Raw genomic sequence first — 57671 nt, 5'->3', positions numbered from 1 at the left:
TAAACTTTCCGGCGGGCGTATCGTGAAGCATACGGCCAACGCCGACAGGGTATACCTTTACAGTAGACCCATTTTTTAGAAGCGTAAGTGTACGGTTAGTTAACGATACATAAATCGTAAAGGGTAGTGTGTTTGGATCTGGGTATCCTGGAATTTCAATTAGCTGGCCAGGATATATGAGGTTTGGGTTAGCTAGTGAATTTGCCATAATGATTTGCGAAACTGGAATACGGTAATCACCACTTATTGAAGACAACGTTTCACCTGATTTTACAACATGCCGCAAAATGAAACCTCCTTAAACAATGTTATAGCGAAGGGAATGAGAACAATGAATGTCATTATCGTATCAGATACGCATATGCCGCGGATGGCAAAGCAACTTCCAGAAATTTTACGAAAGGAACTTCTTGGAGCAGATCTCATCATCCATCTAGGGGACTGGAAAACAAAACAAGTGTATGAAGAATTAAAGTCGTTTGCACCTGTAACAGGAGTTTATGGTAATGTTGACGAAGCTTTTTTTATTGAACAATTTAACGATAAACTTGTCCTAGACCTGGAGTCTCATCGCATAGGCATCACGCATGGGCATGGTAAAGGAAAAACAACAGAGCAAAGAGTGATAGCTCAATTCGAAAATGAAGATGTAGAAATAATTCTCTTTGGGCATTCACACATCCCTCTTCATAAAGAGTATGAAGGGAGAATCCTCTTTAATCCTGGATCCCCAACTGATAAGCGAAAACAGTCCCATTACTCCTTTGGTAAATTGAGCGTAGTACGAAATCAGCCTCTTTACATCGAACATGTTTTCTTTCTGAAAAAATAGGGCATTACGTTAAAAACAAGCTTTTGTGCATAAAATGTTGAACTATTTCCGGCTAATATGTATAATGTTTGTATAACATATGTGCGAAGTTTCATATGCGGATGGAAGGGGAACTAATCATGTCAATAAAAAAACGAGTTATTGTAATCGGGGCTGGACCAGGGGGGCTTACAGCCGCCATGCTTCTAGCAAGTAAGGGACACTCGGTTACAGTCTATGAGAAACAGTCCTATGTCGGTGGTCGAACCTCGGGATTTGAGCGAGGCGGCTATCGTTTTGATAGAGGGCCAACCTTCCTTAACATGCCGCATATTCTTGAAGAAATGTTTGAAGAATCTGGACGGAATGTACACGACTATCTTGATTTAATCGAGATTGATCCAATGTACGAATTGAAGTTCGATGACGTGTCTTTTTATCCTACTCGAGATCAGGATGAGATGGTACGTAGAATTGAACAAACTTTTCCTGGCGATGGAGAAGGATATAGACGTTTTATGAAAGAAGAGAAAGAGAAATTTGAAGCACTTATGCCTATACTCCAAAATAAACATGATTCCCTCCTTGACTATGGGAGATGGCGATTTGTAAAAGCATTACCAAAGTTAACAGTTACGGATAGTGTTTATAAACGCTTGTCTCATTATTTTCAGGATGAACGGCTGCGGTTATCTTTTACATTTCAGGCGAAATACCTTGGGATGTCCCCATGGGAGTGTCCCGGTGCGTTTACGATTCTATCTTATATGGAGCATGCTTACGGAATCTTTCATCCAATCGGAGGGCTAAATCAAATTCCAGAAGCCATGGCTAAAGTAATCAAAGAAGAAGGCGGAGACGTATATACGAATAAAGGTGTTAAACAACTTCTGCTGGATGGAAAAACAGTGAAAGGTGTCGAACTCGAAGATGGGTCTTTGGAGTATGCAGATGAAGTTGTCATTAATGCAGACTTTGCCCATGCTGTAAATCACCTCATTCCTTCAGGATCTGTGAAAAAGTATACACCTGAAAAAATGGAGCAGAAAAAGTACTCCTGTTCTGCATTTATGCTTTATCTAGGTGTTGATAAGAAATATGAATTACCTCATCATTCAATCATTTTCTCTTCTGACTATAAAAAGAACGTAGAAGAGCTTACAAAGCAAAAGATCCTTTCAGAAGACCCGTCTATTTATGTACAGAATGCTTCTGTCACAGATGACACGCTAGCACCAGAAGGGAAATCTTCTATTTATATACTCGCTCCAGTTCCAAATAACTTTAGTTTAGTAGATTGGGAAGAGCGAAAAGGTGATTTTAGAAGGTTAGTTCTTGATCAACTTGAACAAAGAACAGGATTCAAAGATATTGAGCAACACATTGAAGTAGAAGAAATGTACACACCTACGGATTGGGAAATGGATTTAAACGTTTATAAAGGCGCAACGTTTAACCTTGCTCATAATCTTCCACAAATGATGTATTTCAGGCCACCCAATCAATTTAAAGAGCTAAATAACTGCTGGTTGGTTGGCGGAGGAACTCATCCTGGAAGTGGGCTTCCTACTATAATGGAGTCAGCACGGATTACGAGCAAAATGCTTCATGAGCAGGCATCATTGGAGAGTGTGAAATGACGATCGGTATTGTAGGTGGAGGGATTGGCGGGATGCTTTCTGCGCTCCTTCTTTCACAAAAGGGATACAAAGTTGACATACATGAAAAAACATCATCATTAGGTGGAAGACTTGCATTTATTGAAAAAGATGGATTCAAGATTGATAAAGGACCGACAATTGTGCTTCTTCCAGAAATGATATATGAGTTTTTGGATAAAGCAGGTATTCCGAGGGAAGAAGTCGAGATGGTAAGGTGTGACCCCCTGTATCGTATGATTTACCCTAATGGAGAAACCTTTACAAAAACGAGCGATATTGACAAGCAGTTAAAAGAAATTAATCGCATGTTCCCTGGTGAGGAACAGAACTTTCTCTCATACATCGAGGATATGCGTGAACGATTTATTAAAGGGAAAGCCGCATTTCTTGAACGGTCCTTTGTTAATCGGAAAGATTTCTTTACACCTAGTAATATTAAGCTTCTTCTCGAATTAAAAGCTTATCAATCTGTTCAATCACAAGTTTCAGATTATTTCACAGATGAGCGATTGCAGGATGCCTTTTCCTTACAAACTCTTTATATTGGTGGTAATCCATCTGCTTCACCTGCTCTCTATTCACTTGTTCCATTTAGCGAGTATGAACATGGAATTTGGTATATCAAAGGAGGGTATGCGAGTCTTATTACTGTATTAGAAAAACATCTTCATCTACAAAATATTTCAGTTCACCTGGAATCCAATGTAGAGGAACTTCTTATCGATGGTAATGTATGTAAAGGGATTCGTACTTCGAGTGGCGAACATTATTATGATAAAGTAGTTTACAATGGAGATTTCCCTATGATTAAGCATCTTATAAAGGATGTGAAAGCACCTAGAAAGAAATACAAAGCCTCTTCTGGTTGTCTGCTTCTTTACATGGGGCTAGACCGAGTTTATGAGAATGCAGATGTTCATCAATTTTTCATGACGGATAACTTTTCTTCTCATATGAAAGACGTCTTTCAAAGCGGAAAACTGACTGACCAGCCAGCTATTTATACTTTCCATCCTTCTCGAATTGATGAGACGTTAGCCCCTCCTGGTAAAGGTGTATTGTATGTTCTCATTCCCGTCCCTTCAGGGGAATCGATTCAATGGGATGAAAAGGAGCATGTAGCCTCCAGAATGATTGAACTTCTTGAGTCACGAGGGTTTCCCGGTTTACGTGAAGCAATCGAATGGATGGAGATTCGAACACCTGCTGATGCAGAGTTAGAAGGGTTGTATAAAGGTGGAAGTTTTGGAATCGCACCGACGCTCACACAATCCGGTGCTTTTAGACCACAGGTAAAACCATTTAAATATGATAATCTTTATGCAGTTGGCGCGTCAATCCATCCTGGAGGTGGAATTCCGATTGTGATGCAGGGAGCGGATCTTCTTGTAAAAGAAATTGAAAGGGTGTGAACGAAAGATGCTTGAACAAGCCTATGCACACTGTGAAGCCATTATTAAACATCACTCCAAAACCTTTTATAAAGCTTTCTCTTTACTGCCACGTGCTAAGAGGAACGCTGTTTGGGCTGTATATGGCTTTTGCAGACAGGTTGATGACATCATTGATGAAGGCACAGATCCTGAAGCAGAACTAACCGTCTTTCGTTCTGAATTTGCCTCTTTTTTGAATGGACAAATCCCGCAAACCGACCCGATGTGGCTTGCACTCGAAGATGTATTCCGTCATTATCCAATGGAAGCAAAGGCCTTCCATGATATGATTGCTGGCCAGGAAATGGACTTATACAAAACTAGGTATTATACGCTTGATGAACTTGAACATTATTCTTATCATGTAGCTAGCACGGTAGGTCTCATGCTTCTTCCTATACTAGCGCCACAGAGAGTAGATCAACTACGAGAGAGTGCTATTTCACTTGGTCTTGGCATGCAAATTACGAATATTCTAAGAGATATTTCAGAAGATCTTGATCGCGATCGTATTTATTTGCCTATCGATGAGATGACAAAAGCGGGGTATCATGTTGACGATTTAATGAGTAGAACAAAAAATGACGCTTTCGTAAGCGTTTGGGAAAAGTTAGCTTCTCGCGCCGAAATGCATTACGACCATGCTTTTTCAGCAATGCATCACTATCCACTAGATTCACGTCTTCCAGTAAAAAGCTCTGCTGTCTTTTATAAAGCAATCTTACAATCAATTCGAAAGAAAGACCATAACGTCTTTCAACAGCGTGCTTTTGTGTCTGATCAGGAAAAAGAAGCGCTTCTATCAGGAATTGCAGGAAACTAGCAGAACGCTCACCTTCAAGAAGGTGAGCGTTTTTATATATAAAGCTTATCACGAAAAAAGAGTTGTAAAATTTGTGAAGATTTGAAATGATTAGGTGAGTATTGCTCACTATTTTCACTAGATCGAGAGACCGTCAATTTATATTAAACTAGGTGAACAAGATGATAAAAAAGGTCGATCATGGTTTTTCCTACTATTTATTGAAACCGTTACACACCTCTTCCGTTTTAAATATTATTCTCTACCATGGTTGGGGAAGCAATGCATCAAAATACTTGGAATATGCCTCATCTTTAACTGATTGCGGTTACTCAGTTATTATTCCGGAATTGATTTATCATGACTCCCGAAATCCTCTCCTAAATCCTTTCTCTCAACAAAATATGGAATCCTATTTTTGGAAAGTGATTTTTCAAAGTATCGATGAGTGTCACCAGTGGTTAAACCGTTCAAACATAGTAAAGAAAAACACGGTGGTTGCTGGGGTTTCAATGGGAGGATTTATTGCAAGCGGGGTTTATGCGACTGCTGAATTAAAGGGATTAGCAAATATTAATGGTTCAGGATCGTTCATTTGTTCAGAACGATTTTTTCGTCAAGCGTCCAAACGGGACCCTCTAACGAATAGTGAAGAAGCTAGGTTTAGAATGTATGATCCTATCAATTACGTTCACGGAGATGGATCAATTCTTTTGATACATGGTGAACAGGATCAAATAATCTCCATTAAATGTCAAGAAGATTACTATAGTTATTTAACAAATAAAGAAAAAAAGGTTCATATGAAACGATATAAGCATGTTGGACATGAATTTACAACATCTATGCAAACCGACTTTTTAAACTGGTTAGAATTTCAAGCTGCCAGGTGAGCATCTGATAAGAAGAAAATATGACAACGAAACTAGCAGGAAAGGAAGAATGTTTTTGATTCATATTGAAAAAAAGAAGATTATTTTAAGAGAAGCCACATGGGAAGATATCAATACTTTATACTATTGGAAGTATGAAGAGAAAAATCAGGAAGCAAAAAAATGGAATGGACCCTATATTTTAGAAAAAAAGCTGTCGAGAATAGAGTATCGACATGAATGGCAAAAGCAATCGGATATTTATCCGGGAGTTCCTGATACTCTTGTTATTGAAGCTGATCAAGAAGTAATCGGAACAGTTGGCTCCTATTGGGTTGATAAGTACACGAACTGGCTTGAAACAGGGATTGTAATCTACAACCCTCTCTTTTGGAATGGAGGATACGGTTATGAAGCGTATAAAGAATGGATAAACTTTCTTTTTCGCTCTACTGATCTTCACCGAATTGGGATGTCTACATGGTCTGGAAATATACGAATGATGAAAGTAGCAAGTAAAGTTGGTATGAAAGAAGAAGCCCGAATAAGAGAGGCTAGAATGGTAGAAGGCATCTACTATGATGCGATTAAGATGGGCATTTTACGTAAGGAATGGGAAATGACGCACGATTAAAAAGCTTGAATTGAAAATATGGAGGACATGATGAAGAAATTAACTTATACACGTTTACTAAATGAAACGATTTCTATATATGAAAAGAAAGGTAGTTTGGAAGCTTATCAATTTATGAAAGAAAATGCAGAGAAGGTTGATGGGAACGAGGCACAGCTCTACAACTTTCAATATGCGCTTGCCGCTGCATCAGACCTTAAAGAAGAGGCACTAGGAATCATGAAAGAAGCAATCCTCGATCATGGGTACTGGTATGAATATTACTATTTACAAGAAGACGAAGATTTGAATTCTATCCGTTCATTTAAAGAGTTTCAGGAACTGGTTGAACTTTGTAAAAGAAGAGAAGAAGATGCAAAGAAGCAAGCAGTGCCGAAGTTAACAATTCTCAGTGAAGGTCAAAATCAACCTATTCTGATGGTGTTACATGGCGATCAAGAAAATGCCAAGATGACTTCATCCGTATGGAACCGTCCCGCGACACAAGGTTATACGCTTGCTTTTCCACAATCCTCTCAAATTCAGTTCTCAGATGCTTATGAATGGGAAGATTTACAAAAAGGTGTGCAGGAAATACAAGAACATGTTAAAGAACTTTCTTCTCACAACTCATTAATAATTGGAGGATTTTCCGCTGGATGTCGCGTTGCACTTAAAGCGATGATGGAAGGACGCATATCAGTAGATGGATTTGTTTTTGTCGCTCCATGGCTTCCTGAAATTGATGAGTGGAAAGAAGCGATGACTTCATTACAAAATACGAATATAAGCGGTTATATCATTTGTGGCGATCAAGACGATGATTGTTTGGAAGGCTCAAAAGCTTTATCAGCCATATTAGAGGAAAAAGACATTGCACATGAATTGAAAATCGTAAAGGGTCTGGATCATGAATACCCAGAAGCGTTTAATGAATCGCTACAGCGCGCTTTGCACTTTCTTCACAAACGAAAGTAAGGATTTTTTTACTTCACTCATAAATGAGATTGATCTTAGTGGTGTACTCACTTTATTGCTTGATGAAAATAGGGAGCGATTGAGAGGGGAGTCTATAGTGAGAGAACGGGTTGGATCATGTACACAATGTAAAAAATCAATTTATTGTTTGGATGGTTTTTTGGATGGTGTTATAGCTGAGAATCAAAAGCTATACTGCTTTCCATGTTATGAGAGATCAGAATTCGAAGCATCTAAAACCTAGATGGGGAGCGGGTTTGATTGTACCGGTACTTAGTTAAAAACTGGCCACCATTTATCGTAGGTGCGTCTATTGGTATTATCTCATTAGATCTATGGAGACAGAATCCAATCAGCTGGAGAATGATCGTTACTTTCTGTATTGGGAGCTTGTTAGGGTTAGTAGTGAGGTGGTATTACATAAGGGGGAAAGAAAAGTGAGATTGTCGGAGGAAACGCAATATGTTAGAAGTATCTGTTTAGAAAAAAGAGAATCGAATGAATTCCCCTTTTCTTTACCAGCTGTTCAATCGCTTCAAGAAAGGCTTGCTTTTCATCCGAATGTGACATACATTGTTGGTGAAAATGGCATGGGGAAATCGACGTTACTTGAAGGGATTGCCGGGGCGTTAGGCATAAACCCAGAAGGCGGAACAAAGAATTTTAATTTTTCAAGTTATGATTCACATTCCAATTTACATAATTTCCTAAAGGTAACGAGAGGCGTACATAAACCAAATGATTTATTTTTTTTTCGTGCAGAGACTTATTACAACCTTGCAACAAATATTGAAGAGCTAGATCGGGAAGGATTTGGTCCAAAAATTATTGATTCGTACGGTGGTCAGTCGCTTCACGAACAATCTCATGGGGAATCATTCTTTGCCACATTTATGTATCGGTTTAAAGGTGAAGGATTGTATATTTTAGATGAGCCTGAAGCTGCACTTTCACCAATCAGGCAGCTTTCAATGTTAACGAGAATACATGAGCTCGTTCAAGAAGGTTCACAACTCATTATTTCAACCCATTCACCGATATTAATGAGCTATCCTTATGCCAAAATTCTTCAGTTAACTGCTAAAGGTATGGGAGATGTTACTTTGGAAGAAACCGATCATTACGTAACAATGAAGCAGTTTTTTGACGACAAGGATCGTCTTTTGCATCATTTGCTTAACGGGTAAAGAAGTAGAACCAACAAGCTAAAACGGATCGAAAACAACGAAATGAGAAGCTCAATTGAAGTCTTGTAAATGATGAAAAGGAGCGAGATGGAATGTTTAGTTTACAAGTTAATGATGAAATAGCGTTAAAGTTACTTGAAATTAACGATGCGAAAGAACTCTTTGCGTTAGTAGATGAGTCCAGAGAATATTTACGAAAATGGCTTCCGTGGGTAGACCACATGAAGAACGAGAAGGACTATGAACCTGTTATCGAAATGTGGTTAAAACAATTTTCTTCGCATGATGGTTATCAAGCGGGAATTTTGTACAATGAAAAACTAGCAGGCATGGTCGGTTTTCATGGCATCGACTGGTCAAATAAAAAAGCAAGCATCGGCTATTGGTTAGCAGAAAACTTTCAAGGAAACGGTATAATGACAACTGCTGTTAAGGGAATCATTGATCAGGCATTTCACGAGTATGACTTGAACCGCGTTGAAATCCAATGTGGGATTGAAAATAAGAAAAGTAGAGCAATTCCTGAACGAATTGGTTTTAAACAAGAAGGAGTTATTCGAGATGCCGAATATTTGTACGACCATTTCCATGACACCATCCTATATAGTCTCTTATCGAGAGAATGGAAGTAACTTAACTGTTGGTGCGGTACTTTAATAAATAAAAACCTAAATCGTGATAAAGGGAACGCCATTCTTAATGGGTTCCTTTTTTAGTATTCAAATCTAATAACAATAATAAAATTGTTATAAAGAATAAAAAGTTATTGTTTTACGATAAAAATTGTTTTACAATAAAACAATAACGAAGCGAGGTGCTAACGATGAATCGAGGATCTACCTATTTTTTAAGATCAGTTGTTCTTCTGCTTGGAACTTCAGTTCTATTATTATGTATATTTGGCTTACCGTGGATCGCTAAAGAAGCATCAGGAAATGCAGAGTTTGCTTCTCTAATATATCCTGTCTTAATAGGAATGTACGTAGCAGCTATCCCGTTTTTTATAGCGTTATTTCAGGCATTGAGACTTTTACGCTTAATTGATAATGACAATGCGTTCTCGGTATTTTCTGTCAATGCTTTAAGGGTGATCAAATTCTGTGCGGTGGCGATAAGTGTTGTCTATATCATGGTTATGCCGTTTTTCTATTTCATCGGAGAGAAAGACGATGCGCCAGGAGTGATCTTAATTGGGCTCGTATTTATTTTTGCTTCACTTGTGATTGCTGTATTTACGGCAGTTCTTCAAAAATTATTAAAGAGTGCCATTGAGATTAAATCTGAAAATGATTTAACGGTTTGAGGTGAATAACATGGCAATTATTATTAATATTGATGTAATGCTGGCTAAAAGAAAAATGAGCGTAACCGAACTTTCAGGAAAAGTGGGAATTACAATGGCGAACCTATCTATATTGAAAAATGGGAAAGCTAAGGCGGTTCGTTTTTCTACATTAGAGGCGATTTGTAAAGCCTTAGACTGCCAGCCAGGAGACATTTTGGAATATAAGAATGAAGAAGATGCCGATGGTTCATAAACATAAATTGGATTTTAGACGATGAGAGCAATGAAACAACTCGGTCGTTTTGGTGTGGAACAAGCGCTATCCTGCTTGTTTCCTGTTGTGATCTTCGCTTCTTTAGCCGTCACACAAATTATTTCATTACCTTTCCTACCACGTTATGATTGGCTGCTTATTATTTGCTTTCTTATGCAGTGGGGGATGGTACGTTCAGGTCTTGAAACGCTCGATGAACTAAAGGTGATTACATTGTTCCATATCATCGGGCTAGCGCTTGAGCTCTTTAAAGTGCATATGGGTTCCTGGTCATACCCTGACGAGGGCTATACAAAAATATTTGGAGTCCCTTTGTATAGCGGCTTTATGTACGCAAGTGTCGCAAGTTATCTTTGTCAGGCGTGGAGGAGGTTGCATGTTCAGCTCATCAACTGGCCGTCAAATTGGATTGTTGTCCCTTTATCAGCTAGCATTTATTTAAATTTTTTTACTCATCACTATTGGATTGATGTCCGCTGGTGGTTATCTGGTCTCGTGATCATCGTTTTCTGGAAATCATGGGTTACATACGAGGTTAACCGGAGTCAGTACCGTATGCCAATTGCTCTTTCTTTTGTTCTGATCGGTTTTTTTATATGGATTGCAGAAAATATTGCTACCTTCTTTGGCGCCTGGGAGTATCCGAATCAAACAGAAGCTTGGAGTCTCGTTCATTTAGGTAAAGTAAGCTCTTGGCTTTTGCTTGTCATCGTGAGTTTTCTTATCGTAGCCACGTTAAAACGTGTCAAAGGAGAAAGTAGATCAAGCTGGCAAGAAAATTTATTTGTTCATAAGGATAGCGAGAAATTGCATGAGTGATTGCAGAAAGGATAGTAAATCTTATGTCACCAAATGTCGAGTGCTTAGGTTGTAAATTAGCCAATAAAATGGATCCTGTTCATGTGATTTATGAAGATGCTCAGGTTTGTTGCTTTTTAGATATCGAACCTTTTAATGAAGGTCACACGTTAATCTTACCGAAGAGGCATTTCCAAGATGTCGAGGAGTTAGACCCATTAACAGCAAATGCCATTATGAAAGCCTCAATAAAAATTTCAAAAGCACTCAAGCACCTATTCGCTCCAGATGGCATTAGTATTTGCCAAAATGGTGGTCAATTTAACGATTTAGGTCATTATCATATCCATTTGATTCCAAGGTTTCATGGTCAACCATTTTATAACGAAGCTGAAATTGACAATACCAAGGAGAAGCAGAACCTTAACGAAACAAAGACTAATTTAATGAAGCAATTACATGTTGATCGATAAGACTGATAGAGATGTAGGATTGTATAAGAGGAAAAAGCTATCATATGACTCTGTCATGGATGGCTTTTTTCATCAAGTGGGATACATGCTGGAATAGGGAGGGGATTATGATGAAAGTGAAAGCAGGTTTAAGTGTAAAGCTAGCATTGATTTGGCAGATCATATGGTATGTCATGTTTTTTACTAATTTTATTGGAGTTATGGGTTCTCGGAGTTCGTTACTACAAAATATGATATGGCTGGGCATACCGTTGGTTGGAATCATTACTTCTTTCATTTATTTATTGAAATTTAATTTTACTAGGGTTGCGCTTACTACTCTTACCTTATCACTACCGATTTGTCTATTATGGATATTAATTTCTGTTATAAGTAAAATGTAATTCTTTATAAATTTTGAGGAGCCGAGAGAAATGAAAATATCTGCCTGGATTTTATTGGTGTCACATACAATTATCCTATTTCTTTGGGTAATGAACTCTGAATATTTATTCTCATTTTTTGGGGTTGTGTTTTGGACTATTTTAGTAGCCATAGGTTTTACTGTACAAAAACAGTTAAATGAAAAGTTGTTAATAAAAGTATCATTGTTGGCTACAAGTTACCTTTTGGTAGTACTGATTGGAGTTACAGTTGGGATCTACTATGTTACAAGTTCGATGCCTTGATTTTTTTATAATTAAAGGGATTCTCTCTAGAATATGGAAGATATAATAAACATCAGATAGGAGGTAGGTAAATGGTTTTTGAAATGACTACTCAAGTTCGTGTTTCCAACATGGCAGAGGGGCGTAAGTGGTATGAGACTTTTTTAAATAAGAAGCCCGACTTTATTCCTCATGAGGGATTTGCGGAATGGGAGCTCATTCCCGGATGCTGGTTACAAGTAGCAGAGGGGAAAGTAACAGAAGGAAATGGCCCGTTGCGGTTAGGAGTCACAGATATTTCAGCGGAAAGAGAGCGATTAATGCAACACTTAAAATTAGCTAAGTTTGAAATACATGTAAGGTCAGAAGTTCCAGTTAAATGGGGTACGTTCACAGATCCCTGGGGAAACCTTCTGGGTTTTTTTGAATATCTGGATAAGAATGAAGAAGAAAAACAAAGGAAATCGATTATAGGCTGATAAAAAAGATGATGTTCAAAACTAGATGACGCTTAAATAAAATCAAATTGAATTTGTGTAGGAGGTCTATTCATGATTGAGAGAATTGATACTTTGTGCATGAAAGTAAAAAGCGTTGAGAAATCAAGTGATTGGTACGAAGAATTATTAGGTTTCTCGGTTGTTTTTAAGGGTGAAGGGTATCGTGTTTTAAGGGTTGGGGATGGAAGCAATGTACCGTTAACCATCGAAGAGGGAAACATAACCAATAACGTGGATCAAAGTTATCCCATCTTTTACTCAAAAGACATTCAAGGGTTGTATGCAAAACTGAATGCGCATAATGTCAGAGTTAGTGAACTAAATGATGATGGTGTCAATCATTTCTTCGATTTTTTTGATCTGGATGATAATAAACTTCAAGTTTGTTATTTTAAAGAGTAAGAATAAGAGACAGAATAGTCTATGAATAGCTAGTAGTAATCGATAGGGAGAGTTGAGAATGACTCCAAATTACCGCTTCATGAAAAAGCACAACTAAGAAAAAACAAAGTGAAAATGAGTGAAATACATACGCGAGAAATATTGGGTTTTCCAAGTGATAGACCAAGAATAGCATGGTATGACAATAAAGAGTAGAAGAGAAAAACGAGGGATTCGAATGGGGAAGCTGTTTTTGTATAGTGATCAAATTATGGAATCACCTGAAAATCAACGATTAGACTCATTACTTTTTAAAGGAATGGAAACGGAAAAAATTAAGGTTGGTTATATTCCATCAACGCAAGATAAAGATAAAAAGTATTTTTACACAAAAGTGGACTATTACAAGAATTACGGTATTTCGGATATCATGCTTTTTGATTTATACGCTGAATTTACTTCAAATAACATTAACAAGCTCATGGAATGTGACATTATCCATCTTTCTGCAGGAAACCCGATTGAATTTAGAAAAGCGATTAAACATCGCAAAATGGAACAGGTTTTATGGGATTATTATCGTAGTGGAGGAATCATTGTTGGCGTAAGTGGCGGTGCCGTTCAACTTGGTCAGTCTACTGCATTATTTCATCTTTTTAAAGGTTCAGTCTGTGTGGAGTCTTCTGATGCACTAAAGATGGTGAATTTTGAATTTCTCCCCCATTACAATCGTTGGAATAATGACTTTAAACAAGAGGTTCTAGTATATTCCAAAAGAACGGGAACAAGAATTTTATGCGTGAATGACGGAGATGGCGTTATAGTCGATGAGGAGAACATCCAAATGATCGGTGATATTAAAGTGATTGGCGAAAGTGAAAAGCTGAGTTAGCGTAAAACGGTCTAAAACGAAGGGAAAGCCATAAACGGCTTTCTCTTCGTTTTTTCATCTTTATTAAACCGTAGAACGATCTGTTTTTATAATCTTTTCTGCGACATTTCTCCCACTAATCACGACCATCGGTGATCCGCCTCCTGGATGCGTACTCCCTCCTGCAAAGTAGAGATTCGGTATGTCCTTTGATTGATTCGAAGGACGTAGGAAGCTGTTTTTTAAGGAGTTAGAGGAAATGCCGTACAAGGCTCCTCTGAAAGCGTGAAACCTCTCCTGGATCTCTTCAGGACCGACCAATTTCTCAACGACAAGATGTTCTCGAATTGACAGTCCGTGTTTTTCCAATTTATCGTACACCTTTTCTTTATAGTCTTCTAAAGAAATACGATTTTCGTCTGTTAAAGGTGGTGCGTTAACTAAAATAAAAAGATTATCACCGTCTGGAGAGACGGAAGGATCCGTGACAGAAGAATTTGAGATGTAAATTGTCGGATCGTCTGGCCACTGCCCGTTAAATAGCGTTTCAAACTCTTGAGAGTAATTTTTTGAAAAGTAAACTTGATGGTGCTCGAGGTTCTTTAACTTTGTTGATAGCCCGGCCATAATCACAAAAGCTGAGATCGATGGAGAAGACCGCTCGATTTTCTTGTTAGGCATTGATGGTCGGTTTTTCTCATCTACTAAGTTCGGATAGGCGTGAAGCAAGTCTCCATTAATAATGACATGATCTATTTGAAGCGAGGCGGCCGCTGTATCAATTCGGCGCGCTTTTTTGTTCTCAATGTGTATGTTCGTTACCTGTGAATTGAGGTGAAAAGTAACGCCAAGATCCTTCGCTGCCATTTCAAGACTTTTTGCAAGCTTAGTGTTTCCTCCCTTTACATAATAGACCCCTTGTACCATTTCAAGATAGCCAATCATCGCAAATGTTGCAGGTGCTTGATAGGGGGATGAACCTATATACGTCGAATAACGATTAAAGGCTTTTAATAAGAGAGGGTGCTTAAAATAGCGTTCGTGAAAATGGTTCATTTTTTCTAGTGGCCGCACCTGAACGACAGCGTTAAAGAGACCGGGAGACAAGTAATCCTGCCATTTCGTAAACATCCTCGGAAAGAACGAGTTCTTAGATAAATTATAGAGCCGCTCGATTTCCTTTAAATAGGCGTGATAGTTCTCAGCAGCAAACGGATCAAGCTTATGTAGTTGGGTTTTCATATATGTATCATCGGTACTCATCATAAAAGATTGTCCATCATGATCCACGTTTTTTGTATGATTATCGAGTTTTATCCAGCTGTAATAATTTCTAGGGTTAAGGTCTGCTTCTTCAAAAATAGAATCAAATACTTCAGGCATGGTCATCGTGTTTGGACCAAAATCAAAATGATGTGTCCCTATTTTAACGGGCATCATTTTTCCGCCTGTATAAGTATTTTTTTCAAAAACGTGTACATCGTATCCTTTGCTTGCTAGTTTAATCGAGGCAGACAGTCCACCGAGTCCAGCCCCGATAATCGCGATGGTTTTCATGAGTAAGTTCTTCCTTTCCAAACATACCCCTTCTGTTTTAAGCCTGTTCGCATTGAATGGATCAAAAGCGTCATAAATGCAATAGCGCTAAGTGGCATGAGAAATGCTAGCGTTATTTTCTGATTTGTTCTCCCATCAATCCATCCTTTTTGTAAAACGATAAGCAGGTAGGGGATAACTAAAGTGAGTTGAAGTGAGCCTGTCATAAAGTTATAAAGTCCAATCGGTAGTAGAACAAGCGGTCCGACATAAAAGAGACCGTAAAAAATAAATAGCATGATTATTAGAAACCGAGAGCGTCCAAGACCTGGGAATAAATTTTTCGTGAAACCTTCCCATACTTCTCGATTTGTTTGATACATGTAGCACGTGACCATATTAGTAATATTCGCAAGGAGCACTTTGCGTCCTTTTTTCTTAAATGCTTTTGCCAAATCAATATCATCAAGAAGCGTTTCTTGAATGCTCGCATGACCACCAACCTGCTTGTATGCTTCCTGATGCACCATTATAAATGCCCCATGAGCTGCGGTGAAGGAGGGGAGCGTTGTTCCGTTTGCTGGAGCTATTGGAAGATGGAAATGAACAACAAAATGTTGAAGTGGCACAAGTAGCTTTTCGAGAAAAAGGCTGACTGGAAATGCAGGGAAACCTGTCAACATAGAAGCCTTACGCTTTTTCATAAGAGAGAGTGCTCCTTGAATGGCACGAGGCGACAAACGTAAGTCAGCATCATGAAAAAGCAAATAGTCTCCTTTGGCATGTTCACTAAGCTGATGACAAGCGTATACTTTACCAGTCCACCCTTCAGGAAGATCTTTCCCTTGTATAATGGTAAAGCGCTGATCGTTTTTTGTATATTTAAAAAGTAAATCCAGCGTTTGATCCGTAGAGTGATCATCCAAAAGGAGAACTTCGATGTTTCGGTACGTCAGCTTTTTTAAACTTTGGACAAGCTCCCTTACGTTACGTTCCTCATCACGAAGGGGGACAAGAATGGATACTAGCCCATTCTCGTCCCCCGTCCCTTTAAGGCGTGGCATGAATAGCGAATTAATGATCGTCCAAAGCAGAAATACGCCAAGAATACATGTGTAAATAAGTATCATTAGACAATCACCTCTTCGACTGTAGCATTTTGCTGATTTATTTTGTTCCTATAGGTTATTAAAAGAAGCAGTGTCGGAATAGATGTTAGTAAACAAGCAAGCCAGAGTCCGTCAAGCAATGCTAAGAAAATAAACATCCCCATTACCATTCCAAACAACATTGCCATTCGGTGTTTCCATACGTGGAAAGAAGCTTGATCAGGCACTTTATTCCGCACATAAAGAGGGTAGAGTAAGAGATGGAAAAAGAGAGACACCCAGAACCATCCGGTGAAATTTTGGAAAGGAACGTTATAATAAACGCCATTTCCCTCCCAACCCCAGTAGCCTTTTACTAAATAAGCGACGGGATCAATGATTAAATCAATTAAAACTGCAATGAGCGCGCCTGTAAGAGCATAAACGATCCATTTTATATAGCTTTCTTTCATTTTTTCGATCAATTGCATTGATAAAACATGCGTGACGGCGATCACCATAATCCATGCAAAGCCAATGCCGATTGGAACCTCAGCAATTTTAAAACCAAAATCACCTGAATAAACATATTGGCCGAAGATAAGTCCGTAATGGACGCCAAGACCTTCTGCCAACATACTAATCACAAAGATAAAGGAGGCAAAAGATAGCCCCCATAAAGAACCGAAAGTACGTATAAAATAGATGCTACCTAGTATTCCACAAAGTATGAGGAAAAAGGCATTTGCCCAATTAAGAAATGGGGGTAGCAGGTCGAATCCTACTAGAATCAACCCGCAACAGTACCAAAAAATAAAAAGTCGAAAAATAATATTATCCCAATTCATGTTGCGAAGGTCCTTTCTTAGCCAGTTTGCTCATCTTTCAATTTCTGATCCTCCGCAATTAAGTCTGCAGTTAACTGTCCTGAGAGTGTGACCATCGGTACCCCACCGCCTGGATGTGTCGAACCACCTACGAAGTAGAGGTTATCAATCAATGTACTTCTAGATGGGATTTTGAATCCTCCGTTCACTTTACGATCGGTAGCAACTCCGTAAATCGATCCGCCATTAGATCCATATAAATTTTTAATATCATCCGGTATAAATTGATATTCGAATTCGATCGATTCACGAAGCCCTGTCATGCCCATTCTTTCTAGCTTATCAAGCACAATTTCGCGGTATCTCCCGCGATGTTTTTCAAAGCTCTCGCCAGGCTGAAGTGGAGGAACATGGGTTAACACAAATAAATTTTCTTTTCCAGAAGGTGCTTGTGTCGGATCAGATTTTGAAGAGACGCCAATATAAACAGTTGGATCGTCAGCAGGAACACCTTCATCAAAAATTTGTTTGAATTCAAGCTCTGGATCTTTCGAGAAAAAGAAATTGTGATGTTGAAGCTGATCGAATGTTTTATTAACCCCAAGTAACAGAACAAGACCTGATACAGTCGGTGTATATTTTTGGAGATCCTTTTTCACTTTTTCTGCTCCAGGTTCGCCTTTTAAAAGCGTCTCATGTGCAGGAATTCCTTCAAGGTTGCTGACAATTAAATCAGCTTCCATCGTTGTTCCATTTGCAAGCTTTACGCCAGCGGCTTTTTTGTTTACAGTAAGAATCTCAGCTACCTCTGTATTCACTTGAACGTCGACCCCTAGTTCATCGAGAAGCTTTAGCATTCCTTCTGCTATGTTGTACATCCCGCCTTCAACATAATAGATTCCTAGACCAAGTTGGACGTACACAAGCTGTGATAGGATAGCAGGAGAATGATAAGGCGAAGAACCTATATACATAATGAAGAAGTTGAAAAGCTGTTGAAGATGCTTATCATCAAGATACTTTTCTGTAGCCTGATTCATTGATTTCATCGGATCCATTGAGAGAAGATCTTTAAATGAGTGAAGCTTTTGCAAATCTTGAATGCCTGATAAACTTTTCTTGTAAAAACTTTTAAGGCTCAGGTCAAACATCGTTTTGCAATAATCTAAGTAGGAGAGGAAGTTGGAATAATCTTTCTCTGAGCGTTTATGTACCTCAGATAACATGACCGCGATGTCACTCGTTACATCAATTTGTGCACCGTCTTCAAAAAAAGTTCTCCACTGAGGTTCAATTCGCTTAATCGTCATATAATCGTTTACATTTCGATTCGCACTTTTGAACAGTTTCTCGAGCACCCAGGGCATTGTGAGGATGGAAGGTCCTGTATCAAACTTAAATCCTTGACCGGAACGTTTGTTTAACTTACCACCAGCTCGTTCGTTTTTTTCAAGTACAGTTACTTTGTGTCCATCTGCAGCGAGGCGAATAGCGGCTGAAAGTCCACCAAGGCCAGCCCCAATTACGATTGTTTTTTTGCTCATTCCTTCTCCTCCTTCATCAAATTAGCGTCATGAATCGACTTTTGTACACTGTCATTGTATAGTTTAGGTATAACCTTTGTAAAGGAATCATAACGCTGTTAAAGTGTTAAGTATGCTTTGTTGTTAATTACCTAAAAATGGATAGGTTAAACAATGTTGAAGTGAGGAATGCATATGCACGTTATCCACTTAACCATCCTAGAATTAATCTTAGTGAATATTTTTGCATGGCTGATTATTCATGTATCTATCTCTTATATTTGCCTTCGTTTGCCAGATTCCTTTTACGAATCAAAAAAAATTGGGTTAGAGAGCAACAAAAAGGAGTTGAATTTATATGAAGGCTTACGAATACGCAAATGGAAAACCATACTTCCTGATGGGGGAGACGTGTTTAAAGGTGGCTTTCGAAAGAAAGAGTTAAAGACACTTAGCTCATCCTATCTTACGAAATTTATTGTTGAGACAAGACGTGCAGAAGTGACCCACTGGTTCCTAATTCCGCCTTCCATTTTGTTTTTTTTATGGAATCCAATGAGTATTGGGTTCGTTATGGTTGGGTACGCACTAATTGTTAATCTTCCATTTATCCTGATTCAACGGTACAATCGACTCAGGTTAAAACCATTGCTAAGTAAACAGTTGAAAAAAGAGCAGCGCAGGGGGAATTCCATTGGAACATTTGGGGTTTGAGCAAACAGAAAAACGAAAAAACGAGCATATCGACATCTGTCTTACAGAAGAAGTTGAAGGGGCAGGATTAACGACAGGACTAGAACGCTATCGTTTTAAACACAATCCATTACCTGAGATTGCTTATGATGAAGTGGATATCTCTACTTCTTTTCTAAATAAAAAATTAAACACGCCATTTCTTATAAGCTCAATGACTGGCGGCACTGAACGAGCATGGGAAATAAATAAGCGTCTTGCCAAAGCTGCTGAAGCACATGGCTGGGCACTTGGAGTAGGATCGATGCGTGCAGCGATTCAAGAATCCAAATCCGTATATTCCTTTGATGTGAGAAAATATGCACCAACTATCCCGGTCCTAGCTAATATTGGGGCTGTACAACTTAATTACGGTTTTACCATTGAAGAATGTAAGCGAGCCATTGATTTAATTCAAGCTGATGCGCTGTTGCTTCATTTAAATCCACTACAAGAAGTGTTTCAACCAGAAGGCGACACCGATTTCCAGGATTTAATTGTTAAAATTCGTGAAGTAGCAAAGGCGATTCCTGTTCCGCTTGGAATTAAGGAAGTTGGTATGGGGATTGATGCGAAGACAGCTCAGCGCCTGATTAGCGCTGGGGCCAGCTTTATCGATGTTGCAGGGGCGGGCGGAACGTCGTGGATTCAAGTTGAAAGCTATCGTTCTCATCAAACGATGCGCAGGCAAGCTGCGAAGGCTTTTGAGGATTGGGGGAACCCAACCGCAGATTGTATCATTGATGTGCGAAAGCAGCACCCTGATGTACCAATGATTGCAAGTGGAGGGCTAAAAAACGGTGTGGACGCAGCGAAAGCAATCGCCCTCGGTGCAGATGTTTCTGGATTTGGAAGGGCATTACTTGAAAATGCCGTAAATGACACTGAAGAAGCGCTCTCAGAACAATTGAAACGAATTGAATTTGAATTACGAACTGCTATGTTTGGGATTGGTGCTTCGTCTATTAACAGGTTAAAATACAATAGCGCATTACGTAAGAAATAGTCAGGGCCCAGGCTCTGGCTTTTTTGTTTTTGTATAGGTCGCCTTCTAGCGTGCAAACTAGAGCAGAAGGAGGGCGAACTTATTGGATTGGTTATCTGTGTTTCCTTTTATCGTAGTGATAGTGGTTGCGATCAAAACTAAGCTAGTGATTCCAGGTCTTACAGCAGGACTGTTAACGGCCTCATTTATTTATAAACCGGGCGTAATTAGTGGTTTACAGCAGTTTTATGAGTTTATCATGAGTGGTCTTAAAGATGAGAATAACGTTAAAATCGTTCTTTTTCTCTATATGTTTACCGGGTTAATTGGATTAATGAAATATACAGGTGGAATTAAAGGGTTTGTTCATCTAGCCTCTTCGAAAATCAATACAAAAAAAGGTGCATTGTTTCTTACTTGGATCTCGACAATTGGAACCTTTAGCGCTCCGAGCTTTCGTATTGTAACAGTAGCACCAATCATGAAAGCTCTCCTCAATAAAGTGAAAATCACTCCTCAGGAACTTGGATTTGTGATCGAGACGACTGCAACTCCAGTGATTGTATTGATGCCAATTGCGACTGCTTTTGTTGGATACATGTCGTCTGTTGTTCAGCTTTCTTTAAAAGCAGAAGGCATTGAAGGTGATGGTTATCGCTATTTTCTTCAAAGTATTCCGTATAACTTTTTTTCCATCAGTATCATTCTAATCGGCTTTTATTTAAGTTTTTTTCATCACAGTAAAAAACAAGCGACTGATGCAGGGAATCAAGAGAAGGAGCTAGATGATCAGTGGGAGGACTGTCATCCAGCCGTAGCAAAAGACCTTCCCCAAAAACCGTTCAACTTATTACTGCCGCTTGGAGGAGTCATACTGTTAACTCTTTTTCTTACGTATTGGAGTGGGTATGAAAAAGGCTTTACCTCCTTACTTCAAGCATTCATCGAGGCGGATGTGCTTGATGCCATGGTATTTGCTCTATTAACAACGGTACTACTTACATTCCTTTTTTATTTATTCCAGCGTTTCTCATTAAAGGAACTCGTGACTTTCTTTATTGAGGGAGGAAATGAAATGATGCCAGTGATCGTATTGTTAACGGTTGTGTGGGGGCTAGCGTCATCAACTGAGGCGCTTGGTTTTTCGACATTTGTCACCTCTAATCTTGATTGGATTCCATCGTTATTCGTCCCGCCTGTTTTATTTCTTGTAGGTGCGTTTATTTCGTATTTCATTGGTTCGTCGTGGGGAACTTGGGGAATTTTAATGCCGCTTGGTATTTCGTTAGGCTATTCAACCGGAACCGATCTTCCTCTGGTCATTGGAGCCGTATTTGCTAGTGGGACATTTGGGGCTTTTTCTTCACCGTTAAGTGATAATACGAATACAATAGCGAGAATTTTAAAGTTAAACCCAATGACATATGCTAAATTTAAGCTAACTCCTGCTCTTATTGCAGCAGGGACGGCTGCAGTAGGATATTTTATTATTTCTTTTGTAATCTAGCTTGAGCACTTTTCTATTGACAACTGTTTTAATACCATTTATTATTGAGATTAACTTAATAATCCTTTATTTAAAGGATCTTCTTATTCAGAGAGGTGGAGGGACTGGCCCTTAGATACCTCGGCAACGGACCAATGAACATTTTGTTCATGCGGAACCGTGCCAATTCCTGCGGCGAAAGTCGGAAAATGAGAAGAGGCTCGGATTATCCAAACCCTCTTCTGTTCGGGCAGATGAGGGTTTTTTGTATGCATTCTCATCTGGAAAATTGTTTTAGTAGAGGGAGTGAACGATCTTGCATACACTAATGGATAACGACACTAGAAAACAGCAGCTTATTAAAAGCCTTCTTCAAAAAGGAATTTATAAGAAGGGTGAAAAACAGCTTTATATGTTAACACTAAATGAACTGGAAAACATATATGTTCGATCTGAAAAAATCAATACGATAACTGGAAACGGAGTGGTCAAAGTGGAGCAAGCAACATTTGCAGCAGGGTGCTTTTGGGGTGTAGAAGCACTATTTCAACAATTAAACGGCGTTATTTCGACATCAGCAGGGTTTACTGGTGGTGAAACAATTAACCCTACGTATGAAGATGTTTATTCTGAGTTAACAGGTCATGCAGAATCCGTGCAAGTTGAATACGATCCTTCCCTCATTTCTTATGAAGAGCTTGTGGAAGTGTTTTTTGAAAATCATAACCCAACTTCTTTAAATAGACAGGGAGAAGATATTGGAACCCGCTATCGCTCAGCGATCTTTTTCCATTCGAATGAGCAGGCAGAAATTGCATTAATTGCAAAAGAAAATCTTGAGCGTTCCGGGCGTTTTAAGAAGCCTGTTGTCACTCAAATTGTTCCAATCACTTCATTTTATCGTGCTGACGAATATCACCAAAGTTATCTTGCTAAGCGTGGACAGTCTTCATGTAAAATTTCGTAACACAAAAAAGCTTTTCCTCAATAGTATGAGGAAAAGCTTTTTTAGTTTGGTTGGTTTACACCGATTTGATCAAGAAATATCTTTCCTTTTGGAGAGGCGTTAAACTCAAACGTGATGGAATCAATCTCATCTAGCTTCAGAAGTCTGTTTTCCTTATTGAAAAGTTGTATCGGAATGTTAAACGTTTGAAGTACGGGTTCGGTAGGTTCACCGTAACGCCGTTCTTCAAAAAATTTTGTTTTTGTATGCTGAATAGGGAGTGCCCCGTGCATTGGCATAATATCACTTAATAATACGCTGGATGACTCACCGTTGGCCGAGCTTAAAGTTACCCTAAAATCAACCGGCTGTTGATCTTCTGCTTCCGATACGTTTGCTGCAGTAAATGTTAGTGAGCTATTCGGTTTGAAATTATATGGATCCTGTAACGGTTTCGTGAGATCTAGTGAGTAAGATGCATTTTTTGAATAGGATTGATCCCATTTCAAAAACACACCGTGAGTTCCTCTTTCCTTATCTCTACGAAATTCAAGTTCCCCTTCATACCACTGAATAAAGCTATTGGCTTCTATATCAATATAAGGGGATGTTGCGGTTAGCACGTTCACATCTTCCTCAAAATCACTTAAAATATGGTAAGTGGGATCTTCGTATTTACTAATATAAGTTGTCTTCGGTAACCACTCAAGTGCATATCGATAATCCTCAAACATTGGCTGATAACGATCATCTTCATGAAGAGTTGCTTCAAGAAAACCGGATACGTAAGTGCTTGCAATCTGACGCTGCTCATTGCCTTCAAGTAAAGGCTGTTTATTTAATAATAATGTAAAAGGGAAGTACGTATCATTTTCTCCCCAGGTGGTGTTAAATTGCCCATGATTAGCACCATCAATATAAAGAGACGATTTCATCGCATTTTCGCTACCTGTTAATTGAATACCGTTATATTGGCGATCTCCTTCAAATTCAGATAAGTCACTATCATAAGAACCACCAAGCAATAAATAGTTTACATCATCAACTTCAATTTTACGATCAGAGAGAGTTTGATAATCGGTTGGAGCCAGTGCAATTACGGTTTCAATCTTGTAGTTAAAGTCAAAACGCATGTTAGCATTGTTTGGATAGCGATCAAGTTCATTGAATTTTGCGGCAAGGATAGCTGCTTGTCCCCCGCGAGAGTGACCAATTAATGCAATGTGATCCATATCAACTTTATTGAAAAATTGGGTATCTTGTTGTGTCGATAGTGATTCAATTTCTTCAATGTGCTTTAATAATAGCCAGGCTCGGCCATTAATATCTCCAGATAGACCTCCTGACCATGAGGAGTTAAAGAAGTTTTCATCAACTGATACGGTCAAAAACCCTCTACTTGCAAGGAGCTCTCCTAAATAATTGTAGCCTTCATCTGAAAAATCTTCCATTTTATGATTTCCATGTACGATAAGAACGAGTGGGAAAGGCCCCTCACCTTCTGGCATAAATACACGGCCGTTTAGTGGAACATTAGCATCTTTAAAGCCCCAAAACCATTCCCGTTCTTTAGACCATTCTCCAATCATGCTTGAAGCGTTAACGGACCTTGTTTGGAGGTCGACTTCATTACCGAATTCGTCTCGTTGCTTATCAGTTCCACTTCCATATGTAAAAGTGTTTACGTCATGCGAACCATATTCCGATGGGTTTTGACTGACGGGGGAAAATGGCTCTACGGTGTTGGCGAGGCGCTCATCCAAGGTACCAGGGGTAAATAGCCAGTAACAGAAAATGCCTGTTACGAAAAACCCTAAAAGTAGCATGATGATTGAAAGTGGTTTCTTCAATCCAGTTGTTAGCGGGTATCCAAACAGTGCTCCAGTAATAACGCCAATAGCAACTAAGAGATAGGCAAGGGGGAGAATGTTCTCAAGACTGCGAAATTGATCTAACGTGTAAATTGTGATTGTAAGGGAAATACCTAAACTAGCGATGAAAAGAGTAGGAAGTTTTTTAACTCTTTTTATAAACCATTCTCCCATTTTCACGGCTACCCATGTTCCAATAATAGCTATTAGAAAGAAAAGAATGACGTCTACTAATTTTCCGAGTCCAGTATGAAAATCAAAACCGATGGCGAAGATTAGAAGCATTGTGATTAATGTGGCACCATAGGAAGCGCCTTTCCAACTCGCATTAAAAAAAGACTGTACAGGCAACCTTATGCGCATAAATAGTTTTTTTACTTTATTCTGGTTATGTGTCTCTTTCCGTGTCTTTCCGTACTCTGGTTCCTGTTCCACGCGAATCCTCCATTTCATTATCACTTCTTTTATTATAGCAAATACATAAAGAAGAGAGGGAACTCATAATGGCTAATCTCCATTCATTTAATCGTCAAATCGAAATCAGCAAAGTATTTGATTCTTGCTTAGATAAGTCGTACAATTAACATAACGCTTAATGTGAATTATTTCACAAACGTGCGTTTGTGATTGAGATAAAGGTGGGGATAAGGTGAAGAACGAGCTTAAGGCATATGGTTCAGATTTTAAAATTACGCACCTGTTGATGATTTTAGGCGCGCTTTTAATAGGTGCTTCAATTATTGCGCAGGCCTTTCTTACAGTAGAAATTGTAAACAACGTTTTTGTTGATAAAACAGCCTTTGAAGAAAACGTGCCTTTTCTTATTAGTTTGTTACTTGTTTTGATGTTGCGACCATTCTTATCTTACTTAATGGGCAGAGCAGGAGTAAAGATGGGTGCTACAGTAAAACAAAGAATCCGTAAAGCGCTATTAGACAAATTTTCGCGAGAAGCGCTACTAACTTCTCATCAAGGGCAATCTGGTCAGAAGGTGAGTGTCTTGCTTGATGCAGTTGATGAGATCGATGCTTATTATAGTAAATACATTCCACAAGTGTTCAAAACAGCCGTAATCCCAATTTTTATTTTAGTTGCTGTTTCAACTCAGCATCTCGAAACAGGACTAATCATGATGGTAACGGCACCGTTCATTCCAATATTTTATATTATTATTGGGATACGGACCCAGAAAAAATCTGAAGAGAAGCTTGAACAAATGACTGTTTTTTCTGGACGCTTTTTAGATACGATCCAGGGATTGACCACACTAAATTTGTTTCGACAGTCAAAAAAATACCGAAACATTATTAAAGAAAGTAGCTTAAACTACCGGGATGCTACTATAGAAGTATTAAAAGTTGCTTTCGTGTCCTCTTTAATGCTTGAGTTAATTTCTATGCTGAGCATCGGCATTATTGCGCTTGAAATCGGTCTTCGTCTCATTGTATTTAATAGCATGTCTTTTGCAACGGCATTTTTTCTTCTTATCCTTGCTCCAGAATTCTACCTTTCATTAAAAGAACTAGGCAGTGCTTTTCATACCGGTAGAGGGAGTATGAGCGCAATGAAAAAGGTAAGTGAAGAACTAGGTCGTGAGAGCGAGGAAGTGACATGGGGAGATCGGTTTATTGAAAATAGAAAAACTCCACCAAAGATTGCTCTAAAAGACGTTTCTTATCAGTATAAAGACAGTGGTTTCTCTTTATCATCTCTAAATATAACTATTGAACCTTATCGTCAGGTAGCGGTAATCGGGCGAAGCGGGTCTGGTAAGTCAACGTTATTGCATATGATTGCCGGATTGCTACCACCACAACAAGGTGAGATTGCGGTCGATCATCATTCCATGACAAGTTTAAATGAAGGTAGTTGGTTTTCACAGGTTAGCTATATCTCTCAGCATCCGTATATATTTACAGGGACGATAGCTGATAACATACGTATCGGATCAAAGAATGCCAGCCAATCTGAAATTGAAGATGCAGCGGTGAAAGCAGGTATATCCGCATTTGTTGCTACACTAGAACAAGGTTATGAAACGATCATTGGTGAATCGGGTCGTGGTTTATCTGGAGGAGAAAAACAGCGACTGGCACTGGCACGTGCTTTTTTAAAGAAGCCAAATATCATTTTGTTTGATGAGCCAACAACCGGACTTGATTTATATACAGAGAAAGTACTTCAATCAGCGATGGATTCATTATCTCAAAACGCTACAATGATTACAGTAGCGCATCGACTTCATACCATTCGAAAAGCAGACCATATCATTGTGCTCGATCAAGGAAAAATGATGGCTGAAGGCACTGACAAAGCACTTTATGAGTCAAGTGAACTATACCGGGAAATGGTAAATGTTCAAACAGAGGAGGTAACCTTATGAGAGAATTAGCATTTGTTTGGCGTGAAATGCTAACAGAGAAAAAAGATATCCTTCTTTCCATCTTATTTGGCTTTATTGCTGGTATAACAGCTGTTGCCCTTTTTGCTGCAAGTGGCTACTTAATTTCTAAGGCAGCATTGTCGCTACCTGTTTTCGCATTAGCCATCTTAACAGCTGTCGTGAAATTTTTTGGACTTGCTCGTGCAGTAGGCCGTTACTTTGAAAGAATTTATTCTCACCGCGCCACATTTTCAATCTTAAGCAACATGCGCGTATCATTTTATAAAAAACTTGAACCAGTTGCAGCGAGCTTAACTCAGAAACACCGAAGTGGGGAATTGCTAGGGCGAATAGTAGGAGATATTGATCGGCTTCAGCATTTTTATTTGCGTGTCTTCTACCCACCGATCGTATTTATTCTTATTTTCCTTGTTACCATTTGGTTTACATTATTCTTTTCAATTAAAATTGCCAGTTTAATGCTGTTAGGTGTTTTTCTTACTGGGATAATAATTCCTGGTTACTTCGCGTGGCGTATTCGTAAAAAAGATCAGGCCGTTCGTGCACTGAGAGGAGAATTTGCAGCTGATTCGGCAGAGTTCTTCAATGGCTATCGTGATTTGAAAATCATGAGAGAAACCGCTAAAAGGAAAGAAGAGTTGGAAGCAAAATCAAGCGCAACTTTGAAGGCAGAAAGTAAAGAAAGTAAGGCGGAAGTTTTTCATCAGGCGGTTAACTCATTTATCTCTTTATTTGTTACATGGTGTGTCATCGTGGTGGGTGCCTATCTTGTGACAACTGGAGAATTGGATGGCGTATTTCTCGCCATGCTTGTCCTTATCTCCTTAACGTCGTTTGAGAATGCGGTGCCGATGGCGATCGTGCCAGCTTATTTACAAGATAGCATGACAGCATCCAAAAGACTTTCAGACGTACAAGCTGTCACTTCGAATAACATAAAGCAAACAATAAAGCTTCCAGAAGAAAAACCATTCTCGTTATTAGCCAAAAATGTAACTTTCACATATCCAGGTGAAGAAAGAAAAGCACTGAAACATGTATCCGTTCATATCCCAGTAGGGGGGAAAACGGCGATCGTAGGGCCTAGTGGTTCTGGTAAGTCAACGCTTTTACAACTATTCCTTAAGTTCTATGAGAGCGGGGGACTAGAAGTGAATGGTGAGTCGACTCAAACGCTATCACAGGAGCAAATTTGGTCAGAAACAAATGTTGTCCTTCAACAAAACCATTTTTTCTCAGGCTCTATTCGTGACAACTTGAAACTCGCTGGAGAGACGTTAACCGACGAACAGTTAACAAATATCCTTGCTATTGTTCAACTTCATCATCTTTCTCTTGATTACGAAGTCCATGAAAAGGGCGCAAACCTATCCGGTGGCGAACAGCAGCGTCTTGCCATTGCAAGAGCTCTGTTAAGAGGAAAGCGTGTCTGGTTATTAGACGAGCCAACTTCCTCGGTAGATCTTTTGACAGAAAGATTAATTCTTAACTATTTATTTGATCGAGCCAAAGAAGATACGCTTCTCTTGGTCAGTCATCGACTGAACAATCTTGAAAAGATGGATCAAATTATCGTGATGGATTTAGGTGAAGTTGTTGAAAGTGGTACGTATAATGAATTAATGTCGAGAAAAGGATATTTTTATCATATGAGAGAAATCGAGAAAAGCGTTCTTGTGTAGACTTAGCTTCCAATACGCTGCCATGTAGCAGTTAATTGGAAGCTTTTTATTATTTATTTTGAAAAAAGAGGATAAGTCTCCTTTTTATGGAATTTTGTAGAGATAAGTAAAAAGGAGGAGTTGTCTTGTTAAATAACGTGTGTGTCATAACAATCAAAGTGTCGAATATGAAAGAATCTTTAGCGTTTTACACTGAAGTACTAGACTTTAAAATTTCAAAAGAGTACGGACCGAACATTGTGAGTCTTCAACATGAGTCGATTCCGATCGTTCTCGAAGAAGAGTCTCAAGAAACTGTAAAAAACAGCGTTCTGATAGCGATTCAATCAGATAATATCCATCAAGATTTTCAGTGGTTTAAAGATAAAGAAGTATCGATTTTATCGGAAGAGCCAGAACCTTGTCCACCGGGTTTGTTTTTTGTGATAGAAGATCCGTCGGGGAATCGGATCGAAATACTTCAATTTATGAATTGATTGGATACATAAATGGTATTTAAATCATTTGTTTGGCGCTCTGTTTCTCAATTTCTGTTAACATCACTGGGGATTTTATTAATAGGATCCTTACCTTACCTCTTTTTTAATATGAAGAGCCAACTTGAAATATTGAAGATGATTGATCAAAAAACGCTATCAAACACGCTTTTTTTATATGATACTATCGTATTTAACGTGGAAGCTTATGTAAATCAACTTGTTCATACAATCAAGGTATTGTTTAACGGAAATATGCTTGACTATTACACAAGAGGAAGAAATGTACCATTATTTCCTGATTTATGGCATGCCTATAAACTTTCTATGTCTTACTTAGTCGGATCCTTAATCATTTCTGTGTGTGCAGCGATAGTACTCACGATTATAACTATGGTGTTTCCGAAACGAATGAGAGGTTATCTAAAAGGCTTCTTCTTTCTTATTGAATCATTACCTGATGTATTCGTTATCTTACTTGCTCAGTTAGGCGTGATTTGGATTTATAAACAGACAGATCTTCTTCTATTCAATGTAACAAGCGGGTTTAATGAAAATGCAATCGTTTTACCGGTTTTTATTCTATCTTTACTTCCTTCTGTTTACATTTATAAATACTTATTACTCTCCTATGAAGAAGAAGAAGAAAAGCCCTATGTTGTACTGGCAAAAGGGAAAGGAATTGATCACTTTACAATTCTACTAGTACACATATTTCGGAATGCAATGGTGTCACTATTTCACCATTTTAAAGGAATTTTTCTCCTTGCTCTAGCGAACTTGCTTATGCTTGAGTTGATTTTTGACATGAATGGATTAATGATGTTCATTTACAAACATGGGGCCGTCAATTCAGAAATGGTGACGCTTTCTCTATATATGATTTTTTTACCAACTTTTATTCTTTTTACCTCAATTGAATGGTTGATTAAACGATGGACGGCAAAGCGAGGGGGGGTAATATGAGAAAAGATTCACTTTTACGAAATGGCCCTTTTGTCTTCGGTGTTGTTTTTTTATTACTCCTATTATTAAGTAGTTACTTTTACAGTTTTTACAGTTCAGAAGTTCATCCTGATAAAATGCTTTATGATGAAAATGGAAATGTTATGGCATTAGCACCATTTGCTCCTTCGCTCAACTTTCCACTTGGAAGTGATCTTGACGGCAATTCGTTTGTATTTAAACTAATAGAAGGGGCTAAATATACGATTGGGTTATCCCTTATCGTTGCCTTTTTTAGAGTCGGCTTTTCATGTATATTTGGCTATTTGCTTTATCGTATGCCTTTTTCATTAAGAGTTTTATTTGGTGGCCTTTCGAACGTGTTTCATTATGCCCCTGTTACGATTTTTACTTATATCCTTATCGCTCCTGTCATATTAACGTTTAGTTGGAGCTATGATGTTTCTACGAAAATCATTTTTCCAATGGTAATCTTGATTGGTATTAGCATTCCTGTTTTAGCTCTTTATGTACAAAATGAATTGGATTCCATATCTACAAACGAGTTTATAGACAGTGCAAAAGTATTGGGAGGAAGTAGGTTTCATCTTTTAGGAAAACATCTAGCCCCTTTTATGTATCCGAAGTTATTGCTTCTTTTTGTGCAGCAGGTAGGTCAAGTACTCATTATATTTGCTCATCTAGGATTATTAAACGTTTTTATCGGAGGAACGGATGTAAGGGTGATGGATGTTGATTTTAAAACAGGCGAGACGACAACGGAATCCTTTTCGATGACGAATGAGTGGGCCGGTTTGATCGCTCAAAACTTCCAGTATGCCCAGTCGTTTCCTTGGATGGTTCTAGCACCAGTATCAGCTTTTGCACTATCTATTCTCGCAATTAATAGTATTGTTTACGGATTAACGAATCGCAAAACAGTTAAGAAAGGTGTTTGCAAAAAGAGTCTACCTGAGAAAACGGTCATTCTAGAACAAACTCACTTTGAATTAAATGGTGCTGGCCATTCATCAAAACAAGGTTAATACTATCCGATACGATCACATGTACGCTATACTAATAGCTAGCGTATTTTTTAGAGAGAGGGATGTTACGATTGGCCGTTTGTATTATCGCCGAAAAGCCAGATCAGGGAACGCGCCTTGCAGCGCCTTACCCAACTGAAAAAAAACAAGGATATTTGTACATAAAACCAAACCCGGACTTTCCTGACGGAGCTTATATGACATGGGCGGTGGGACACTTATGTGAACTTGTTTCGCCTGAAACCTATGAATCTTCATGGAAGAAGTGGTCTCTTCAAACACTTCCTATGATTCCAAACCAATTTCAATATCAGGTAACGAAAGGAAAATGGAAGCAGTTTAACGTGATTAAAGAACTAGTCAATAAAAAAGATGTTGGCTCAATCATCCATGCTGGAGATGCTGGAAGAGAAGGTGAGCTGATCGTTCGAACGATTTTAAATCAGGCTCGTTGTAAAAAGCCGATGAAGCGGCTATGGATTTCTTCCTTAACCGAGCGTGCTGTAAGGGAAGGATTCCAATCCCTTTTAGAAGAGCAAGAGACTCGTAATCTCTACTATGAGGCTTATGCCAGATCATGTGCAGATTGGGTGGTTGGCATTAATGCCTCGCGTGTTTATACGCTTCTTTTTAAACAGAAAGGTGTTCAGGATGTTTTTTCTGCAGGGAGAGTTCAAACGCCTACACTTGCGTTAGTTGTGCAAAGAGAGAAAGAAATAGCGGACTTTAAATCAGAGCCATTCTGGGAAGTAAAAGGGAGGTTTGACTATAACGGAAAAGTCGTTGTAGGTAAGTGGATTAAAGACGATCAAACGAGGTTGCAATCTCCCGAAATGGCGCAGGCAGTCGCTCAATTTTGTAACCAAAAAGACTGCATTGCAAGTGAAGTAAAGAAAGAAAGAAAGCAATACAAGCCTCCTTTTTTGTATCAGCTTTCTTCTCTTCAATCGACTGCGAATAAACGGTACAAATTTTCGCCGAAAAAAACGTTGGACATTGCGCAAAAGCTTTATACGAAAGGGAATATTTCTTATCCACGAAGTGATTCTAGCTTTGTTACGAAGGATGAAGCTGCGGAATTTCCTTCCATTTTATCAAAGCTACAAAAACAAAGTGCTTATCAAGATTATTTTCCATTAAAACGTGAGTCGATTTTAACTGACAAGAGGTTTGTCAATGCATCAAAAGTAAGTGACCACTATGCGATCATCCCAACAGAACAGGTTCCAAACATTGATAAACTGTCAGGTGATGAAGCAAAGATTTATGATTTAATTGCAAGAAGTTTACTTGCGGCGCATGAAGAGGCCTCAATTGTTGATTATACGACTTTATACACGCTTGTCGATCAGCGAGCCTCGTTCCAATCAAAAGGGCAGGTTCGCGTGCAAGAAGGTTGGCAGCGAATCATACCATCGACTCAAAAAGACGAGGAACTACCTGCTATTGAGCAGAATGAGCAAGGTAAGGTGCTTTCAACAGAAGTAACAGAGGGTAAAACCCAGCCGCCAAAACGATTTACTGAAGGGCAGCTGATTACAATGATGAAAACCGCTGGAAAGCATCTTGACGATGAGTCATTAGAGAAAATCCTTAAAGATACAGAAGGACTAGGAACAGAAGCAACGAGGGCAGGCATTATTACGATGCTGAAAGATCGGAAATACATTGAAGTTGTTAAAAACCAAGTATTTGCAACAGATAAGGGAATTCTTTTAATTGATTCCATTGGGGACGCCGTTCTTTCGAGTCCAGAAATGACTGCGAAGTGGGAGCAGCGGCTCAAACAAATTGGTAGTGGTGAAGCGTCACCCCAAACCTTTATGGAGTCTGTTAAGAAGCTTGCAGCGAAACTAACATCAGATGCGATTGAATCTTCAGCTTCCTGGGATTTAAAGGATATAAAAATAGAAGCTCAACCTTCCAAAAAATCATTAGGAAAAAAGATCGGTATATGCCCGCTCTGTGGATCTGATGTACTTGATAAGGGGAAGTTATTTGGATGTAGTAGCTATTCTAAAACGAACTGTGCGTTTACAATTTCTAAACGTATTCTGGGAAAACCTATTTCACAAACCAATGCAAAGAAAATTCTAACTAACGGAAAATCGAATGTAATTAAAGGATTAAAAAGTAAAAAAGGTACATTTGATGCAGCGCTCGTTTGGAGTGCTGAAGAAAAGAAACTAACATTTGAATTCGAAAAGAAGTAATTTGAAGCATGCCTCTACTAAAGGCATGCTTTTTCTATTTGGAGATAGGGCCGAGCTTAAATATAAAAATAATCAAAATAATTGTTGTATATATATTCTTTAATATGTATAATCATTCAATAAGAACAGTAAGAGGGAGTGGAAGAAGTGAAAGCAAGTATTGTCGGTGCTAGCGGATATAGCGGCCTTGAATTAATTCGCTTATTGCTTAGTCACCCTGAAGTAGAAATTAATACAATTGTATCTCCATCTAATGCTGGAACGAATGTACATGATGTTTTCCCGCATCTCACGGATATACAAGTAAGTCAGTTTGAAGCGCTTGATGTAGAGGAGCTTGCTTGCGAATCAGATGTGATCTTCTTTGCAACACCAGCTGGCGTGAGCAGTAAATCTGTTCCATCACTGCTAAATAAGGGTGTTCCAATCATCGATTTATCCGGAGACTTCCGATTAAAGAATGGGGATTTATACGAAAAATGGTATAACCATTCATCTCCGCCAGAAGGAGTTTTAACAGGAGCGGTATATGGATTATCGGAATACTATTCAGAAGAAATCAAATCCGCAAACTTAATTGCCAATCCTGGATGCTATCCGACGGCAACGCTACTTGGACTTCTTCCGATCATTCAAAAAGGATGGGCTGATCCATCGTCTTTCATCATCGATGGAAAATCGGGGCTTTCAGGAGCAGGACGTAAAACGAGTCTTACTGCTCATTACTCTGAAGTGAATGAAAATGTATCAGCATACAAACTTGGCAAACATCAGCATATCCCTGAAATCGAACAAGTGATTTCGAATCAAATCGGTGAAAATGTAAAAGTATCGTTCTCTACCCACCTCGTCCCACTTACAAGAGGGATGATGTGCAGCATGTATGTCAATCTATCTCATGATTTATCAGAAGCAGAAGTGATTGATCTTTACCAAACGATATACGAAGATCATCCTTTTATCCGCGTGATGCCTGCAGGGAAATGGCCATCAACAAAAGGTGTTTCCGGTTCTAACTACTGTGATATTGGCCTTTCAGTTGATCCGAGAACGAATCGCTTAACGATCATCTCGGTGATTGACAATTTGATGAAAGGTGCCGCTGGTCAAGCGGTACAAAATATGAATCTACGATTTGGTTATCCTGAAACAGCAGGTCTTAGTTTATCTCCAGTATTTCCATAAATCTACTAAACGAAAGGGTTGAATGCTTTGGCAACATCAACTGTAAGTGAGGAACTTTTTTCAATCGTAAAAGAGGGCACAGTTACTTCTCCTAAAGGATTTGAAGCTGGTGGGTTTCATGCAGGTTTAAAACGAAAGCGTAAGGATCTTGGCTGGATTAAATCCGTTGTACCAGCGAATGCTGCAGGAGTGTTTACAATGAATACTTTCCAGGCACCACCATTAAAAGTGACAAAAGAAAGTTTAGTAGATGGAAAACTTCAAGGGCTGATCGTTAATTCAGGAAACGCCAATGCATTTACAGGAAAGAAAGGACTTGAGGACGCATATGAAATGCGTAAACAATTTGCAACTGTGATGGGGCTGAAAGAAACGGAAACGGCTGTTACTTCGACAGGAGTCATTGGAGAGTATTTGCCAATGGAAGCCATTAGCAAAGGGATCCACGATATCCCTAATTATAAAGCGAAAGCGTCAGGCGCTGATTTTGCGGAAGCAATTGTTACGACAGATACGATAACGAAGCAGGTAGCTGTAACATGTGAGATCAATGGAAAAACGGTTACCATTGGCGGCGCTGCAAAAGGATCAGGAATGATCAAGCCCAACATGGCCACGATGCTGGCTTTTGTAACGACCGATGCAGAAGTAGAAAATAACGCTCTTCAGTCCGCATTAAGCTCTGTGACAGACACGACTTATAACATGATCACAGTTGATGGTGAAACGAGTACAAATGATATGGTCCTTTTGCTAGCAAATGGGCAGGCGGAGAATGAAGAGTTATCAGAAAATCATCCTGAGTGGCAAACGTTTTTAAGTTCGCTTGAATATGTTTGTCAGCAGTTAGCGAAATTGATCGCTAAAGATGGCGAAGGGGCTACTAAACTCGTAGAAGTTCACGTAAAAGGTGCGAAAACAGAAAAAGGCGCAAAAGCAATCGCAAAATCTGTCGTTGGGTCTAGTTTAGTAAAAACCGCCATTTATGGAACTGATGCAAACTGGGGACGCATTGTTTGTGCGATTGGCTACAGTGGTGAATCTGTCCAAGAAGATTCTCTTTCCATATCACTTGGACCAATTAAAGTAGTGGATTATGGGATGACAACGGAGTTTAGTGAGGAAGAGGCAAAAACTTATTTAGAAAACGAGAACATTCATATCTCTATTGACTTGCATAACGGATACGAAGAAGCAACAGCATGGGGGTGTGACCTTTCTTATGACTATGTCAGAATCAATGCCTCTTACAGAACATAATCAGAAGTATTTTGTTATTAAATGTGGTGGAAGTATATTAAATCAGCTTCCAGACTCATTTTATCTTGACCTAGTAGCTATGAAAAAACAAGGTTATCATCCCGTACTCGTTCATGGTGGAGGCCCTGAAATCTCAAGGATACTTGATAAGCTATCAATTCAGACAACGTTTATAGATGGACTACGTGTCACAACGGATGAGATGGTCGATACAGTTGAAATGGTACTGAGCGGTAAGGTGAATAAGCAGCTCGTCCGGAAGATCCACCTTGCAGGAGCGAAAGCCATTGGTATCAGTGGCGTAGATGGAAAGCTGTTTACATGCAAACAGTCTAGAGAATCACTAGGCCGTGTTGGTGAGGTCATTCATGTCGATAAATCACTAATTGAACAACTCTCTCAAGCTGGATACATACCGGTTGTCTCACCAATCAGTATGGATGAAGTTGGCGAGACACTTAACATAAATGGGGATGAAGCCGCATCAGCTGTCGCTCAGGCGCTACATGCAGATATTTGTCTCGTTAGTGATACGCCGGGTGTGTATGAAGCAGTTGACGACCAGAAAGTTATTTTCAGAACGCTAGATGAGCAAAAAATAACAAGTTTAATAGAAAAAGGCACGATTATTGGTGGGATGATCCCAAAAGTGAAGGGAGCGATTGCCGCTCTTTCGGATAAAGTCTCCTCTGTCACAATTCTTGATGGTAGAGAAGAGAATGCCCTGCTAAAAGCAGTCTCACATGAACCTGTTGGAACACGAATTGTTCGAAAGGAGTTTGAGAATGTCACTAACTAAAACGTCTAAACCAAGCATCATGCAAACCTATAATCGACTTCCGATTACTGCTGTTAAAGGTGAGGGAAGCTTCCTATATAGCGAAGGCGGAACAAAGTACCTTGATTTCACTTCCGGAATTGCCACATGTAATCTCGGTCATCAACCAGAAGCGATCAAAAAAGTTGTATCAGATCAGTTGAATCTCTTGTGGCATTGTTCGAATTTATACCATATCCCAAAACAGCAGGAACTCGCTGACGTCTTAACGGCAGAAAGCTGTTTTGACCAGGTATTCTTCTGTAATAGCGGTACGGAAGCGAATGAAGCAGCGATAAAGCTCGTTCGAAAATGGAGCGGTCAAGAAACAATTGCAACGTTCACGAAGTCCTTCCATGGGAGAACGCTAGGTTCCCTTTCTGCTACAGCTCAATCAAACCTTCAAGATGGATTTGGCTCTATGCTTCCTGGTTTTGAATACTTTCCTTACAACGATTTTAATCGTTTATCAGAAATCGAGAAACTAAAACCAGCAGCCGTCATGTTAGAACTCGTCCAGGGAGAAGGAGGCGTTCGTCCAGCAGATCAGGAGTGGATCTCCGAGCTCGTGTCGATTTGTAAATCCAACAATATTCTTATCGTCGTTGATGAAGTGCAAACCGGGATGGGTCGAACCGGTACACTATTTGCTCATGAGCAATATGGGTTTGAACCTGATATTATGACGCTTGCAAAAGGGTTGGGTTCAGGATTCCCGATTGGTGCGATGCTTGCGAAGGAAAGCGTATCGTCAACATTTGGTCCAGGAACTCACGGAAGTACATTTGGGGGAAATCCACTTGCTTCTGCCGCTGCGACTGAGACGGTAAAAGAGATCGTTTCTTTACTTAACAACGCAAAAGAAATGGGAGACATGCTTATAAATGAAATAAAAAGTTTATCGAAGCAGCACAAATCCATCATTGAAGTGAGGGGGCTAGGTTTACTTTTAGGAATTGAAGTGGCGGATGCCGCGCCTTTTGTAAGTAAGCTTAGAGAAAAAGACGTTCTTGTTTTAAGTGCAGGACCTAATGTCATTCGCATTCTTCCACCTCTTAATGTAAGTAAGAAAGAAGTAGAGCAATTTTTGGAGAATCTAACCGACGTTTTTAAGTCAGCTGAAGAGGAGAATAAGGCATGAAAAAGGGCTATCTTGTATTAGAAAACGGAGCAGTGTTTGAAGGCGATCTTATAGGGGCTTTAGAAGCTTCTGGTGAAGTTGTTTTCAATACAAGCATGACTGGTTATCAAGAGATTGTATCGGATCCTTCTTATGCTGGGCAAATCATCGTCTTTTGTTACCCACAAATCGGTAACTATGGAATAAATCATCTTGATAGTGAAAGTGACCACCTTCATCTTCACGGTGTTGTAACGGGAGAGCAGTGTGAGGAACCTAGTCATTATTTGGCAACAGGTTCCTTCTCAAATGGTCTATTACAGAATAAAATTCCTTCTTTAACTGGTGTAGACACACGTACCCTCGTTAAAATGCTGCGGGATTATGGAACAATGAAAGGACAGATAACGGCTGAACTTCCTAATAACAACATTGAATGGAAATCAGAGAAATCTTTTGTTCCAAATGTATCAGTAAAAGAAAAAACACATTATCCAGGTGAAGGGCTACACCTTGTGCTGATGGACTATGGGTTTAAGAAATCTATTCTGACGTCACTTCAATCTCTTGGTTGTGCTGTAACAATCATGCCATTTAATACAACTTTTGAGGAAGTTGTTGACCTACATCCAGATGGAGTGGTGTTAAGTAATGGTCCTGGAGATCCAGAAGCATTATCTGCAACTTTTAATACGATTCGGCTTATCAGTGAAAAATATCCAACTTTCGGGATTTGTCTTGGTCATCAGCTTCTCGCTCTTGCACACGGGGCGTCTACTCGAAAGCTAACATTTGGACATCGGGGCTCGAATCATCCGGTGAAGCATTTGGAGACGGGGAAAGTGTTTATCACATCCCAAAACCATGGTTATGAAGTCGTACAGGAGACCTTAGAAGATACAGGGTTTGCGCTTACTTTTGTTAATTTAAATGATGGAACCGTTGAAGGATTAAAACATCAACATTACAACATTCAATCGGTTCAATTCCATCCAGAAGCACACGCGGGACCTTCAGATACAGCCTTTTTGTTCGACGCATTTATGAACCAGATTACGAGAACAGGAGACCAGCACTATGCCTTTACGTAAAGAGTTGAAAAAAGTTGTCATTTTAGGATCTGGCCCTATTGTCATTGGTCAGGCAGCAGAATTTGATTATGCAGGTACACAGGCGTGCCTGGCACTAAAAGAAGAGGGGATTGAGGTTGTTTTAATAAATAGCAATCCAGCCACCATTATGACGGATTCATCGATCGCGGACCATGTTTATATGGAACCAATGACGCTTCCTTATGTAGAGGAAATCCTCAAAAAAGAAAAGCCTGATGGCATTATTGGCACACTTGGTGGTCAAACAGGTTTAAATCTTGTCGTAGAGCTTTATGAAAAGGGGATTCTAGAAAAGTTGAATGTGGAACTTCTTGGCACCTCTGTTGAATCTATTCAAAATGGGGAAGACCGCGAGAAGTTTAGACAACTCATGCTTGATATCGGCGAACCAGTACCTGAGTCGAAAATTGCCGTGACAAGAGAAGAGGCGTTAACATTCGCTCGAGAAATTGGCTATCCGATCATGGTTAGACCAGCCTATACAATGGGTGGTGAAGGCGGTGGATTTGCAGCTGATGACAACGCTTTGCTTGAAATTGTTGATCGCGGCCTTTCCTTAAGTCCTATTCACCAGGTACTCATTGAAAAAAGCATGCTTGGTTGGAAAGAAATCGAATATGAAGTGATGCGTGACGAAAACGATACGTGTATGATCGTCTGTAACATGGAAAATATGGACCCTGTTGGAATTCATACAGGGGATTCGATTGTTGTTGCACCATCTCAAACGCTGAATGATTACCAATACCAGATGCTGCGAAACGTTTCGTTGAAAGTGATTCGCGCCATTGATGTTATTGGTGGTTGTAATATTCAAATTGGATTAAACCCTGAATCAAACGATTATTACATCATTGAGGTGAATCCGCGGGTAAGTCGTTCATCTGCATTAGCTTCTAAAGCTACTGGCTATCCGATTGCACGTATGGCTGCAAAATGTGCCATTGGCTTTACATTAGATGAGCTTCCAAATCCAATTACAGGTAATACTTATGCAGCATTCGAACCTGCCCTTGATTATTTAGTTGTCAAAATACCGAGGTTCCCATTTGATAAGTTTCCTGAAGGTGATCGCGTACTTGGAACGCAGATGAAAGCAACAGGAGAAGTGATGGCAATTGATCGAAGTTTTGAAGGTGCTTTAAACAAAGCTGTTCGATCTCTTGAGAGTGGTCATCAATCATTAACAGGCTTATATGAAGAGGTAAGTCAAGAATATTTAAATGAACAGCTAATGACGCCAACAGATGAAAGACTTTTTTTAATTAGTGAAGCTTTTCGAAGAGGTTATTCTGTAGAGGACATTCAATCACTTACAGCCATTGATAGCTGGTTTCTTCACAAGGTGAAGCGAATTGTTGAAGCGGAAGTAAAGATAATGAATCAAACCGATCTTTCTAAAGAATTGCTGATTCATGTTAAGCAATTAAACGTTAGTGATGCCTACATTTCGAAAGCAACTGGAAAAACGATCGATTCGATCATGAGTATGTGTAAAGAAGCTGGCATTCAGAGGGGAATGAAGCAAGTTGATACCTGTGCGGGTGAGTTTGAAGCAATCACACCTTATTTCTACTCGACGTATTTAGGGAGCGATGAGATGGAGCAGATCAGTGAGCCAGGCATCCTCGTTCTTGGTTCAGGACCCATTCGAATCGGGCAAGGTGTGGAGTTTGACTATTGCTCCGTTCACGCGACACAGGCAGTGAAGAAGTTAGGCTATCGTGCGATTGTTATGAATAATAACCCTGAAACGGTTAGTACAGATTATAGCGTTGCAGATCGTCTTTACTTTGAGCCGCTCTCACTTGAAGATGTCCTTGCGGTTATCGAGAAGGACCATATTATAGGAGTGGCCGTACAATTTGGTGGTCAAACGGCTGTTAATTTAGCGGAAGAGTTGCACGAGCGCGGAGTTCCAATCCTCGGTACACCTGTTGAGAACATTAATAAAGTAGAGGACCGAGATCAATTTTATCAATTGTTGGATTCTCTTTCGATTCCTTATATTGAAGGGAAAATGGCTTACCAGCCAGATGAAATGGAGGAGCTTGCCGCAGAGTTAGGATTCCCGATCATTGTAAGACCTTCCTATGTGATAGGCGGACAAAACATGTTTATCTTCCGTCATATGGATGAACTGAAACGGTATACGCAAAAATTAGAGAGCAGTCCAAAGAAAATGTGGCCATTCCTTCTCGACCGCTTTGTGGAAGGAATTGAATGTGAAGTCGATGTGATTTGCGATGGAGAATCAATCGCCATTCCTGGCATTATGGAGCACCTTGAACGAGCGGGCGTTCATTCTGGAGATAGCACAGCGATTTATCCACCTGTATCCATTACAGAAGAGCAGAAAGAAACGATTACGATGTATTCTGAAAAGCTATCTAAAGCGCTCGAATGTCGAGGGTTAATGAATATTCAATTTGTTATCGATCAAGGTATTATTCATGTTCTTGAAATTAATCCAAGATCTTCGAGAACGGTTCCTGTTATCAGTAAAGTAACGAACATCCCAATGGTTGAATGGGCGATTAAAGCTCAATTGCAAAGTAACTCATTAGAAGCAACGGGATTATTAGAAGAAAAACCTTATTACACGGTGAAGTTCCCTATCTTTTCAAATGGAAAGTTAAAAAACGTTGACCATGTTCTTGGACCAGAGATGAAATCTACAGGAGAAGTCCTTGCTATGGCAAAAACATCGGAAGAAGCATTAAGAAAAGCGATTGTACCAACGTGGAATCCGAATAAGCTACCTTCTTCAATACTATGTTCGATTAGTGAAGAACATAAAGAAGCTGCTTGTGATGTACTAATGAAGCTTAAAGAAAAAGGTGTCACAATATACGCAACTTCTGGAACAGCCAAATTGTTAAATGAAAAAGGCATCCACTCAATCGAGATTAAAAAAGATTTAGATGAAGTTGAGGCGCTAATGAAAGAAGAGCTAAGCGCAGTGGTTTCGATTCCGACAATTGGCAGAGAAAAAGAACGTTCTGGATTTCAAATGCGCGCACTCGCCACAAGGTATAAAATTCCTTGTTTTACGCATATTGACACGCTTCAGTTATTGGTCTTAGAAGGATCAAAAACACTTGAAGTTAACAGTCTAGCGCATTGGCACCAAATGAAAGTAACCCCAATCGGGCAGGAAGGATGATTGAATGATGCAGTCGGTAAAAACGGAAAATGAAATCGCAGAAGGAATGAAGGGGAAAGATTTTCTAACGATCGCTGAACTGAGCAGTGAGGAGATTCATTATCTGCTGCAAGAAGCTGAACAGTTGAAAAAGCTTCAAAAGGAAGGGATTCCTCATGAAGAATTAAAGGGAAAAGTGCTTGGGATGATCTTCGAAAAGTCATCAACAAGAACGCGTGTGTCATTTGAAGTAGCGATGCTTCAGCTTGGCGGGCATGCTTTGTTTCTTAGTTCGAAAGACATCCAGCTTGGAAGAGGTGAGACGGTTGAAGACACCGCTAATGTGCTAGCAGGGTACCTTGACGGAGTAATGATTCGAACATTTGGTCATGAGACGATTGAACGTTTTGCGAAAGCTTCATCCGTTCCTGTTATTAACGGCTTAACAGATACACATCATCCAGCACAAATTCTTGCTGATTTACTAACGATTATCGAGCATAAAGGTCATTTAAGTGGATTGAAAGCAGCTTATTTTGGAGATGGAAACAATGTGGCTCATTCACTTATTGAAGGGGCAGCGAAAGTGGGCATGAATTTCACTATCGCCTGTCCACCAGGGTATGAACCAGATGAAGCGATCGTAGCGACAGCGAACGAAGTAGCAAAAGCAAATGGTTCGGTCATTGAGGTAACTGCTGATCCCCTTGCAGCTGCTAAGGATGCGGATGTTCTTATTACCGATGTTTGGGCGAGTATGGGGCAAGAAGACGAGCAAGCTGAACGCGAGGGCGTTTTCGAACCTTATCAGGTGAATGAGGAGTTATGCATAAATGCTGATGAAAACTACATCTTTATGCATTGCCTTCCAGCGCATAGAGGAGAAGAGGTTACAGCGGAAATTATCGATGGTTCTCATTCAGTTGTATACCAGGAAGCAGAGAATCGTCTCCACGCTCAAAAAGCACTTTTAAAACTTTTATTAAAAAGTTAAATTTTTTTCGTGCAATTTGAATAAATATACGTTATCATAGATATTAATACAAAGATAGGGAGTGGATGAAATGGCAAAAGAGAAAATCATTCTTGCTTATTCCGGAGGTCTTGATACCTCCATTTCGATAAAATGGTTAGAAGAAAAATATGGATACGAGGTTATTGCTCTTGGACTTGACGTGGGTGAAGGGAAAGATCTAGAAACGATCAAGGAAAAGGCACTGAATGTGGGTGCCTCAAAAGCTTATATGATTGAAGCGAAAGAACTTCTTGCTGAGAACTATCTTTTACCAGCACTAAAAGCAAATGCATTATACGAAGGGAAATACCCGCTATCCTCAGCACTGTCACGTCCCCTCATTTCAAAGCTTCTCGTTGAAGCGGCTGAACGTGAAGGAGCTACGGCAGTGGCACATGGATGTACAGGAAAAGGAAATGATCAGGTTCGCTTTGAAGTATCGATTCAAGCGTTGAATCCGGACTTGAAAGTGATCGCTCCTGTTCGTGAATGGGGAATGACGCGTGATGAACAGATTGCTTACGCACAAGAAAAAGGGATTCCGGTTCCAGTTAAACTTGATAATCCATTTTCAATTGATGCCAACATTTGGGGACGTGCATGTGAAGCGGGTGTACTTGAAGATCCGTGGCAAGAAGCTCCAGAAGCCGCATTTGATTGGACAGCACCAATTCACCTAACACCAGATGAACCTGAATACATTGAGATCGATTTTGAAGAAGGTCGCCCAACTGCTTTGAATGGTCAACAAATGGGGCTCGTTGACTTAATTGAAAAGTTAAATGAAATTGGTGGGGTTCATGGCATAGGACGTATCGATCATATCGAAAACCGTCTTGTTGGAATTAAATCCAGAGAAGTATATGAAAACCCAGGAGCACTCATTTTAATTAACGCTCACAAAGAATTGGAATTTTTAACTCATACGCGTGAAGTATCACAGTTCAAAACGACGATTGATCAGCAGCTGTCAAAATTAATTTATGACGGACTCTGGTACTCACCACTTCGTCAGGCGCTTGAAGGGTTCATTAACGAAACCCAGAAAGTAGTAAGTGGTAAGATTCGTCTTAAACTACACAAAGGGTCAAACACAGTAGTTGGACGTAAGTCAGAGAACTCTCTCTATAACGAACAACTTGCAACATATCTTAAAGGTGACCTCTTTGATCATGACGCTGCAGTTGGATTCATTAAACTATGGGGATTACCTACAAAAGTGAATGCGGAAGTTCATAAGAAACAAAAAGTAACTCAATAAGGAGATGTTAGTGTGTCTAAGCTATGGGGTGGACGCTTTACGAAAGAAACGAATAAGCTTGTAGAAGAATATACAGCTTCGATCCAGTATGATAAAGAACTAGCAGAAGAAGATATCGAAGGCAGTCTGGCCCATGTTCAGATGCTTAGTGAATGCGGTGTGATTAGTTCCTCTGACATGGAAGAAATCAAGCGAGGCTTACATGTTGTTCTTGAGAACATTCAGAATGGAACGTTTGAATACGATGTATCTCAAGAAGACATTCATATGAACATTGAAAAAGCACTCATTGATGAAATAGGACCTGTTGGAGGAAAGCTGCATACCGGTAGAAGTCGTAATGACCAGGTTGCAACGGATATGCATATGTACCTTATAAAAAAGGTTAACCATTTTATTTCACATATCGAAGAGGTTCAGCAGGCGATTCTAAGCCAGGCTGAATCTCATGTTGAAACTGTTTTACCAGGTTATACACATTTGCAGCGTGCTCAACCTGTATCATTTGCCCATCATATGCTAGCGTATTTCTGGATGTTTGAACGTGATAAGGAAAGATTTCAAGACAGCTTAAAGAGAACGAGTATGTTACCGCTTGGTGCAGGCGCACTAGCTGGAACAACCTTTCCGATTGATCGCCATCGCACGGCAGAACTTTTAGGTTTTGACGCCGTTTATCCGAATAGCATGGACGCAGTTAGTGATCGTGATTTTATTGTCGAGTTTCTTTCAAATGCTTCCATGCTTATGATGCACATGTCCCGTTTGTCGGAAGAAATGGTGATCTGGAGCAGTCAGGAATTTCAATTTATCGAACTAGACGATTCTTTCTGTACGGGATCGAGTATTATGCCCCAGAAAAAGAATCCCGATGTTCCTGAACTTCTTCGTGCGAAAACAGGTCGAGTTTATGGCAATTTGTTTAGCTTGTTAACTGTATTGAAGGGACTACCGCTTGCTTATAACAAAGACATGCAGGAAGACAAGGAAGGCATGTTTGATACAGCTAAGACGCTTGATGGTGCACTTCAACTTTTGGCGCCTATGATTGAAACAATGACTGTAAAGACAGAAAACATGAAGCAAGCGGTTAATGAAGATTATTCTAATGCCACCGATATTGCCGATTACCTTGTGAACAAAGGAATGACGTTCCGTGAGTCACATGAAGTCATTGGAAAGATTGTTCTTTACGGTATCGAGAGAAAGAAATTTTTACTTGATCTTACAATGGAAGAATTTAAATCATTTACGCCATTATTTGAAGAAGATGTTTTTGAAGTGCTTAAGCCTGCTAATGTGATGAATGCAAGAAAAAGCTATGGAGGAACTTCGCCAGAACAAATCGCAATTCAGATTCGCTTAGCCCATGATCATTTAAATGTAAAAGAAAACGCATAAAGGGCCCTATCCGATAGGATAAGACCCTCATGAAGAAGGAAGTTATTAGCGTTTGCTAAACAAGCGATGGGGTAGAACGGTAGTTGTCTTTTGGAGACACCTCTTTCTAATGAAAGTTGTTAGAGCCTTGTTTTACCAACAGAGTAGTTCAACGCGACCATCTCCTTAAAAGCTTCCGTTTTCCTTATGCACTTTTGTTCTTCCCTCTTCACTAATTATCATGGCCACTTTCATTTCGTTCTATACATGCCTATTCAATTTTTTTTCGGATACTTTTTTTCTGTAAGTGGGAGAATAGAAAGAGATGAAAGGAGGGGTAAGATGGGCCGAGGAAAGGCATTTGATCATAAGAAAAAAGGGATGGAACGCGAAAGACCGAAAACAGCAGATCAAACAAAGTTCCCTCATGAAGCATCAACAGGACATAAAACAATCCGTAATGAAGAACGTGAAGAATAATCCGAGCTTCCTGCACATGCAGGGAGCTTTTTGTTTTTACGAAGCTTGCTTTCTTGAGCTTCATTTCCAAGTCCAGTAAACTTAGTGGTAGATGATTAAAAAGGGGATTTTAATATGGATTCAGTAGGCCTTGTATTAGAAGGCGGAGGGATGAGAGGCGTTTACACGGCAGGCGTTTTAGAGTATATGATGGAGCACGATTTGTATTTTCCTTACGTGATTGGCGTATCTGCTGGTGCTTGTAATGCAGCTTCATACCTTTCAAGGCAAAATGGAAGGAACCGCACAGTACTTATTGATTATGTCAATCATCCGGAGTATATCTCTTACAAAAATTTAATTCGTAAAAAACAACTTTTTGGTATGGATTTAATCTTTGATGAGATTCCTTCCATGCACGTACCTTTTGACTTTAATGCATTTCAAAATGCGACGGAGCAATTTGTCATTGGTACAACGGATATTACTACCGGGAAACCTTATTATTTTAATAAAAAAGATGATGGTGAACAAATTCTTTCCATTTTAAGAGCTTCAAGTTCACTGCCATTTATGGCTCCGCCTGTTCAGATTAATCATCGTTTTCATCTCGATGGTGGAATTACAGATCCGATTCCAGTTCAAAAATCCGAAGCAGATGGGAATAAAAGTCATGTAGTCGTTTTGACCCGTAATGAAGGATATCGAAAGCAGAAATCAAAGTTATCATGGATGATTCAACGTCTTTATCGAAAAAACCCTGCGCTCGCACAAGCCATTACAAAGCGATATATTCATTACAATCAAACACTTGATCATATAGAAGCAAATCGGGAGAATTATTTTATCATTCAACCTTCCTCACCTCTTGAAGTAGCACGGATAGAAAAGTCACAGCTTCGTCTCACGACTTTATACAATCAAGGATATGAAGAGATGAAAAGGCATCATAAAGAACTAGAAGGTTGGCTTGAAAAGAGGGTATTAGCGAACGAAACAGTTTGAATGTGTGATCATATGTTTAATCATATGGCAAACTTGGGAACAGTTCACCAACACTATGTAGGAGGTCTTTCAAGTGAAAAGCTATCAATTATACATTAACGGTGAATTTACTAACAGTCATTCAGAAGAAATGCTCGACGTGATCAATCCAGCGACAGAAGAAGTGATTTCAAGAATTCCAAAAAGTGATGAGAAGGACGTGCAACGTGCAATAGAAGCCGCTAAAGCCTCCCAAAGAGATTGGGAAAAGAAACCTTCCATTGAACGAGCGGAATACTTATATAAGATTGCCGATAAAGTAGAAGAGAAAAAAGAGACGTTTATTAACATGTTAACTGAAGAAAATGGTAAAACAGTAGATGCTTCAAAGGCTGAAGTAGACTTAACGATTGATTATTTCCGCTATATGGCAGGCTGGGCAAGAAGGTACGAAGGAGAAGTACTACCAAGTGATCGACCAAATGAAAATATTCTTGTTCTGAAAAAACCAATTGGAATTGTTGGCGGTATCGTTCCATGGAACTTCCCAATGTTTATCTTTGCTCGAAAGGTAGCACCAGCATTTGTCACTGGCTGTCCAATTATTATTAAACCAAGTCAATATACGCCAAATACAGCATGTGAGCTAGCAAGTATCATCCATGAAATTGGCGTTCCAAAAGGAGTATTTAGCTTAGTTACTGGTAAAGGTTCCGATATTGGAACACCACTTGCTTCTTCACCAGACGTACAGATGATTAGTTTAACAGGAAGCTATCCAGCAGGTTCAAAAGTGATGGAAGCAGCGGCTAAAAACATTACTAAAGTGAACTTGGAGCTAGGTGGTAAAGCGCCAGCAATCGTGACAAAACATGCTAACGTTGATCTTGCTGTTGAAAAGATCACGACTTCACGAATTACGAACAACGGTCAGGCTTGTACGAATGCAGAGCGTGTTTATGTTCATGAAGACGTAGCTGAAGAATTCATTTCAAAGATAACAGAAACGTTCAAGAATACAAAAGTTGGGGATTCATTAAAAGAAGATGGATGTGACATTGGTCCACTAGCGAATAAACAGCAAATCGACTCTGTTGAAGAAATGGTGAACAATGCCGTTAAAGCTGGTGCAGTTGTAAAAACAGGTGGGAAGCGTGTAGACCGAGATAAAGGCTTTTTCTTTGAACCAACTGTTTTGACAGATGTATCACAAGATATGAATGTCATTCAAGAAGAAATTTTCGGTCCAGTTTTACCAATTGTTGTTTATAGTGATTTTGATAAAGTGCTAGAAATGGCTAACGACACTTATTACGGTCTTTCTTCATCAATCTTTAGTGATAACATGCATGAAGTCATGAAAGCTTCAAATGTTCTTCGCTATGGTGAAACGTATGTGAACCGCGAGAACTTTGAAGCCGTTCAAGGTTTCCACGCCGGAATGGGCCAATCTGGTATTGGCGGTGCGGATGGAAAACACGGTCTTAATGAATACCTTAAGACTCACGTGATTTATATGGAATATGATCAAGATATTAAATAATGAGAACCGGGCATATGCCCGGTTTTCTAATGTTTGAAGAAAGTTGAATGTAGGGCGTATAATAGGAAGGCAGAGCATTATTAATATGAAGAAAAGAGGGAGAATATGTTTGATTCTCGTATTATAGAGTTTGCTGAGAAATTAGTCCAATACTCAACCAAGGTTCAGCAAGGTGAACATGTGTTAATCGAAGCATTTGATGTAGACAATACTCTTGTACGCAGCATTGTGAAAGAGGTACATAAAGCAGGGGGGTTCCCTCATGTTAACTTGAGAGATAATCAAGTTCTTCGGGAACTGTTGATGAATGCGACTGAAGAACAAATCACGGAGTGGGCTGAGATTGATTTAAATCAGATGAAGAAAATGAATGCTTACATTGGGATACGTGGTTCTGAGAATATTAATGAGCTTTCAGACGTACCAGAAGCGAAAATGGCTTTGTATAATCAAATTTACAAAACAAAAGTTCACAGTAATCAACGTGTGAAGCATACAAAATGGGTTGTTATGAGGTATCCAAATGAATCCATGGCACAGCTTTCTGGCATGAGTACGGAAGCATTTGAGAACTTCTATTTCAATGTTTGCACGATGGATTATGCAAAGATGAGTGAAGCGATGGATTCACTTGTGGATCGTATGAACAAAGCCGATGAGGTTCGAATTGTTTCTCCTGACACAAACCTAAGTTTCTCCATCAAAGATATTCCGGCTGTAAAATGTGCTGGTGAACTTAATATACCTGATGGGGAAGTTTTTACTGCACCAGTTAAGGATAGTGTAAATGGTGTCATTACGTATAATACACCTTCTCCTTACAATGGTTTTGTATTTGAGAATGTCCAGCTTACGTTCGAAAACGGGAAAGTGATCGATGCTGAAGCAAATGATACAGAGAGGCTAAATCAAATTCTCGATACGGATGAAGGAGCTCGGTATATCGGCGAATTTGCGATTGGTGTCAACCCGTTCATTCGTGAGCCAATGAAAGATATTCTATTTGATGAAAAAATAGATGGTTCTTTCCATTTCACACCAGGACAAGCATACGATGAAGCGCCAAACGGCAATGATTCATCTGTTCACTGGGATCTTGTTTTAATTCAACGCCCTGAATATGGTGGCGGTGAAATTTGGTTTGATGATGAGTTAATTCGCAAAGATGGTAAATTTGTTCCAGAAGCACTTCAAGTATTAAATCCAGAAAATCTTAAATAAAGAAGAGAAACGCATCCAATGGATGCGTTTTTTCGTACAGATGACCAATCACATTTTCATCCTTTTGAATATAAATAAAGAAAACTACTTTAGACAGGAAGTGCCTTCCAATGGAAATACATTGTGATGGATGTACGAAGGAGATGAGAGACTGGGAAACCATTCATATGGTGAAGTTCGATAAATGGTATGTTGGTCATTTCAACTGCTTATTGAACTTGAAAAAAAAATTGAATCTCAATAGACCGATTAAGTGGGATAAATTAGAAGGTAAGAAGGATAATCAAAAAGACTCGGATGGGAAAACAGCGAATTAGATTGAGGGGCAAGAAAAGACGCTAACTTTAGGTAGCGTCTTTTCTTGTGATTTTAATATGAAACATCCTCTTTATTCGCCGCTTTCTTCCATAGGAAGAGCTGATTAAATTCGCTGGTGAACTTAATGTGCCTTTTTTAGTAGAAGGAGATCGGTCTATTTCTCTAGACAATATGTAAATGGAATGCTAGTCACCTGTGGTGGATGAGGTGAATATTGTAGAGCATCTAATAAACGAGGTGATACAATGTTAGCTTGTCATCCTGCAATAGGTTACACAGCAATCGGTGACTCTATTACATTAGGAACGGGGACCTTGTTGTTTTCTCCAACTTTTGTAGATTTTTATAAAAATGAATTACAATGTTCCATAAGAAAAAAGGTGAATGTAAGTGTTTTTGCTGAAAATGGAGCGACGACGTCGGAAGTGAAAAAATGGCTTGCTTGCTCGAAGATCGACCTGGGACAAACGGAAATCGTAACTTTAACAGCTGGTGGAAATGACCTTATCGATGCGGCTGAATCTTACGCGATAACGGAAAAAGATACTGTGTTGGATGATGCTTTAAAGGTTTGCTGCCAAAATATGAGCTGGATTGTGTCCTATTTGTCTTATGCTCTTAAGCAGTCAGATGGAAAAGCGATGATACGAATTGTTAACTTGTATAATCCTATTCCTACTATTCCTTTTTCAGATTACTGGGTAAAGCAGTTCAACCGTCATATTGACAAATGTTCCACTGGAGAGTTGGTGAGAGTGGCTAATGTCTTTCCCGTTTTTAAAGGGAGAGAAAAGCAATTGTTAGCTTCAGATTGTATCCACCCGAACACGCATGGACATAAAGAAATTTCAAATGTACTTATGAAAACAGGAATTACTTTATAAATGTTTAATTAATTGGAAGCAAGGGTAAATTTTTGTGTTAATAAATTATAGAAATTACTAGGGAGGAACATATGGTACAACATTCGATTCAGTTAAGCGAATTACGAGAACAATTGCTTCATTCCTTTGAGGCTACACGCGCAATGACAAATACATTAGTGGAACCGCTTGAGACGGAGGATTTCACTATCCAATCAATTCCCGATGTAAGTCCTCCCAAATGGCATATGGCCCACACGACTTGGTTTTTTGAAACGTTTATTTTAAAACAGTATAAAGAAAATTATGAGTCTTTTCATAAAGAATTTGACTATTTATTTAACTCGTACTATGAAAGTGTTGGAAGTTACTTTCCGCGTCATTCAAGGGGATTATTAAGTAGACCAAGTATAGATAAAGTAAGAAGCTATCGTTCGGATATCAATGAAGAAATAGTGAACTTAATTCAACAACTCGATGAAGGACATCTTCATCAAGTTGCAGATCTCGTTGAAATTGGACTAAATCATGAACAGCAACACCAAGAACTTTTAATGACAGATATTAAATATAATTTCTCCGTTAATCCGTTGTACCCTGTATACCGTCCACTTGATGACGAACCTACAGCAAAAGCGACACCGTTAGAATGGGTGTCATTCGAGGGTGGACTTATTGAAACGGGTATGGATGAAGATGACGGCTTTTCTTTTGACAATGAACGACCAGTACATAAGGTATGGCTTGAACCATTTAAGTTAGCGACAAGAACTGTGACGAACGGAGAATACATGGAATTTATAAATGCTGGAGGCTATGACCAGGCTGCCTACTGGCTGTCTGATGGTTGGGCAACTGTGAAGAATGAAAATTGGAAAGCGCCATTGCATTGGATCGAAAAAGATGGTGAGTGGTATGTGTTTACACTTCATGGACTAGTGCCGATTAATAAAGAAGAGCCCGTTACCCACGTTAGCTATTACGAAGCCGAAGCCTATGCAAGTTTTGTAGGAAAGCGCCTACCTTCAGAATCAGAATGGGAAGTTGCAGTAAGGGATCAGCCGATCGCTGGTAATTTTGTAGAGGATGGTCACTATCATCCGGTTGCATCAGTGAAAGAAGAAGAAGGTAACATTAAAAAAGCTTATGGAGATGTATGGGAATGGACGAAAAGTCCTTATATGCCATATCCAGGTAATAAACCTCTTGAGGGTGCATTAGGTGAATATAATGCCAAATTCATGAGTAGCCAAATGATTTTACGAGGAGGATCATGCGTTACTTCGCAAACACATATCCGTCCGACATATCGTAATTTCTTTGGTCCTGAAAAACGCTGGCAATTTACAGGCATTCGTCTTGCAGATGACGTGGAATAACAGGGGGGATTTTAGCCTGATTTACTGAGTTTCTAGATATGATAGGATTCGACCTCTTGAAGCTTTAAGTTCTTAATGCTGAAATATCGTAATCTTCCTTACAGACATTAGAAGATTATTTCGATATAATTGTCACTGAAGATAAAGATAGAAGGAGCGATGGATGTGAAAAAAATAGAAACGGCTGATTCTTATCAGTCTTTCATTAACGATAAAGAGGTATCCATACTAAAATACGAAGCAAACTGGTGTCCTGATTGCAAACGTCTTGATTTTTTTATTGATGACATCATTAATGTTAATCAAGATAAGTCCTGGGCTCAAATTGACATTGAACAGTTTCCTGAAATTACAGAAGAAAATAATGTAATGGGTATTCCTAGCTTACTCGTTTATAAAGATGGGAAGAAAATTGGTCACTTGCATAGTGCAAATACAAAAAATCCCGATCAAGTGAAAGAATATCTAAGTCAGTTTTAATAATAAGAGAAGGTTGCATATGCAACCTTCTCTTATTTTGTAAGTACATATTCAACTGAGCCATCGTTAAGTGAATGAACGAAAGCAATTGAGTAGCCGATGCTAAGATAAATCGATAGCGTTTCGGTACATGAAGGATGGAGGGGCTCAGTTGGTGCGTAAAGACTTTTGTAGAGTGCAGTTGTTTGATTGGAGAATGGTGAACAGTGGAGAAGTACAACATGTTTTCCACTCCAAGCAGTCCCGATTTGATGTCGTCTCATGAAACTCTTCCTTTAGGGTATTTTTAGTTATTTTTCAATCACCTGCAAAAATGAGAAGCTACTCGATTTAGATGGAGAGATTCAATTTGTTGATAGGAGTATCATATGATTCATGCATGTTGAATGATATGATTACGACATTATTTTAAAAATATTTTGAATTTTTTCTACGTAGCTGGTATATTAGTAACATATACCGGCAAACTTCTATTGTAAATTTGTAAATTCTTTAAAAATATGTAGGTTTTCTAGGAAAATAGTCGGTGCATGTCATTTCTTAATTCTCCAGATAAGGGCAAACCATTCTAAAGAATGGGACGCAAAGACACAGGTCTAATGTTGGGTCACCAACGATGACGGCTGGTCCTCCTGGAAACCCGATAAGGAGGAGAAAAGAATGACCATGGCAGAGATTAAGCCTAAGAAAGTACTTGATCAAGAATGGGTTATTCTAATGAGGGCTGCCCGGGAGCTTGGGTTACAAAAGGAAGAGGTAAGGTCATTTCTAAGACAAGATAAAAAACCAACATCCACGAATGTACATAAATGATGAGCGACCAGTAAGGTCGTTTTTTTCTGGCTTAATCCTTGACTTTAGGTGAACATTTTTTGTATCATATGTCATATCAATCTCATACATAACCATACTAACTATGAAGGACAAATAGTAATCAGATAAACCTCATTGAAGCGATTCGGGGATGGTGCGAGCCCGAATAAGGTCTGATGAAACGGCGGTCTGGAGTTTACGTTCTGAAAGTGGATGCATGATATGCATCAACTAGGGTGGAACCGCGGGTGCATAAGCTCTCGTCCCTGGACATTTATTGTCCATGGAGCGAGAGCTTTTTATATTGATTGAAAAAAGGAGAGAATAACATGACAATTTCTATGGAACAGATCGTATCTGTATCAAAGCACAGAGGATTTATTTTTCCAGGGTCTGATATTTACGGAGGACTCGCAAATACGTGGGACTATGGTCCGCTTGGCGTAGAATTAAAAAACAATATTAAAGGAGCATGGTGGAAGAAATTTGTTCAAGAATCGCCATACAATAGTGGCCTAGATGCTGCCATATTGATGAACCCAAAAACTTGGGAAGCTTCTGGTCACCTAGGTAACTTTAATGATCCTTTAATTGATTGCAAAAGTTGTAAAACAAGACACCGTGCTGACAAGTTAATTGAAGACGCTCTATCAACAGAAGAAGATGAAATGATTGCTGACGGCCTTTCATTTGAAGAAATGGAACGACTTATTAAAAACAACAACATTACATGTCCCGAATGTGGTAGTGAAGACTTTACAGAAATACGACAGTTTGATTTAATGTTTAAAACACATCAGGGTGTAACGAAATCAAGCACAAATGAAATTTACCTTCGACCGGAAACGGCGCAGGGGATTTTTGTTAACTTTAAAAATGTACAACGTTCGATGCGTAAAAAAGTACCTTTTGGTATTGCGCAAATAGGAAAGAGCTTCCGAAACGAAATCACACCTGGTAACTTTACGTTCCGGACTCGCGAATTTGAACAAATGGAGCTTGAATTTTTCTGTAAACCTGGTGATGAACTAGAATGGCATGACTATTGGAAAGAGTATTGCAAAAACTGGTTGCTGAATCTTGGGGTAAGTGAGGATAGCATTCGATTACGTGAGCATGCGGAAGATGAGCTTTCACATTATAGTAATGCAACAACTGATATTGAGTATAAATTCCCGTTTGGCTGGGGTGAGCTATGGGGTGTTGCTTCAAGAACAGATTACGATCTGAAGCAGCATATGGAACACTCAAATGAAGATTTTACTTATCATGATCAGCAAACGGGTGAAAAGTATGTACCATATTGTATCGAGCCTTCACTCGGTGCAGATCGTGTGACGCTTGCCTTTTTGATTGAAGCATATGAAGAACAAGAGCTTGAAGATGGCACTTCAAGAAGTGTGATGCACTTCCATCCGGCGATTGCGCCATTTAAAGCAGCCGTCTTCCCACTTTCTAAAAAACTTTCTGAAGAAGCGCGTGCCGTTCATGCTGAGCTATCTAAATACTTTATGGTTGATTATGACGAAGCTGGTTCAATTGGTAAACGTTACCGTCGCCATGATGAAATTGGTACACCATACGCGATTACGTTTGATTTTGATTCTGTAGAAGATCAGCAAGTAACGATCCGTGATCGTGATACGATGGAACAAAAAAGAATGCCGATTTCAGAACTGAAAAGCTTTCTTGAAGAAAAAACACAATTTTAATTAAAGTAGCCGCTCGTGTACGAGCGGCTTTTCTTTACTAATGAGGAGAGTGAGTGAAAGGTGAGAATACTTTGGGATTTTGATGGGACATTATTTGATACATACCCAGCGTTTACAAAAGTGATGAAACAGTTAGTCTCCTCTGAGATATCGGAAGATGAGATATTAAGAGAGTTGAAAGTTTCCTTTCATCATGCAACAGAAGTGTTTCAATTAACTGAGGAGCAGATTACAGCATTTCGCAAAAAAGATAATGCCCTTTCACCTGACGACAAACCACCATTTAGAGGATTAAAAACGATTCTGGAAAAAGCCGAGTTAAATGTGATCATGACACATAAACCACGTGCTGAAGTAATTGCTATTTTAAAGCATTTTGATATGGAACATTATTTTGCTGATCTCGTAGCAGGTGACGATGGTTTTCCACGAAAGCCCGATCCTGCTTCGTACCATCATTTGAACGATCAATACCATTTGGACCTTGCAGTAGGGGATCGTCTGCTGGATATTCTTCCTGCAAAAGAAGTTGGAATGAAAACATGTCTCTTTCAAAATGACTCTCCAGGAGCCGATTTTTATGTGACAAATTATCATGATCTAAATGAAATGCTTTGGCCTTCTAATTAATAATAATCAAGTAGTTGATCCCCCTTGTGTTCATATGTGATAATACACATATGAACACAAGGGGGATGTTTTGGTTGGATAAAAAACTTCGGTTTATACTGATTACATTTTTGCTAGGTGTTTTTCTAGGTGCTCTTGATTCAGGCATCGTATCTCCTGCGTTAACCACTCTTATAGAAGATCTAGGAATTGACTTAAAATGGACGGTTTGGGTAGTAACGATTTATACGCTTGTCTATGCAGTAAGCATGCCAATTGTAGGGAAACTTGCTGATTTATTTGGGAGAAAGCGAATTTTCCTAACTGGTATTACGTTATTTGCCATTGGTTCTGTAATCGCTGGATTTAGTCAGTCACTTTCCTTTCTCCTTGTTGGTCGAGCGGTTCAAGCTCTCGGTGGTGGTGGCATTATCCCTATTGCAAATGCCGTAATCGGAAGCAGCTTTCCAAAGGAGAAACGGGGCATGGCACTCGGTTTTGTTGGAGCTATGTTTGGAATAGCGACGATTCTTGGACCAAATGTAGGAGGTTTTTTCGTTGCTCAGTTTAGTTGGAGATGGATATTCTTCATTAACGTCCCTATTGCACTTATTATCATCATAATGGGCTTAAAACTTCCCGATGATCGAAAAGAGACAAAAAAACCTTCACTTGATTGGGGCGGAGCTGGTGTATTATCTTTTGTTATCATAAGTCTTCTACTTGGATTAACGAATCTTGATACAAATGAATTTGCGCAGTCGATCCAATCGCTCATGGTTTGGCCGCTTTTACTAATTAGTGTTGTTTTTATTTATCCACTTATTCGAGTGGAAAAAGCTGCAAAAGACCCGATTCTTAAATTAAGTTACTTTAAAGACCGCAATATCGTGTTAGCTTTACTCATTTCAATGATTACAGGTATTGGCATAATTAGTATGATTTTTGTTCCTTCATTCTCAGAAATCATATTACTGCTGTCCAGAGGTCAAGGTGGGTACGTTATGACAATTCTGGCAGTAGCATCTGGTTTTGCTGCTCCTATAGGTGGAGTACTTCTCGACAAGTGGGGTGCAAAACAAGTTGTATTACTTGGCTTTTCATTAAGTCTTCTTGGTTCACTTTCTTTTGTTTATATAGCAGATGGATGGATCACACTATCTCTTGGGATGATTCTATCTGGTATAGGGATAGGATTCACTATGGGAACACCCTTAAATTATATTATTCTTGAGTTAACACCTGATCATGAAGCAGGATCAGCTCTATCTCTCGTAAGTTTGTTTAGATCGGTAGGTACTTCACTTGGCCCTGTTATTCTTGCTGGTTTTATCGCTATGTCAAGAGCAACATTTAGCGGAAGCAAAATGTCTGAAGCGATCAGAGATGTGATTTTATCCGGCTATCAACATATGTACCTTGCTGCCTCCGTTATTTTCTTGATTGGTCTTATACTCGGAGTCTTTCTGAAGATGCCTCCCAAGTCTTCCAACGTTCATAATTCATAGGAAATGGTAGGTTCGCTAGATTTTTTCCTTCATTAAAATAGCTTGCAAAAAGCCAGATCTGAACACGTATGCTCGATCTGGCTTTTTTTATTGCCCAAACCTGTTAAGAACTTCATAGAAGTGTTTAAGAAATTCGAAAAA

The 57671-nt window shown here is 39.3% G+C and carries 55 protein-coding genes and 2 riboswitches (2 of these 57 running past the window's edge); of the genes, 47 read left to right on the top strand and 8 right to left on the bottom strand.

All coding sequences use genetic code 11. From position 1 onward, the window contains the following. On the bottom strand, positions 1-289 hold the 5' portion of the coding sequence (locus tag PQ578_RS16520; protein ID WP_273835534.1) for a L,D-transpeptidase family protein. Its footprint begins 209 nt before the window's first position; only the first 289 of its 498 coding nucleotides appear in the window; the start codon lies at positions 287-289; the stop codon falls past the left edge of the window. Between the two features lie 42 nt (positions 290-331). Between PQ578_RS16520 and PQ578_RS16515 the strand changes: the two genes are divergently transcribed. The 16 genes from PQ578_RS16515 to PQ578_RS16440 all read left to right on the top strand — a co-directional run bounded on the left by PQ578_RS16515 (position 332) and on the right by PQ578_RS16440 (position 13607). Further along, positions 332-832 carry a metallophosphoesterase family protein gene (locus PQ578_RS16515; protein ID WP_273835507.1) on the top strand — a complete coding sequence of 167 codons (501 nt, stop codon included), beginning with the start codon at positions 332-334 and terminating at the stop codon, positions 830-832. Positions 833-951: 119 nt separating this feature from the next. Further along, positions 952-2451: a phytoene desaturase family protein gene (locus PQ578_RS16510; protein ID WP_273835506.1), complete on the top strand. Its 1500-nt coding sequence runs from the start codon at positions 952-954 to the stop codon at positions 2449-2451. After that, positions 2448-3884, top strand: a complete 1437-nt coding sequence (locus PQ578_RS16505) for a phytoene desaturase family protein (protein WP_273835505.1) — start codon at positions 2448-2450, stop codon at positions 3882-3884. The genes PQ578_RS16510 and PQ578_RS16505 overlap by 4 nt, the downstream gene beginning before the upstream one ends. Before the next feature lie 7 nt (positions 3885-3891). Beyond that, a complete protein-coding gene (locus tag PQ578_RS16500) occupies positions 3892-4728 on the top strand; it encodes a phytoene/squalene synthase family protein (protein ID WP_273835504.1) in 837 nt (278 codons plus the stop codon). A 161-nt stretch (positions 4729-4889) separates the two neighbouring features. Then, positions 4890-5600 (top strand): alpha/beta hydrolase family protein, encoded by a 711-nt coding sequence (locus PQ578_RS16495; protein ID WP_273835503.1) that lies wholly within the window; start codon positions 4890-4892, stop codon positions 5598-5600. Between the two features lie 55 nt (positions 5601-5655). Continuing rightward, the gene (locus PQ578_RS16490; protein WP_273835502.1) at positions 5656-6213 is read left to right on the top strand and encodes a GNAT family N-acetyltransferase; all 558 of its coding nucleotides are present in this window, start codon (positions 5656-5658) and stop codon (positions 6211-6213) included. Between the two features lie 27 nt (positions 6214-6240). Further along, a complete protein-coding gene (locus PQ578_RS16485) occupies positions 6241-7170 on the top strand; it encodes an alpha/beta hydrolase (RefSeq protein ID WP_273835501.1) in 930 nt (309 codons plus the stop codon). A 437-nt stretch (positions 7171-7607) separates the two neighbouring features. Then, positions 7608-8357 carry an AAA family ATPase gene (locus PQ578_RS16480; protein ID WP_273835500.1) on the top strand — a complete coding sequence of 250 codons (750 nt, stop codon included), beginning with the start codon at positions 7608-7610 and terminating at the stop codon, positions 8355-8357. Positions 8358-8449: 92 nt separating this feature from the next. Further along, the gene (locus PQ578_RS16475; RefSeq protein WP_273835499.1) at positions 8450-8989 is read left to right on the top strand and encodes a GNAT family N-acetyltransferase; all 540 of its coding nucleotides are present in this window, start codon (positions 8450-8452) and stop codon (positions 8987-8989) included. Positions 8990-9180: 191 nt separating this feature from the next. Beyond that, entirely contained in the window at positions 9181-9660 is a 480-nt protein-coding gene (locus tag PQ578_RS16470; protein WP_273835498.1) for a DUF2975 domain-containing protein, read from the top strand. A gap of 10 nt (positions 9661-9670) precedes the next feature. Beyond that, positions 9671-9895 carry a helix-turn-helix domain-containing protein gene (locus PQ578_RS16465; RefSeq protein WP_159782517.1) on the top strand — a complete coding sequence of 75 codons (225 nt, stop codon included), beginning with the start codon at positions 9671-9673 and terminating at the stop codon, positions 9893-9895. Between the two features lie 21 nt (positions 9896-9916). Next, positions 9917-10735 (top strand): DUF817 domain-containing protein, encoded by an 819-nt coding sequence (locus tag PQ578_RS16460; RefSeq protein WP_273835497.1) that lies wholly within the window; start codon positions 9917-9919, stop codon positions 10733-10735. A 23-nt stretch (positions 10736-10758) separates the two neighbouring features. Continuing rightward, positions 10759-11187 (top strand): HIT family protein, encoded by a 429-nt coding sequence (locus PQ578_RS16455; protein ID WP_273835496.1) that lies wholly within the window; start codon positions 10759-10761, stop codon positions 11185-11187. Positions 11188-11926: 739 nt separating this feature from the next. Then, positions 11927-12313, top strand: coding sequence for a VOC family protein (locus PQ578_RS16450; protein WP_273835495.1), 387 nt, complete (start codon positions 11927-11929; stop codon positions 12311-12313). Between the two features lie 72 nt (positions 12314-12385). After that, positions 12386-12736: a VOC family protein gene (locus PQ578_RS16445; RefSeq protein WP_273835494.1), complete on the top strand. Its 351-nt coding sequence runs from the start codon at positions 12386-12388 to the stop codon at positions 12734-12736. A gap of 217 nt (positions 12737-12953) precedes the next feature. Continuing rightward, positions 12954-13607, top strand: a complete 654-nt coding sequence (locus PQ578_RS16440) for a Type 1 glutamine amidotransferase-like domain-containing protein (RefSeq protein ID WP_273835493.1) — start codon at positions 12954-12956, stop codon at positions 13605-13607. Between the two features lie 63 nt (positions 13608-13670). Here PQ578_RS16440 and PQ578_RS16435 read toward each other — a convergent pair whose 3' ends face one another. Genes PQ578_RS16435 through PQ578_RS16420 form a run of 4 tightly spaced genes read right to left on the bottom strand, consistent with a single transcriptional unit; the run spans position 13671 to position 18581 of the window. After that, positions 13671-15143, bottom strand: a complete 1473-nt coding sequence (locus PQ578_RS16435) for a phytoene desaturase family protein (protein WP_273835491.1) — start codon at positions 15141-15143, stop codon at positions 13671-13673. Further along, on the bottom strand, positions 15140-16252 hold the full coding sequence (locus tag PQ578_RS16430; protein ID WP_273835489.1) for a glycosyltransferase family 2 protein: 1113 nt from the start codon (positions 16250-16252) through the stop codon (positions 15140-15142). The genes PQ578_RS16435 and PQ578_RS16430 overlap by 4 nt, the downstream gene beginning before the upstream one ends. Beyond that, positions 16252-17058, bottom strand: coding sequence for a carotenoid biosynthesis protein (locus tag PQ578_RS16425; protein ID WP_273835488.1), 807 nt, complete (start codon positions 17056-17058; stop codon positions 16252-16254). The genes PQ578_RS16430 and PQ578_RS16425 overlap by 1 nt, the downstream gene beginning before the upstream one ends. 17 nt (positions 17059-17075) lie before the next feature. Beyond that, the gene (locus PQ578_RS16420) at positions 17076-18581 is read right to left on the bottom strand and encodes a phytoene desaturase family protein (protein ID WP_273835487.1); all 1506 of its coding nucleotides are present in this window, start codon (positions 18579-18581) and stop codon (positions 17076-17078) included. Between the two features lie 174 nt (positions 18582-18755). Between PQ578_RS16420 and PQ578_RS16415 the strand changes: the two genes are divergently transcribed. The 4 genes from PQ578_RS16415 (at position 18756) to msrA (ending at position 22730) form a co-directional block, all read left to right on the top strand. Then, positions 18756-19274 carry a glycosyl-4,4'-diaponeurosporenoate acyltransferase CrtO family protein gene (locus PQ578_RS16415; protein ID WP_273835486.1) on the top strand — a complete coding sequence of 173 codons (519 nt, stop codon included), beginning with the start codon at positions 18756-18758 and terminating at the stop codon, positions 19272-19274. Beyond that, positions 19255-20298, top strand: coding sequence for a type 2 isopentenyl-diphosphate Delta-isomerase (gene fni / locus PQ578_RS16410; RefSeq protein ID WP_224880114.1), 1044 nt, complete (start codon positions 19255-19257; stop codon positions 20296-20298). Before PQ578_RS16415 ends, fni begins: the two co-directional genes overlap by 20 nt. An 82-nt stretch (positions 20299-20380) precedes the next feature. Then, positions 20381-21784, top strand: a complete 1404-nt coding sequence (locus PQ578_RS16405) for a Na+/H+ antiporter NhaC family protein (RefSeq protein WP_273835484.1) — start codon at positions 20381-20383, stop codon at positions 21782-21784. Between the two features lie 80 nt (positions 21785-21864). Next, positions 21865-21979: riboswitch (SAM riboswitch) on the top strand. Between the two features lie 100 nt (positions 21980-22079). After that, positions 22080-22730 (top strand): peptide-methionine (S)-S-oxide reductase MsrA, encoded by a 651-nt coding sequence (gene msrA / locus PQ578_RS16400; RefSeq protein ID WP_273835483.1) that lies wholly within the window; start codon positions 22080-22082, stop codon positions 22728-22730. Positions 22731-22771: 41 nt separating this feature from the next. Here the strand turns inward: msrA and PQ578_RS16395 are convergent, their stop codons facing one another. Next, a complete protein-coding gene (locus PQ578_RS16395) occupies positions 22772-25015 on the bottom strand; it encodes a hypothetical protein (RefSeq protein ID WP_273835482.1) in 2244 nt (747 codons plus the stop codon). Positions 25016-25229: 214 nt separating this feature from the next. Between PQ578_RS16395 and cydD the strand changes: the two genes are divergently transcribed. The 23 genes from cydD to PQ578_RS16280 all read left to right on the top strand — a co-directional run bounded on the left by cydD (position 25230) and on the right by PQ578_RS16280 (position 52888). Next, positions 25230-26963: a thiol reductant ABC exporter subunit CydD gene (cydD, locus tag PQ578_RS16390; protein WP_337958025.1), complete on the top strand. Its 1734-nt coding sequence runs from the start codon at positions 25230-25232 to the stop codon at positions 26961-26963. Next, positions 26960-28666 carry a thiol reductant ABC exporter subunit CydC gene (gene cydC, locus PQ578_RS16385; protein WP_273835481.1) on the top strand — a complete coding sequence of 569 codons (1707 nt, stop codon included), beginning with the start codon at positions 26960-26962 and terminating at the stop codon, positions 28664-28666. Before cydD ends, cydC begins: the two co-directional genes overlap by 4 nt. A gap of 125 nt (positions 28667-28791) precedes the next feature. After that, positions 28792-29142, top strand: a complete 351-nt coding sequence (locus PQ578_RS16380) for a VOC family protein (protein WP_273835480.1) — start codon at positions 28792-28794, stop codon at positions 29140-29142. Between the two features lie 12 nt (positions 29143-29154). Further along, positions 29155-30108, top strand: a complete 954-nt coding sequence (locus PQ578_RS16375) for an ABC transporter permease subunit (RefSeq protein WP_273835479.1) — start codon at positions 29155-29157, stop codon at positions 30106-30108. Then, positions 30105-31133: a hypothetical protein gene (locus PQ578_RS16370; RefSeq protein WP_273835478.1), complete on the top strand. Its 1029-nt coding sequence runs from the start codon at positions 30105-30107 to the stop codon at positions 31131-31133. Before PQ578_RS16375 ends, PQ578_RS16370 begins: the two co-directional genes overlap by 4 nt. 62 nt (positions 31134-31195) lie before the next feature. Continuing rightward, a complete protein-coding gene (locus tag PQ578_RS16365) occupies positions 31196-33346 on the top strand; it encodes a DNA topoisomerase III (protein WP_273835477.1) in 2151 nt (716 codons plus the stop codon). Positions 33347-33493: 147 nt separating this feature from the next. After that, a complete protein-coding gene (gene argC / locus PQ578_RS16360) occupies positions 33494-34531 on the top strand; it encodes an N-acetyl-gamma-glutamyl-phosphate reductase (protein ID WP_273835476.1) in 1038 nt (345 codons plus the stop codon). A 27-nt stretch (positions 34532-34558) separates the two neighbouring features. Next, the gene (gene argJ / locus PQ578_RS16355; RefSeq protein ID WP_273835475.1) at positions 34559-35791 is read left to right on the top strand and encodes a bifunctional ornithine acetyltransferase/N-acetylglutamate synthase; all 1233 of its coding nucleotides are present in this window, start codon (positions 34559-34561) and stop codon (positions 35789-35791) included. After that, complete coding sequence (gene argB / locus PQ578_RS16350; protein ID WP_273835474.1) at positions 35754-36590, top strand: acetylglutamate kinase; 837 nt, start codon at positions 35754-35756, stop codon at positions 36588-36590. Before argJ ends, argB begins: the two co-directional genes overlap by 38 nt. Then, positions 36577-37749: an aspartate aminotransferase family protein gene (locus PQ578_RS16345; RefSeq protein ID WP_273835472.1), complete on the top strand. Its 1173-nt coding sequence runs from the start codon at positions 36577-36579 to the stop codon at positions 37747-37749. Before argB ends, PQ578_RS16345 begins: the two co-directional genes overlap by 14 nt. Further along, the gene (locus PQ578_RS16340) at positions 37746-38819 is read left to right on the top strand and encodes a carbamoyl phosphate synthase small subunit (RefSeq protein ID WP_273835470.1); all 1074 of its coding nucleotides are present in this window, start codon (positions 37746-37748) and stop codon (positions 38817-38819) included. Before PQ578_RS16345 ends, PQ578_RS16340 begins: the two co-directional genes overlap by 4 nt. Continuing rightward, positions 38806-42006 (top strand): carbamoyl-phosphate synthase (glutamine-hydrolyzing) large subunit, encoded by a 3201-nt coding sequence (gene carB / locus PQ578_RS16335; RefSeq protein ID WP_273835469.1) that lies wholly within the window; start codon positions 38806-38808, stop codon positions 42004-42006. Before PQ578_RS16340 ends, carB begins: the two co-directional genes overlap by 14 nt. A gap of 4 nt (positions 42007-42010) precedes the next feature. Next, the gene (argF, locus tag PQ578_RS16330; RefSeq protein ID WP_273835468.1) at positions 42011-42979 is read left to right on the top strand and encodes an ornithine carbamoyltransferase; all 969 of its coding nucleotides are present in this window, start codon (positions 42011-42013) and stop codon (positions 42977-42979) included. Positions 42980-43049: 70 nt separating this feature from the next. Continuing rightward, positions 43050-44261 carry an argininosuccinate synthase gene (locus PQ578_RS16325; protein ID WP_224880143.1) on the top strand — a complete coding sequence of 404 codons (1212 nt, stop codon included), beginning with the start codon at positions 43050-43052 and terminating at the stop codon, positions 44259-44261. 12 nt (positions 44262-44273) lie between these two features. Beyond that, the gene (argH, locus tag PQ578_RS16320; RefSeq protein WP_273835467.1) at positions 44274-45662 is read left to right on the top strand and encodes an argininosuccinate lyase; all 1389 of its coding nucleotides are present in this window, start codon (positions 44274-44276) and stop codon (positions 45660-45662) included. A 321-nt stretch (positions 45663-45983) separates the two neighbouring features. Next, positions 45984-46121 (top strand): hypothetical protein, encoded by a 138-nt coding sequence (locus tag PQ578_RS16315; protein ID WP_273835466.1) that lies wholly within the window; start codon positions 45984-45986, stop codon positions 46119-46121. 114 nt (positions 46122-46235) lie between these two features. Beyond that, a complete protein-coding gene (locus PQ578_RS16310; protein ID WP_273835465.1) occupies positions 46236-47105 on the top strand; it encodes a patatin-like phospholipase family protein in 870 nt (289 codons plus the stop codon). A gap of 73 nt (positions 47106-47178) precedes the next feature. Continuing rightward, positions 47179-48627: an aldehyde dehydrogenase gene (gene aldA, locus PQ578_RS16305; protein ID WP_273835464.1), complete on the top strand. Its 1449-nt coding sequence runs from the start codon at positions 47179-47181 to the stop codon at positions 48625-48627. 105 nt (positions 48628-48732) lie between these two features. Further along, complete coding sequence (locus tag PQ578_RS16300) at positions 48733-49848, top strand: aminopeptidase (RefSeq protein WP_273835463.1); 1116 nt, start codon at positions 48733-48735, stop codon at positions 49846-49848. Positions 49849-49958: 110 nt separating this feature from the next. Then, a complete protein-coding gene (locus PQ578_RS16295) occupies positions 49959-50165 on the top strand; it encodes a hypothetical protein (RefSeq protein WP_098443633.1) in 207 nt (68 codons plus the stop codon). Between the two features lie 246 nt (positions 50166-50411). Continuing rightward, a complete protein-coding gene (locus PQ578_RS16290) occupies positions 50412-51050 on the top strand; it encodes an SGNH/GDSL hydrolase family protein (RefSeq protein ID WP_273835462.1) in 639 nt (212 codons plus the stop codon). A 71-nt stretch (positions 51051-51121) separates the two neighbouring features. Next, positions 51122-52408, top strand: coding sequence for an ergothioneine biosynthesis protein EgtB (gene egtB, locus PQ578_RS16285; protein WP_273835461.1), 1287 nt, complete (start codon positions 51122-51124; stop codon positions 52406-52408). A 159-nt stretch (positions 52409-52567) separates the two neighbouring features. Next, the gene (locus PQ578_RS16280; protein WP_273835531.1) at positions 52568-52888 is read left to right on the top strand and encodes a thioredoxin family protein; all 321 of its coding nucleotides are present in this window, start codon (positions 52568-52570) and stop codon (positions 52886-52888) included. 32 nt (positions 52889-52920) lie between these two features. On the opposite strand, the gene PQ578_RS16275 is transcribed toward PQ578_RS16280, so the two are convergent. Then, a complete protein-coding gene (locus PQ578_RS16275; protein ID WP_273835460.1) occupies positions 52921-53151 on the bottom strand; it encodes a hypothetical protein in 231 nt (76 codons plus the stop codon). 284 nt (positions 53152-53435) lie between these two features. After that, positions 53436-53524, top strand: a riboswitch (cyclic di-GMP riboswitch). Positions 53525-53548: 24 nt separating this feature from the next. On the opposite strand from PQ578_RS16275, the gene PQ578_RS16270 reads away from it, so the two are divergent. The 4 genes from PQ578_RS16270 (at position 53549) to PQ578_RS16255 (ending at position 57530) form a co-directional block, all read left to right on the top strand. After that, positions 53549-53701 (top strand): anti-repressor SinI family protein, encoded by a 153-nt coding sequence (locus PQ578_RS16270; protein ID WP_240904116.1) that lies wholly within the window; start codon positions 53549-53551, stop codon positions 53699-53701. Positions 53702-54030: 329 nt separating this feature from the next. Continuing rightward, entirely contained in the window at positions 54031-55413 is a 1383-nt protein-coding gene (locus PQ578_RS16265; protein ID WP_273835459.1) for a glycine--tRNA ligase, read from the top strand. A 60-nt stretch (positions 55414-55473) separates the two neighbouring features. Next, complete coding sequence (locus PQ578_RS16260) at positions 55474-56043, top strand: HAD-IA family hydrolase (RefSeq protein ID WP_273835458.1); 570 nt, start codon at positions 55474-55476, stop codon at positions 56041-56043. Between the two features lie 74 nt (positions 56044-56117). Then, complete coding sequence (locus tag PQ578_RS16255; protein WP_273835457.1) at positions 56118-57530, top strand: MFS transporter; 1413 nt, start codon at positions 56118-56120, stop codon at positions 57528-57530. A gap of 87 nt (positions 57531-57617) precedes the next feature. On the opposite strand, the gene gltC is transcribed toward PQ578_RS16255, so the two are convergent. Next, on the bottom strand, positions 57618-57671 hold the 3' portion of the coding sequence (gene gltC, locus PQ578_RS16250) for a glutamate biosynthesis transcriptional regulator GltC (protein ID WP_098443642.1). The gene runs 852 nt beyond the window's last position; only the last 54 of its 906 coding nucleotides appear in the window; its start codon lies off the right edge, out of view; it ends in the stop codon at positions 57618-57620.

The organism is Guptibacillus sedimenti (assembly GCF_028610665.1).
Taxonomy (GTDB): Bacteria; Bacillota; Bacilli; order Bacillales; family Guptibacillaceae; genus Guptibacillus; species Guptibacillus sedimenti.
The sequence above is the reverse complement of the archived record's forward strand: the minus strand, read 5'-3'. Positions and strand labels throughout refer to the sequence as shown.

Coding starts and splice junctions, on each gene's coding strand:
- PQ578_RS16510 (WP_273835506.1), top strand. CDS start 952: ATGTCAATAAAAAAACGAGTTATTGTAATCGGGGCTGGACCAGGGGGG.
- PQ578_RS16485 (WP_273835501.1), top strand. CDS start 6,241: ATGATGAAGAAATTAACTTATACACGTTTACTAAATGAAACGATTTCT.
- PQ578_RS16445 (WP_273835494.1), top strand. CDS start 12,386: ATGATTGAGAGAATTGATACTTTGTGCATGAAAGTAAAAAGCGTTGAG.
- PQ578_RS16505 (WP_273835505.1), top strand. CDS start 2,448: ATGACGATCGGTATTGTAGGTGGAGGGATTGGCGGGATGCTTTCTGCG.
- PQ578_RS16340 (WP_273835470.1), top strand. CDS start 37,746: ATGAAAAAGGGCTATCTTGTATTAGAAAACGGAGCAGTGTTTGAAGGC.
- PQ578_RS16275 (WP_273835460.1), bottom strand. CDS start 53,151: ATGAGACGACATCAAATCGGGACTGCTTGGAGTGGAAAACATGTTGTA.
- PQ578_RS16325 (WP_224880143.1), top strand. CDS start 43,050: ATGGCAAAAGAGAAAATCATTCTTGCTTATTCCGGAGGTCTTGATACC.
- PQ578_RS16455 (WP_273835496.1), top strand. CDS start 10,759: ATGTCACCAAATGTCGAGTGCTTAGGTTGTAAATTAGCCAATAAAATG.
- PQ578_RS16500 (WP_273835504.1), top strand. CDS start 3,892: ATGCTTGAACAAGCCTATGCACACTGTGAAGCCATTATTAAACATCAC.
- PQ578_RS16370 (WP_273835478.1), top strand. CDS start 30,105: ATGAGAAAAGATTCACTTTTACGAAATGGCCCTTTTGTCTTCGGTGTT.
- argF (WP_273835468.1), top strand. CDS start 42,011: ATGATGCAGTCGGTAAAAACGGAAAATGAAATCGCAGAAGGAATGAAG.
- PQ578_RS16280 (WP_273835531.1), top strand. CDS start 52,568: ATGGATGTGAAAAAAATAGAAACGGCTGATTCTTATCAGTCTTTCATT.
- PQ578_RS16315 (WP_273835466.1), top strand. CDS start 45,984: ATGGGCCGAGGAAAGGCATTTGATCATAAGAAAAAAGGGATGGAACGC.
- PQ578_RS16420 (WP_273835487.1), bottom strand. CDS start 18,581: ATGAGCAAAAAAACAATCGTAATTGGGGCTGGCCTTGGTGGACTTTCA.
- PQ578_RS16265 (WP_273835459.1), top strand. CDS start 54,031: ATGACAATTTCTATGGAACAGATCGTATCTGTATCAAAGCACAGAGGA.
- PQ578_RS16450 (WP_273835495.1), top strand. CDS start 11,927: ATGGTTTTTGAAATGACTACTCAAGTTCGTGTTTCCAACATGGCAGAG.
- PQ578_RS16515 (WP_273835507.1), top strand. CDS start 332: ATGAATGTCATTATCGTATCAGATACGCATATGCCGCGGATGGCAAAG.
- PQ578_RS16270 (WP_240904116.1), top strand. CDS start 53,549: ATGACCATGGCAGAGATTAAGCCTAAGAAAGTACTTGATCAAGAATGG.
- argB (WP_273835474.1), top strand. CDS start 35,754: ATGACTATGTCAGAATCAATGCCTCTTACAGAACATAATCAGAAGTAT.
- PQ578_RS16345 (WP_273835472.1), top strand. CDS start 36,577: ATGTCACTAACTAAAACGTCTAAACCAAGCATCATGCAAACCTATAAT.
- PQ578_RS16290 (WP_273835462.1), top strand. CDS start 50,412: ATGTTAGCTTGTCATCCTGCAATAGGTTACACAGCAATCGGTGACTCT.
- PQ578_RS16415 (WP_273835486.1), top strand. CDS start 18,756: ATGCACGTTATCCACTTAACCATCCTAGAATTAATCTTAGTGAATATT.
- cydC (WP_273835481.1), top strand. CDS start 26,960: ATGAGAGAATTAGCATTTGTTTGGCGTGAAATGCTAACAGAGAAAAAA.
- PQ578_RS16495 (WP_273835503.1), top strand. CDS start 4,890: ATGATAAAAAAGGTCGATCATGGTTTTTCCTACTATTTATTGAAACCG.
- PQ578_RS16375 (WP_273835479.1), top strand. CDS start 29,155: ATGGTATTTAAATCATTTGTTTGGCGCTCTGTTTCTCAATTTCTGTTA.
- PQ578_RS16440 (WP_273835493.1), top strand. CDS start 12,954: ATGGGGAAGCTGTTTTTGTATAGTGATCAAATTATGGAATCACCTGAA.
- PQ578_RS16295 (WP_098443633.1), top strand. CDS start 49,959: ATGGAAATACATTGTGATGGATGTACGAAGGAGATGAGAGACTGGGAA.
- carB (WP_273835469.1), top strand. CDS start 38,806: ATGCCTTTACGTAAAGAGTTGAAAAAAGTTGTCATTTTAGGATCTGGC.
- PQ578_RS16475 (WP_273835499.1), top strand. CDS start 8,450: ATGTTTAGTTTACAAGTTAATGATGAAATAGCGTTAAAGTTACTTGAA.
- PQ578_RS16470 (WP_273835498.1), top strand. CDS start 9,181: ATGAATCGAGGATCTACCTATTTTTTAAGATCAGTTGTTCTTCTGCTT.
- PQ578_RS16425 (WP_273835488.1), bottom strand. CDS start 17,058: ATGAATTGGGATAATATTATTTTTCGACTTTTTATTTTTTGGTACTGT.
- PQ578_RS16465 (WP_159782517.1), top strand. CDS start 9,671: ATGGCAATTATTATTAATATTGATGTAATGCTGGCTAAAAGAAAAATG.
- PQ578_RS16460 (WP_273835497.1), top strand. CDS start 9,917: ATGAGAGCAATGAAACAACTCGGTCGTTTTGGTGTGGAACAAGCGCTA.
- PQ578_RS16435 (WP_273835491.1), bottom strand. CDS start 15,143: ATGAAAACCATCGCGATTATCGGGGCTGGACTCGGTGGACTGTCTGCC.
- PQ578_RS16310 (WP_273835465.1), top strand. CDS start 46,236: ATGGATTCAGTAGGCCTTGTATTAGAAGGCGGAGGGATGAGAGGCGTT.
- PQ578_RS16300 (WP_273835463.1), top strand. CDS start 48,733: ATGTTTGATTCTCGTATTATAGAGTTTGCTGAGAAATTAGTCCAATAC.
- PQ578_RS16430 (WP_273835489.1), bottom strand. CDS start 16,252: ATGATACTTATTTACACATGTATTCTTGGCGTATTTCTGCTTTGGACG.
- PQ578_RS16365 (WP_273835477.1), top strand. CDS start 31,196: ATGTTACGATTGGCCGTTTGTATTATCGCCGAAAAGCCAGATCAGGGA.
- egtB (WP_273835461.1), top strand. CDS start 51,122: ATGGTACAACATTCGATTCAGTTAAGCGAATTACGAGAACAATTGCTT.